The organism is Micromonospora sp. I033, from assembly GCF_053890995.1.
Genome location: NZ_JBSSLX010000032.1, coordinates 1 through 42,794 on the forward strand (window position 1 = coordinate 1; position 42,794 = coordinate 42,794).

Below are 42,794 nucleotides of genomic sequence, written 5' to 3' on the forward strand. Positions count from 1 at the left end.
GTCCGGCCAGGGCAGGTCGAGCGGGGGGCGGGGCGGCGCGGGCGCCGGTCGGTCGACCTTCGGGAGGAATGCGGTCGGGTCCTCGCTCTGGTCGCGATGGCGCCGGTCCCGCTCCCGCGGGTCGTCCGGTGTCACCGGGGCACCTTCGCCGACTGCAGTGCGGTCGAGTCCTCGAATGCCGGCACGGTGACCGTGGAGACGGTCTCGGAGTAGCCGAGCTGGTAGTGGTCGACGGCTTCCCTGAACAACCGGACTCCCTCAGACGCGGCGAGTTCCCGCTGGAAGGCGGCGGGATCGCCGATTGCCACGATCTTGAAAGGAGGGGAGTACACCCGGCCGTGCAGCAGCAGGGTGTTTCCGACGCAGCGTACCGCGCTGGTGCTCAGGACGCGGACATTCATGATTGACATGGCCTCGGCGCCGCCCGCCCAGAGCGCGTTCACGACCGCCTGGACGTCACCCTGGTGGACGACCAGGTCGTCGTTGCTGGCCCCCTTGGGCAGGCTCTGGTCGGCACGCCGGGGCGCGTCGTTCAGCTCGATGGTGATGCCGCTGCCGGTGAGCGCGGTGAACCCGGCGGCCTGCCGGGTGGCGGCGGCCCGGTCCCGCTGCGCCTTGATCGGGCCGTCCGCGCCGGCCAGGGCGCCGGTCTGCTCCTCGACCTCGGCGCGCAGCCGGGCGGCCTTCGCCTCGCTGGCCGCGACCTGCTCGCGCCGGTCCTCGATCAACTGGGTGAGCTGGGGACGCCGGTCCTCGCGCAATGAGGTGCCGCCGGCGGTGGTCGCGGTCGTGGTGAACAGGAGCCCGGCCGCGGCGGCGATCAGGGGTACGCCGATCGACCAGCCCGGGCGGCGCTGGCGCGGCCGGCGGGGCAGCAGGCCGACCACGGCGCGCCGGAGGACCTTCTGCCAGGAGGCGGCGCCGGACGTGTACTCCACCGGGCGTTCCCTTTCCCGTCGTCTCGTTCCGGCCCGCGACGGCGCGGACCGGTCTGCTCGACCCGAAAAGTCCCGCCCTTTTCGGTCACTCCTCGCACCGGCCTGACCCCATTCGTGGCCTGGACGGTCCGTCGGGACTACGCTAGCTGTCGAACATTATTGGCCATGGACCGTCGCCCCCGCGCCCGGTTGTCAGGCCGGACGAGGTCGTACCCCCCTCTGGAGAGCGTCGTGCCCAAGTCTCAGGTCCGCAAGAAGAAGGTGTACACCCCGCCGACGGACGTGCGTCCGACGGCGACGGCGGCGACGCGCAAGCCTAGCCCGGTCTGGCTGCCGATCACCGCCGTCGCGCTGATCGCGGTGGGCATCGGCTGGCTGGTCGTCTACTACCTCTCCGAGCAGGCCTACCCGGTCGCGACGTGGGGCTACTGGAACCTCGCCGTGGGCTTCGGCGCGATGGTCTCCTCGCTGATCCTGCTCTCCCGCTGGCGCTGACCCCGGTCGTCCCTCGCTGACCGGTTCCGCCGCCCTCCGGCCATGGGCGTACGTCACGCCGGGACGCCCCTGACCGGCGCCCGGCGCGCGCTGCCCCTAAGGTGTCGGCAGGGCGGCGTGGCCGGTGCGAGAAGACTCACGTTACTGCTGGGTAACCTTGCGCGTAGGCTGCACTGACAAGCAGCAGACCGGGAGGCCAACTCGATGGGCAGCGTCCAGATCGTCACCACGATCCTCGCGGCCGCCATCACGGCGGTGGCGGTGTGGCTTGCGGTGCGCGCGGTCATGAAGATGACGGCCGTCATCCGGCTCGGCCAACCCGCCCCGGAGCGGTTCGGCGACAAGGGCGCCCGCACCAAGAAGATGCTGGTGGAGACCGCCGGCCACACCCGCATGCTCAAGTGGAGCGTGGTGGGCGCGGCGCACTGGTTCGTGATGGTCGGGTTCATCGTGCTGTCGCTGCTGGTGCTCGAGGCGTACTTCGAGGTGGTCACCCCCGGCGGCGGGCTGCCGATCATCGGGCACTGGACGGTCTTCGGGCTGGCCACCGAGTGGATCGGGATCCTGGGCCTGGCCGGCATCCTGGTGCTGATGGCGATCCGGCTGCGCAACCGGCCGACCCGGCCCGGCGGCCGCTCCCGGTTCACCGGCTCGACGATGTGGCAGGGCTACTTCGTCGAGTGGGTCGTGCTGCTGGTCCTGATCTTCGGCTTCGTGATCCGGGGCTTCAGGGTCGCCACCGATCACTTCGAGTACCCGGTCTGGGCCACCCCGCTCAGCCACGCGGTCGGCGCCGCGCTCCCGGCCTGGACGGCCGGCGTCAGCGTCGCGGCCCTCATCAAGATCGCCATCTCGATGACCTGGCTCATCGTGATCTCGCTGAACGTCACCATGGGCGTCGCCTGGCACCGGTTCCTGGCGTTCCCCAACATCTTCTTCAAGCGCGAGCCCGAGAAGGCGGCCGGCTCCGGCCTGGGCGCGCTGCGGCCGATGATGAGCGACGGCAAGCCGCTCGACTTCGAGGAGGCCGACCCGGAGAAGGACCAGTTCGGTGTCGCCCAGGTCGAGCAGTTCACCTGGAAGGGCCTGCTGGACTTCAGCACCTGCACCGAGTGCGGCCGCTGCCAGTCGCAGTGCCCGGCCTGGAACACCGGCAAGCCGCTGTCGCCGAAGCTGCTCGTGCTGAGCCTGCGCGACCACGCGTACGCCAAGGCGCCGTACCTGCTGGCCGGCGGCGGCAAGGACCTGACCGGCGAGGAGAAGGCGACCGCCGCCCAGCTCGCCCACGTCGACGTGCTCGCCCTCGCGGAGGCCGAGAAGCCGCTGGTCGGGACCGCCGAGGAGGGCGGTGTCATCGACCCGGACGTGCTGTGGTCCTGCACCACCTGCGGCGCCTGCGTCGAGCAGTGCCCGGTGGACATCGAGCACGTCGACCACATCGTCGACATGCGCCGCTACCAGGTGCTGATCGAGTCGAGCTTCCCGTCCGAGGCCGGCGTCATGCTCCGCAACCTGGAGAACAAGGGCAACCCGTGGGGCGCCCCGCAGAACACCCGCGAGGACTGGACCAAGGGCCTCGGCTTCGAGGTGCCGCGGGTCGGCGAGGTGGACGACTTCGAGTACCTGTTCTGGGTCGGCTGTGCCGGCGCGTTCGAGGACCGGGCCAAGAAGACCACCCGCGCGGTGGCCACGCTGCTCAACGAGGCCGGCGTCTCCTTCGCCATCCTCGGTGAGGGCGAGACCTGCTCCGGCGACCCGGCCCGCCGGATCGGCAACGAGTTCGTCTTCCAGATGCTCGCCCAGCAGAACGTCGAGACGCTGAACGAGGCGTTCGAGGGCCGGGAGAAGAGCAAGCGGAAGATCGTCGCCACCTGCCCGCACTGCTTCAACACCCTGGGCAACGAGTACGGCCAGCTCGGCGGCGAGTTCGAGGTGGTCCACCACACCCAGCTGCTGGCCCACCTGGTGGCCGCCGGCAAGCTCACCCCGGTGCAGCCGGTCGACGGTGGCGTGACCTACCACGACCCCTGCTACCTGGGCCGCCACAACCGCGTCTTCGCCGCCCCGCGCGAGGTGCTCGGCGACGCCATCCAGGGCGAGCTGACCGAGATGCCGCGCAACAGCGAGCGCTCCTTCTGCTGCGGCGCCGGCGGCGCCCGGATGTGGATGGAGGAGAAGATCGGCAAGCGGATCAACGTGGACCGGGTCGAGGAGGCCATGTCCACCGGGGCGAAGACCATCGCGGTGGGCTGCCCGTTCTGCTCGACGATGCTCAACGACGGGGTCAACGGCAAGGGCGCCGGCGAGCAGGTCGAGGTCGTCGACGTGGCCAGCGTGCTGCTCCGCTCGGTCAAGCCGGACGCCCCGGCGGGCGAGAAGGAGACCGAGGCGGTCGCCGGCTGAGGCGTACCCCGACGATGAGCTGAGACCAACGACGGCGGCGGCACCCACCCCGGGTGCCGCCGCCGTCGTCGGTCAGGAGACCGTGGTGGTGGCGATGGCGGCCGTGGCGGCGGTGGTGGCGACCAGCACCGCGGCCTGCGTCTCCTCGATGGCCTTCCTGGTGGCCGCGGAGGCCCAGTCGCCCGCGGCGATCTCGGCCAGCCGGGCCTTGACGCGGTCCCCGGGCAGCTCGCGGAAGAGCTTCCGGTCCAGGCCGACCGCCCGGGTGAGGGTCAGCAGCGCGGCCGTCCGGGCGTCCACCGGGCCGTCACCGGCCAGCGCGGCGACCATCCGCTCCCGGGCCGCCGTCTCCACCGCCGGCTCCGCGCCCGTTGGCGAGGGATAGCGGGTACGCGGGAACACCCACAGCACCCGGTCCGAGTCGCGACGCAGCAGCCCGGCACCGACCAGCCCGTCGAGCACCCGGTCCGGCAGGCCCTTGGCCAGCCTGCCGATCCAGTCCTTCGGCTTGCGGGGCCGGTCCCCGGCGACGGTGGCGAGCGCCTGATCCAGCAGCGGCACGCCGGTCGGGGCCGGGTCGGTCACCGCCAGCCGGCCCTCGATCACCTCGATCCGGCCGGCCAGGGCCAGCTCCAGCAGGACCGCCCCGGCGAGACCGTGGTCCAGGTGCGGCCGGCCGAGCCGGTTGACGCCGGCGTCGTCGTGGGCGAGCAGGACCAGTTCGTCGGTGAGCAGCAGGTCGGTCATGCGATCCACGCTACGTCCGGGTCGCCAGCGGGCCGGTCGCCGGTTCGTGCCGGCTGCCGGCCCGTGGAACAATCGCGCTCATCGACGGCCTGCTGGTTACCACGCTGTTGCCCCTGGTCGGCTTCGTGCTGCTGACCGCCGGCAACGCGTTCTTCGTCGCGGCCGAGTTCGCCCTGGTCACCGTCGACCGGGCGGAGATCGACCGGCGGGCCGGCGAGGGGGACGGCCGGTCCGCCACCGTACGCCGGGCGCTGCGCGAGCTCTCCTTCCAGCTCTCCGGCGCCCAGCTCGGCATCACCATCACCGCGCTGCTCACCGGCTACCTGGCCGAGCCGGCGCTGGCCCGGCTCTTCGCCCCGCTGCTGCGCCCGGTCGGCGGGGCCGAACGGTTCAGCGGGCTGCTCGCCCTGGCGCTGGCCACCCTGATCTCGATGCTCTTCGGCGAGCTGGTGCCGAAGAACCTCGCGCTGGCCCGGCCGATGCCCACCGCGCTCGGCACCGCCGGGCCGATGCGCACCTTCTCCCGCACCTTCGGCTGGCTCATCCGGCTGCTCAACGACTCGGCCAACCGGCTGGTCCGGCGGCTCGGCGTGGAGCCGCAGGAGGAGCTGGCCAGCGCGCGGTCCCCGGAGGAACTCGGACTGCTCGCGGCCATCTCGGCCCGGGCCGGGGCCCTGCCGCCGGACACCGCGATGCTGCTGCGCCGCACCATCCGCTTCGGTGACAAGCGGGCCGCCGAGGCGATGACGCCCCGGGTCGACGTGATCGCGCTGCGTGCCACCGCGACCGTCGCCGAGCTGCTGGACCTGTCCCGGCAGACCGGCCGGACCCGGTTCCCGGTCTACGAGGAGACGCTGGACCTGGTCACCGGCGTGGCCGGGGTGCCCGACGCGCTCGGCGTGCCGCTGGCCAGCCGGGCCGCCACCACGGTCGCGGCGGTGGCCCGCGAACCGGTGTACGTCCCGGAGAGCCTCGACCTCGACGGCGTGCTGGCCGCGCTCAAGGACGCCGGCGCCGACCTGGCCATCGTGGTCGACGAGTACGGCGGCACCGACGGCGTGGTGACCGTGGAGGACCTGGTCGAGGAACTGGTCGGGGAGATCGCCGACGAGTTCGACCCGGCCGCGGTCGACGATGCCGGGCCGGTCGAGCTGACCGTGCCGGGCGGCGAGCGCACCGTGCTGGTCGACGGCGTGCTCCGCGAGGACGAGCTGGTCGAGCAGACCGGCTTCCGGCTGCCCGAGGGGCCGTACGAGACCCTGGCCGGCTTCCTGATGGCCCGGCTCGGGCACATCCCGGTGCCCGGCGAGACGGTCGAGGAGGCCGGGTACGAGTTCACCGTGGTCGAGGTCGACCGGCACCGGATCGAGCAGGTCCGGGTGGTCCGTCCGGAGGAGCCCGACGACGGTGAGTGAACTGCTGATCGCCCTGGTGCTGCTGCTCGGCAACGCGTTCTTCGTGGGCAGCGAGTTCGCCCTGATCGCGTCGCGCCGGACGGTGCTGGAGCCGCTGGCGGCGACCTCGAAGCGGGCCCGGTGGGCGCTGTCCGCGATGAACCAGATCCCGTTGATGATCGCCGGGGCGCAGCTCGGCATCACGGTCTGCTCGCTGGGCCTCGGCGCGATCGCCGAGCCGGCGCTGGCCCACCTGCTGGAGGCGCCGTTCGAGGCGCTCGGCCTGCCCGCCTCGGCGGTGCACCCGGTGGCCTTCGTGATCGCCCTCGGTGTGGTGGTCTTCCTGCACACCGTCGTCGGCGAGATGGTGCCGAAGAACATCACCCTGGCCGGTCCGGAACCGTCCGCGCTCTGGCTCGGCCCGGCCATGCTCGCCTTCTGCCTGGGCACCAAGCCGCTGCTGCTGGCCATGAAGTGGTCGGCCCGGCAGGTGCTGCGGCTGTGGCGGGTCGAGGCGACCGACGCCGTGAAGACCGTGTTCACCGCGGAGGAGCTGGCCGGCCTGGTCTCGCAGGCGCGTACCGAGGGGCTGCTGGACGCCGAGGAGCACGCCCGGATCACCGGCGCCCTGGCCCTGCACAGCCGGACCGCGGCCGACGCCCTGCAATCCTGGTCGACGGTGACCACGGTGGCCGAGGACGTCTCACCGGCGTCGCTGGAGGTGCTGGCCACCCGCACCGGCCGGTCCCGCTTTCCGGTGGTGCAGCGGTCCACCCGCCGGGTGCTCGGCTTCGTCCACGTGAAGGACGTGCTCGGCTATGCGGGCGCCGCCCGCCGGGCGCCGGTGCCCGCCGAGGTCTACCGGCCGCTGGCCGTGGTGCCGCCCGACCGTACGCTGGCCGACCTGCTGCTCTCGATGCGTCGCGAGCGCCGGCACATGGTGCTGGTGAGCGACGGGCGTCGACCGCTCGGAGTGGTGACACTCGACGACGTATTGACGGCGATCGTCGGCAAGTGAGTGAATACCCTTGGTGTGCAAGCGGTTGCGCAGACGTGATTGAACCAAAGGTCGCCTTGATTCCACCCCGGTGCCTTCCCTAATGTGGGGCACCGACCGCTGTGGGTCGTCTGCCTCGACCTTCCCTCTCGCGAGGCGCCCGGCGGTCGGTTGCAAAGGAGTCCGTGCCGGTGGCAACCATGCCCCCTCATCGTCACGCCCCGAGCCAGCCGCCCGGCCGACCGGCCGGGCTCCACCGGGTGGTACGCCGTCTCCTCACCGTGGTCGCCGCCGTCGCGGTCGGCGCCGGACTGTTGACGGCCCCGGCGCACGCGGCCCCGTCGGTGGACGAGATCGACGCGCAGATCGACAAGCAGTGGGAGCAGTTGGAGCCCACCATCGAGCAGTACAACAAGGTGCGTGCCCAGCTCAAGGTCAACAAGAAGAAGTCGGCCGACCTCGAGAAGAAGATGGTGCCGCTCGAACTGGAGTCGGCGCTGGCCATGAACAAGGTCGGTGACATCGCGGCCCGCTACTACATCCAGGGCCCGTCGCAGGATCTCGGCGCGCTGCTGGTGAACACCAAGCCCGGCACGCTCGCCGAGCAGTTGGTCATCCTCGACCGGCTCGCCGACGACCAGCGCCGGCAGATCGCCGGCGTGCTCGCCGTGCGGGACAAGTACAACCGGCAGAAGCAGAAGCTGGACGCGCTGATCGCCACCGAGATCAAGCAGAGCAACGAGCTGGCGGCGAAGAAGAAGCAGATCGACTCCGAGATCAAGCGGCTGACGGCGATGCTGCCGGTGACCTCGATCCGTCCGGAGGGCTGCCCGGCCATCGACGGTGTGGTGAGCAGCGCGGCGCGGACCGCGATCAAGACGGCGTGCCTCCAGGTCGGTGACCCGTACGTCTGGGGCGCCACCGGCCCGAACTCGTTCGACTGCTCCGGCCTCACCCAGTACGCCTACAAGGCGGCGGGCATCTCGCTCACCCACTTCACCGGCGCGCAGTGGAACGAGGGCAGGAAGATCTCGTCCAGCGACGCCCGACCGGGCGACCTGGTCTTCTTCTACAGCGACCTGCACCATGTCGGGCTCTACCTGGGCAACGGGTTGATGGTGCACGCACCCCGCACCGGTAAACCGGTCCAGGTCAGCAAGGTCTCCTACATGCCGGTCGCCGGCTACCGCAGGCCCTACTGACCCTCCCTGAGCAGCACGAAGGCCCCCGGTCCACGCGGACCGGGGGCCTTCGTCGTCGGGACCGTCAGCTCGGCGAGCCGATCGCCGACGGCAGGATCAGCACGTCGTCGAGGTTCGCGTACATGATCCGGTGGCCGAACTGGATCTGCACGTACCGGGTCTCGCCGCGGACCACGGTCCGGTCGTCCGGGGCGGAGCCGTCGAAGGAGACCGCCCGGTAGTACTCGCTCGGCAGCACGCCGCCGAGCGCGTACCGCTGGCCGGCCGGGAAGGTGTACTGGAGCGGGGAGACGCCCTGGAAGGGGATGGTGGCCGGGTAGGCCTCCTTCTCCGGGTAGGCGCGGCCGTACACCGGGATGGTGGTCTTCCCGGGCTTGGGCGTCACCACGAAGCCCGCCGACCACTTGGCGGTGGGCGCCGAGGCCGGGTTGAGGAACCAGGCCTTCTGCCCGAGGTACCAGATCGCCGTCCAGTCACCCTGCACGTCGGCCAGGGCGTACGTCTGACCGGCCGAGGCGCGGGCGCCGTGGTCGGAGATGTACATGGTGTCCGGCGTGCCGTCCGGCCGCAGACCGCGGTCGTTGACCAGCGGGGCGGTCGTGCTCGGCGCGGTGTGCAGGACCACCGCGGACGAGCCGCGCAGCGGACAAGGGGCGGCCGGCGGCGGCGGAGTGGGGACGCCCGGCGGCTGCCGGTTGCAGCCGATGAAGGCCGGCTGGTTGGTGGCGAAGTCGGGGTCGATGGTGACCAGCCCGGTGTGCGCGGTCCCGGTGGACCGGAACGGCGCCTTCATCAGGTCGAAGTAGTGCGACCAGTCCCAGTACGGGCCCGGGTCCCAGTGCATCCCCGCCACGTTGCCGGCGACCGTGCCGGGGACGTTGTCGTGGCCGATGATGTGCTGCCGGTCCAGCGGGATCTGGAACTTCAGCGCCAGGTGCCGGACCAGCTTGGCGGAGGCCCGGTACATCGCCTCGGTGTACCAGGTGCCGTGCCCGGCGAAGCCCTCGTGCTCCAGGCCGATGGACTTGGCGTTGACGTACCAGTTGCCGGCGTGCCACCCGACGTCCTTGGCCTTGATGTGCTGGGCCACGTACCCGTCCACCGACCGCAGCGTGTAGTGCCAGCCCAGGTAGTCGGCCCGCTGCACCAGGTCGACGCTCGGGCGGAAGTAGCCCTCGGTGTCGTGGATGACGATGTACTCGATCTTCTGCTGGGCCGGCCGGTTGCCGATGTCGTGGTTGCCGTAGTCCCAGGTGCCCGTCTTGGGGATGTAGTACTCCGCGTACGGCGCGGGGATCCACTCGCAGGCGAGCCGCACCGGGCACTCCAGGCCGTCCGGCCGCTCGGCGCGGCGCAGCCCCAGCCTGTGCAGCCCGGACTGGTCCGGCGTCACCGCCGTGGCGGCGAGCGTCACCCGCTGGCCGTCGTCCGTGGTCCGGGCCGCGCCGAGGCCGAGCTGGTCGTAGACCTCGTCGGCGAACGCCGCCGCCGCGTCCTCGGTGTCCGCGCCGGAGTAGCGGGCCACCGCGCCGTACCAGGCCGCCGGGTCGGTGCCGGCGCCGACCGGCGCACCCAGCTCCTTCTGGTACGAGGCGAGCAGCGCCGCCCCGCCCCGGATGTTGGCGGCCGGGTCGGTCCGCAGCGTCTCCTCGCCGAGACCGGTGAGCGCCGCGGCGGCGTCGAGCGTCTGCAGGGACGCCTGCGGCAGCACGTCCTCGGCCGGTGCGGCCGCGATGGCCGGGTCGAGGGTGAGCGGGCGCGAGTCGTCGCCCCGCGGGTCCTCGTCCTCGTCGACGTGGCCGCTGGCCGGGGCCGAGAGGACGTGCTGGGCGTCGGTGAGGTGCATCGGGCCGTAGCCGCCGCTGGTGCTCGGCTGGCCCGGGTGGGTGTCCCAGCGCGACTCCAGGTACGAGACGCCGAGCAGGACGCTCTGCGGCACGCCGTACTCCGCCGCGGCGGCGGCGTACTGCTCCTGGCGGTCGGTGGCGGGTTGGGCGGTGAGCGGTTCGGCGGCCACCGGTCCGGTCGTCACCAGCGCGGTGGCGGCCGCGACGGCGGCTGCCAGCAGCATCCGTCTGCCCGACGGTGGGGGTGAGAGGTGCATCGAACCTCCAGACAGGGATGGGGGTCACTGCGTCCTCACCCTCACCCCACGCACCCCCCGGGTCAATACCTTTCCGATAGGTAATCTCACGTGAAAAAATCCTTCGGGTACGGAGTGTCACGGCGGCTCGGGTTGCGGATCGATAACGGGCGTCTCTACTCTGGTCAATCGTCGGCCGCCAGTTTCACCGTCCAACCCGGGTGGTGACGGTCCGACACCGCCGAGTCGCCTCCGGGCGAGCCGGGGACCCAGGTAACTGGGGTGAATCCGCAGCCACTGCGGTAGGGCGGCTCCCTTCCCGCCCGAACCCGTCAGCTAACCCGGTAGGCGGGCAGGAAGAAGGAGTACGGAAGCCCGGTGGCACACCATGCCCCGCGGCCACCGTCCGGCCGGTCGGTCGACCGGTCCACGGCTGCGCCGCGTTCCCGCTGGTCCCGCTGCACCACCGCCCTCGCCGCCCTGGTCGGCACCGCCGTCGTCCTGACCGGCGGCGCCACGGCGGCCCACGCCGAGCCGTCGGTCGCCGAGATCGAGCGCCAGATCGACCAGGACTGGAACAAGCTCGAACCGATCATCGAACAGGTCAACGCCACCCGCGAGCAGCTCGCCGCCAAGCGGAAGCAGGCCGCCGCGCTCGCCAAGCAGATCGCCCCGCTCGAGGCCCGGGTGGACGCCGCCCTCGGTCAGGTGGGTGGCCTCGCCGCCGACGCGTACAAGGGCGACAACAACCTCTCCACCGTCAACGCGCTGCTGGGCAGCCGGTCGCCGAGTGAACTGGTGGACGGCCTCGCTCTGCTCGACCGTTTCGCGAGCCGTCAGCAGAAGCAGGTGCAGGCGGTCGCCGAGCTGCGCGACGAACTGGCCGCCAAGAAGCAGCCACTCGACAAGATGATCACCGAGCTGGCCCGCACCGAGGCCCAGCTCGCGGCGAAGAAGAAGCAGATCGACGCCGAGATCGTCAAGCTCCAGAAGCTCCGGCTCAAGGTCTACGGCAACGGCGGCGGCGGTCCGCTGCGCCCCGCGCCCTGCCCCGCCGGCTACCCCGGTGGCCCGGCCGGCGTCGCGGTCAAGTTCGCCTGCGCCCAGATCGGCAAGATCTACGTCTGGGGCGCCGCCGGCCCGGACCACTACGACTGCTCGGGGCTCACCATGGCGGCCTGGGCCAAGGCCGGCGTCTCGCTGCCGCACAACGCCCGGCAGCAGCACGACGTGACCAGGCGGGTGAGCCGGAGCGAGCTGCGGGCCGGCGACCTCGTCTTCTACTACAGCGACCTGCACCACGTCGCCATGTACGTGGGCGACGGCTGGGTGGTGCACGCCTCCCAGTCCGGCAAGCCGATCACGATGAAACGCGTCGACGACGGCCAGATCAACAGCTACGGCCGCCCGGGCTGACCGGTCCGCAGGGGCTCCCGCGTCGCGGGGGCCCCTGCGCCGTTCGTGGCGTCCCTCAGCGGGTCGGCCAGGTGCGCCAGTTCTGCCACGACCGGCTCGGGGTCGGCCCCCGCTGCCCCTGGTAGCGCGACCCGTAGACCGCCGAGCCGTACGGATGCTCGGCCGGCGACGAGAGCCGGAAGATGCAGAGCTGGCCGATCTTCATGCCCGGCCAGAGCGTGATCGGCAGGTTCGCCACGTTGGACAGCTCCAGCGTGACGTGCCCCGAGAAGCCCGGGTCGATGAAGCCGGCCGTGGAGTGGGTGAGCAGGCCGAGTCGGCCCAGTGAGCTCTTGCCCTCCAGGCGCCCGGCGAGCTGGTCGCCCAGCGAGATGACCTCCAGCGTGGAGGCGAGCACGAACTCGCCCGGGTGCAGCACGAACGGCTGGCCCTCGGGCACCTCCACCATCGAGGTGAGGTCGTCCTGCTGCACGGCCGGGTCGATGTGCGTGTAGAGATGGTTGTTGAAGACCCGGAACAGCCGGTCCAGACGTACGTCGATGCTGGACGGTTGCACCAGCGTGGGCTCGAAGGGCTCCAGCGCGAGCGTGCCCGCCTTGATCTCGGAGACCAGGTCGCGGTCGGAGAGCAGCATCGGAACACCATAGCGACCGGTACGGGTGACCTGCGTGTCGGACTACATCTTCGTACATGTGTTCGATAGAATGTCCGCATGGCTTCCTGGTCCGAATTCGCCGCCGACGAGCCCCGACTCGCCGACGAGATCCGCCTCCTGTTGCAGCAGTACGGGCCGGGTTTCGGCTACCTCGCCACGGTCCGCGCCGACGGCGGCCCGCGGGTGCACCCGGTCTCCCCGGTCATCACCGACGACGGGCTCTGGTGCTTCGTCATCGACTCACCCAAGCGCCGCGACCTCGAACGCGACGGCCGCTACGCGCTGCACTCGTTCCCGCCCGAGGAGAGCGACGACGAGGCCTACGTGGCCGGCCGGGCCCGCCCGGTGACCGACCCGGCGACGGTGGCCCGGGTGGCCCGGATCGGCCGGGCCGCACCGCAGGGCGACTGGCGGCTGTTCGAGTTCACCGTCGACGTGGCGATGCTGACCCGGCGCGACCAGGTGGCCCGCCCCGGTGGCGGCCGGCCGGAGGTGCGGGTCTGGCTCGACCCGAGGGCGACCGCCCCGGCCCGGCGGGACCCGCTCGCCCCGGAGGGCCGGCGCGGCCGGCACGGCTTTGACACCCGCCGCCCGGCGGCCTGACCCCGAAAGGCCGGTGCCGGCCCCGTCCGAGGACGGGACCGGCACCGGCTCGTGGTGCGGGACGGTCAGGCCGCGCGGTAGGCGTTCCACGCGGTCAGCATGCGGCTCGCCTGACCAGCGGTGAACTGGTACATGCACGAGTCGTAGGTGTAGTCCATGAAGTTGGTGATCGGGTCCAGGCCGGCGGTGGTGCAGGTGTCCCGACCGGTCGGGCACTCGAAGGCCGGCGACGCCTCGGCCGGGGTGTCGGAGACGCTGTCGCCCGAGCCGGAGCACCCGCCCTGGAAGGTGTGGTAGAGGTTCAGCCAGTGGCCGATCTCGTGGGTGCCGGTGTCGCCCTGGTTGTAGTTGGTCGCGGTGCCACCCGGCAGCGACTCGCTCAGCACGACCACGCCGTCCATGCTGTTCAGCTTGCGCTGGGGGAAGGTGGCCCAGCCGAGCAGGTCGTCGCTCAGCTCGCCCAGGTACATGTTGAGGGTGTTCTTGCCGCCCTCGCGCAGCGAGGTCTTCATCGAGCGCTCGGCCGAGGAACCCTGGACGATCGGGTACCAGGCCGGGTTGGTCACCCGGTTGATCTTGGCGAGCTGGAAGCTGAAGGCGGTGGGGGCGCCGCCGGTGGCACCGCTGTAGGCCTGGTTGAGCACGCTGATCTGCGAGGTGATCAGGGAGTCCGGGATGTTGCCGCCGGCCCGGGTGCTGTCGCGCTGGATGACGTGGACGACGACGGGGATGGTCACCGTGGCCAGCGGGGTCGCCCCGGCGCCGGCGCGGAAGTTGGCCCGCTCACGCAGCGCCGCGGCCAGGTCGGCGTCACGCTCGCGGACCTGCTTGGCGGTCAGCTCGTTCGGGTCCAGCTTGGCGTGTCCACCCTTCTTCACGCGGGCATCCGAGTGGACGTCGGCCGGCTCGACGCAGGAGCCGGACGGGGCGGCCGAGAAGGCCGATGCTGCGGGGACGACGCCGACGGCGGCGGTGCTGAGCAGCAGCGCGAGGGTCGTCGATGCGACTCCGGCGGCACGCCGGGTCAGCAGGTTGGGACGGAGTCCCATGGGCCCACCTCTTTCGAACGGCGTGACAGGGGGTGTGTCACGCCGGGTCGGAAACGTGTGGGAGACGTTACATCCGATCGAAGGATTTGAGAACGGCCATATGTTGCCGTGGTGAAACTTCCTGCTGCTCGCCGCCGCTCCGCCCGTTACAAGATCGTTTCGGCCTGGTTGCGACGCGTGATCCGGCTCCCGGGGTACCTGGGTGCAGGGAGGTGGTGACCTCAGGTACAGTGGTGCCGCCTGCGGGTGTAGTTCAATGGCAGAACATCAGCTTCCCAAGCTGACAGTGCGGGTTCGATTCCCGTCACCCGCTCCACACGAAAGGCCCTGGCCAGGACGACAGTCCCAGCCAGGGCCTTCGATGTTGCTGCGGCCAACAGCGCCCGGCGGGCCATCCACGGGCCACTAGCCACGCTTTTTGCCCTTGCCCTTGCCCTTGGCGGAGGAGCCGGCCGCCGGCTTCTTGGCTTTCTTGCGCTCGGCCTTCACCGCGTCGCTCACCGCCTGGGCGATGGCCCGATCCGCCTGCGAGGTGGCGTGCTGGTAGATCATGGCCGCTTGCGCCGAGTCGTGACCCATCCGGGCCATCAGGTCGCGGGTGCTCGCACCGGTCCTGGCCGCGATCGTGTTACCCGTATGCCGCAGATCATGGAAGTGCAGACCCGGAACGCCGAGCTTGCCGACCGCGGTTGACCAGCCGATGACCTTGTTCAGGTTGCCGCGCCAGATCGGCCGGCCGGAAGGCGTCGTGAAGACCAGCGCTTCCGGGTTGTCGTCGACGAACGCCGCCAAGTGCTCACGCAGGGCCGGCAGGATGGCCGCCGGCACCGATACGGCACGCCGACCAGCACGTGACTTCGGCGGACCCAGAACCATCCCGACGCCGCGCACCTTTGTGAACGTCTGCCGGACGCGGATCACCCCGGCGTCGGCGTCAACGTCCTGCCGTTGCAACGCGGATACCTCGCCCCACCGCAGGCAGGCGAACGTGGTCACCAGGACCAGGGCGCGGTACTGCTCGTCCATCAGCTCTGCGAGCTTGAGCACCTGGGCGAGCGTGAGAACGGGTCGCTCGGCCGCCTTCTCCTGATCCGCGCCCGGAATCCGGCACGGGTTCTTGCGCAGCAGCTCGTCCTCGTTGACCGCCGTCATCAGCACGGCCCGCAGCAGCCGGTACGCCTTGGCGGCCATCGTCTCCGAGACGCCGTTGCCGAGCAGTCTCGCCCGCCCTGGCTAGGGCTCTACACCGCGAACTGCCGAATTAACCTCTTGAGGATCAAGGCGGTCCGCAAGCGGGCCGCGCCGGCCCGGCCCCGGCCTGCTGGCGACCTCCGGCCGGCATCGGCCGGGCCGGCCGGCCACACTGAGGGACCACAAGACCTTGAAGACCTCGGGGCTCCGCCCCGAACCCCGGCCCTCCTAAGAGATCAGCCGGGGCGGATCACCTCGCCGGGCACCACACGTGCTTCCAGGCTCCCCGGACGGGGCCAAGGTCGTACGTCCGGTAGGTCGCTCCACCTTGTCCCCGTCCGGGGAGGAAGGTCTACAACTGCCCGACGAGGAGATCAGTTTCCTGCCCTCAACGGTCTTGCCTGCACCAAGCGTCGCGTCAAGACTGAGTCACCTATCTCCTGCAGATGGAGCGGAGAGCGCATGTCGGGCGAGCGGATCCCCAAGGCGAGGAGACGGGCCTTTCTCGTAGTCGCAGTTGCTGTGGTCCTCCTGATCAGCGGCTACGCCGCGGTGAGCGCCATGCGTCGTGGGATGGAGTTTGAGGTGTCGGTAAACTCCTACAACCCAAGGAGTGACCGCAGGGTCATCGACGCGCGCGTCGAGATGCATCCCGACTTTGAGGTCGTGCGCACGTTCGCTGATTTCCAGAGTGATCGTGTGATCTTGCACGTAGTCGCACGGCAGCCGACATTGTGGTGGTCGGGTGGCGATTACGCGGACGTGCGATGGGTGCCTGTGAGGCTTGACAAGCCGCTCGGCGACCGGCAGGTGCTAGATGCTGTCAGCGGCAGCCCTGTGCCACGAATCTGATCCGTCGGCCGACAACAGCCCTGATCTTTGGAAGCAGCGCCTGCGAAGCTGCCGGAGCAGTGGCCCACGGAAGAGGAGCCGCCGGGCCATCCACGGGCCAGTAGCCATCGCGCCGAGCGGTCATAAGCGGGCACGAGGGGTAGGAGTGCCGGCCACCACGAGCCGGCCTTTCGGGCATCACGACCGGTTGAGCGCGCTCTTCCAAACTGAGGCTCGCAGGGAAGGGTGTGGGGGAGCGGTGCCTATCCTCTCTCGGCCATGGTCGCTATCAAGCCGTGGCATCTGTTCGTCCTCACGCTTTGCTGCCTCTTGCCGACCGCTGCGGCGACCGTCGGCGGGTTCTGGGCGCTCCGCCGATCCCGTAACCGTCGCTGAGCCTCAGCCGCAGCCGAATCTGCCGGGCCATCCACGGGCCACAAGCGGGTGCCACTGCGGGCCAAGTCAGGCCGTCCAGGACCGGACTCGCCAGCGGCTACCCAGCACGACGGCCCGATCTTGTCCAATTCCCAAGCTGACAGTGCGGGTTCGATTCCCGTCACCCGCTCCAGCGTGAGGCCCCAGCTCAGGACAGGTTTCCTGGCTGGGGCCTCGATCGTTGCTACCGCTTCTTGCGCTGGCCGTGCCCGCTACGTGCCCGATCGCTGCTCTGCTTGATCTGCGAGCTGAGCGCATCAGCGATGTGCTCGTCCCGCTCCCGAGCGGTGTGCTGGTAGATCATCGCCGCCCGGGTCGAGGCGTGGCCCATCCGGGCCATCAGGTCGGCCATCAGGTCGGCCAAGCTCGCCCCAGTGCGGGAAGGCCAGGGTGTTGCCGGTGTGCCGCATGTCGTGGAAGTGGAAGCCAGGCAGGCCGGCCGCAGGCACCGACTCGCGCCATTTACAGGCGGCCTGGTGTCGCGGCGGATCGCGTCGGGAATGGTGACGGTCCGGATGCCGGCATCGGTCTTGGGCGGTCCGAAGGTGAGTCGTCCAAGCCCAGCGCCCTACCTCGCTGCGCCCACCCTGCAAATGGTAGCCAGGGTTTCGGTGGTCTATAGGCGGGTAGGCCCTGGCGGCCTGCCGGCGAGATCAGGAGGAGCTCATGGCGATCGATACAACGCGCGATCTATTCATCTATGAGCTGGGGATACTAGGTGGGATGGAGACATCCGGGCTCCGCATGCTCGACTTCTTGGCTCACCGGGTCAACGACAACGATCTTAGGCAGATCGTGCGGACCGAGCAACAGGACTGCGTGCGGTGGGAACAAAGCATTAACGCCTGCGCGGAGGCGATCGGCACCTCGCTGGTCCCGACGCGGTCCGAGACCGTTGAGGGCATCTATGGAAGGTTTGAAGCCTTCGTGCGCACGAATCCTTCATCGGACATGGTCGATCAGTTTGCGATCGATACTCTGATTCAGTTCTCGTACCTCACCATCGCAGCGCACAAGACCCTTTTCGATTGGGCGGTTCTTATGGGTGAGGACCGGTGTGTGCAGTGTCTACATAACAATCTCGTCCAGAAGCAGGAAGATGTGGCCAAGCTTGAACGATACGGCCACGAATTGGGAGCACGACTCCTGGCGCCCGTCGCTCGGTCTGCGTGAGCCGATCAACTACAACGTCAGCCAAACCCATATCAACGATCCCTCACCGTCCGTGAACCTCACTCCCACGGCCGGCCGGATGCGGACCAGTTCCCGCTAGGTCGACGGGGACGGGGCCTCCGGTGGGCGACCGGCTGCCTTCCAGGCGTCGGCGAGGGCGACCCCGAGCAGTACGACGGCAACTGCGATGGCGGCGAGCAGTGGTGGGGCGAAGGACAGGGGCAGCGCCAGCAGGACCAGGGCGGCGATGCCGACGAGCCGGCGGATGGCCAGCCGATTGAAGACGACCTGTTCAAGCCGGATGCGGCCGATCAGGAAGAGCACCGGCCCGCCGAGGATGGCCACGAGCCAGACCGGCTGGGACCGTCCGTCAGGATGGGCCAACACGACTTCCGAGCCGGCTGCGGCAGCGGTGATGCCGAGCACCATGAGCACATGGGCCGCGCCAACCCTGCGGCCGGCGACCACCCGGTTCGACGACATCGTCACCGCGTCGGCCAACACCTGGCCAGCACGGTAGTAGTAGATCTTCCACATCAGCACGGACGACAGGAATGTGATCACCAGGGCCGTCGTTGCGGCGAGCGTGGCAGGGTGGTTGGCGTAGGTGAGACCAATTGACACCACCGTCTCGCCGAGCGCGATCAGCAACAGTTGCTCGTAGCGCTCGGGGAGATGTCTGTTGCTGGCCATTCCCCACCCGCTGACAGGTGGTCGGCGCATGCCGGGTATGGGCCAGTTCAGCCGCGCCACGACCAGATCCACCGTGATGGCGATCAACCACAGGACGCCCCGGGCGTTTCCGCGCATCACCGCGCCGGCGAGCCAGATTACTCCGGAGGCGCTGAACCAGATGGCCATGCGGGTGTAGAGCGCCTGTATCTCCTCGTGCTCTCGCAACAGCGGCCGGAGCAGCAAGGGGCGTCCGACGTGCAGCAACACGTACACGACGGCGAAGGCGGCCCCGCGTGCGTGGGACGCGCGCGGCAGGGATGTCGCCATGATTAGCAAGCCGAACGCGCTGACCAGGACCAGCAGCTGAATCCAGCGGTTGCGGCAGTCGAACCGGCTGGTGATGTAGGCGGTGGTCGTCCACACGAAAAGTAGCGGCAGGGCCAGAATGCTCGTGAACACTAGAGAGAGCGACCGCTGGTTCACATCGTCGGAGAGGAGCTCCGGCACCATCCGGCTGACGACCCCGATCAGAGCGAAAACCAGCACCAGGTCGAAGAACAACTCCAGGAAGTTGGCCTGCCGGGCGTCCTCCTCGCCGCGCAGAATGCCCCCGGCCTTCGCCGGCTCCGATGGCCGCCCCATCCGCCCATGGTCTCGTCCTGATTGCCCTGAGCGCGCCGATTTCGCCGGCTTGGTTGACTCGGCAGTGACGACGGTAGGCGCTCTTGCCGAGCCAGACACGGTGACACCTTGGTGTGCACTGAAGTCGCAGCGCGCGGCTTGACCTGGGTCGGTTCCGAATGTCAAACGACGACGGCAGGCACCTGCTGAACGACGCTAGCTGCCAGCATGCGGCAGTAGCCGACAGCTTGGGACCGCATCCCCCCGGCCGGGGTCGCCGTTGCTGCCGGGACCGGGGCGGCGGCGATGGACGTGAGATCGCCGGACACAAGTGACGCCGGCAAGCGCCGTCAATCGCTGTCAGGCAACGAGAAACTCCGCCCAGGTCAGGGCGTCGATCCGCCCGAGCTGAGATGATCCATGGACCGCCGGAGGAGTTCGGTTTTCAAGCCTCCCTGGGCTCCACCCGACGGGGAGCCATAGATGCGCTCGCGCGGCATCGAAGGGCGTTGACGGAGATCATCCTGCTGGCTAGGTTGATCGCGCCATGACGTATTGATAATGCGGGGGCTTGAATGTTTGTCGGATCAACCTCGGGTGCGCGCGCCCGTTCTACTCGCCGCAGGTTTGTTGGGATGGCCGCGTCCCTGCTTCTGCTCGCCGCCGGTTCGATGCTGGTGGCGTCGCCGGCGTCGGCGGCTGTCGGGCGGGCTGCCGGGGCGAAGGCGCCCGTTCAGCCGGCTATCGGCTTCCCGAACGGGGACAGCGTCTCCGCTGGTGGCCAGATTGCCATCCGGTTCGACACGAACGGTGACACCACGGTGACCGGGTTCCGGTACAGCGTCGACAACACCAATCTGAACAACGAGGTCCCGGCGGCGCAGGACGGGACGGCCACCGTGACGATCGACGCCGGCAACGTGAGCGGTGAGCATCCGGTGTACGCGGTGGCAGTCGACCGCCGAGGACGGCTCAGCCCTGTGTCGCAGGGAACCTTCACGGTGTCCGCGGTCTGGAACCTCAAGGGCCAAGCGATCGACGGGACCACCTGGTTGCCGGTGGAGGGGGCGACGATCCGGCTGGAGCCGGCCGGGATCGAGGTCGTCACGGGCCCCGATGGTGGCTTCCAATTCGCCGTCGACCCGGGCCTCTACACCCTTACCGGCACCTATGCTGGCCCGCCCAGCCTCTACGGAAGCCAGCAGTTGCAGCTTGACAGCCAGGAGACGTGGTTCGACCTGTATCTGTTCCCCTGATCCGGGAGCTAACGACCAACATCCGCCACTATGAAACCGGCTCGATGGCCCCGGCGCTGAGCGCCGGGGCCATTGTCGCGCCGTCTGCTCCAGTGCCGCTCGGTGGTCCAGTTCCGCTTCCGCCCGCTGCCTTGCCCACTCGCGACTCAGGGGTTCACGTGTCGGCCTCATCAAGCACGTGCCCGATCCGTGCCCCGATGCATCGGTCAACATCGGCCAGTAGAAGGCCCCGTCGTGGAGGGTTGCCGCGTCCAGGCGCCCGTTAACAGCTGGCACAACACCCGCGGCCGTGACTCAATGCGATTCCCAAGCGGACAGTGCGGGTTCGACACGCTTCTTGCCGGCCTTCTTGCCCTTGGCCATGTCCGGGGAGGCGTCCGCCGGCTTCTTGGCCTTCTTGCGCTCTGCCCTCACGGTCGATCTACGGCTGCCCGACGAGGAGATCCGCTACAGATTCGATGGCCAACATTCCAGTAGTGTCCGCCTGTGGCCAGCGAGAAGTGGCGAGCCGTGAGCCGACACAAATGGGTCTGGATCGCCATTGCATGCGCTTCGACCGGCTCCTTGATGGTAGGGCTGCTCGGCTGCATCGGGGGGCTGGCACTACTGCTACTACCGGACGGTCCAGAGCACGCCCGCGAGTATCTGAGCCAGGTGCAGGTGGACCCCGGGTTCCGCCGAGTGGGTGAGGGCGGCCAGGGGAACTGCAACTGCAACCTGCAGTACTTCTATATCGGCCCAGGTCACGCGGATCCGGCCCAGGTCTTCTCAGGCCCCGCACTCACCCTTCGGCCCTCCGACGGGTCCTATTCACCGCCCTGGAATGAGCTGTTGGAGGGCGAGGGAGCCAGCGAGGCGAGCGGTAGCTGCCGCGTAGTGGTGTACAGCTACCAGCGCGACCGTGAACCGTTTGACCTTTGGAAGCTGTCCCCCGACGAGCAGGCTCTTGTGGCGTCTGGTCGACTGGCGGTCCTTTCCCTCTACGCGTCCTGCGAGCGCGACTACGGCTGACAGGCCGATCTGGGAAGGAACCGCCCGGCCATCCACGGGTCACCGAGTGGTGTCAGCGGGGGCCAGACCAGGCCACGTGAGAGCGCGTCGAGTAGGCGTGGCGGCCCGTTCCAAGACGATCTTGTGCGATTCCCAAGCTGACAGTGCGGGTTCGATTCCCGTCACCCGCTCCACGCGAAGGGCCCTGGCCAGGACGACGCTCCCAGCCGGGCCTTCGACGTTGCTGCCCGACAACGCGCCGGCGACACTGCGGGATCGGGACGATGAGCGGACGGGCAGCAGAGTTGCCTACCCTGGCACCTGTCAGGAGAAGCGGCCGACCGGTGGTCAGCCCGCGGCTAGACTCTCGCGGTGCTCGATGTCCTGAGGCTGGAGCCGCTGCTGTTTCCCGCCGAGTTCACGTCGCACCGCATGCGGATCCTCGTCAACGGCCTTGACGTCGTGGCGGCGGCGTATCCGCCCGAGGGCTTTTATGGAAAGCCGGTAGCGGGATTCGGGCCCTCGTGGTTGCTGGGGCCGGATGGGCTGGCTGTCTCACCCGAAGCCCGAGAGATCGCGGTGGGTGGATCCGACACGACCGAGGACGAACTTTCGGTCCGCGTTCATCAGGCCGGTTCCGAGGTGGTCTGGGACTGCTGGCGCCTGACCGTCATCGGTCGGGTGCTCAAGGAAGGGCCGGAGATCGGGCTGGGAACCTCCCGGTTCGATACGCAGGCATTCGTGTCTGAGCTGGCCCGAGCGACGGCGCGGGCGAGCCGGGTGTGGCCGGCGCGGTCGGTTGCGGAGAACCTCCAGGCCCTGTTGTGGCGTGAGGGGTATGGACAGGACGGCGGAGCCTGGATACGCAGCTACGTGGCGGTCCGCGCGCCGGAGGACCGCGCGGACGTCATCGAGATCAGCTACCACGCCCGCGACGTGAGCGGCGGGGGGTATGCGTTGCCAGGCAGATATGTGGTGACCCTCCCGGTCGACGGTACTGATCCGGCCGTTCAGGCCCGGGCCATCGCGCACCGACTCGGCCACGAGGACCTGAAACCGTTGTCGGTCCACCAGCCTCATCCCCGACGCCGCTGACCAGGCTCCGCGGGGGCTCTCAGGACTGGGTCAAGCGCCTGGTGGGACACCCGGCGAGGTGGTCGGCCGGCCATAATGCGGCACCATGGAAAGCCCGCTGGTCATCCGCGTCCCACCCGCAGAGAGCGCCTGGATCCTTCATCCGCCGGCCGATCCGTGGGGTGACGGGTACGTCGCGGTGATGCAGGTGGAGCTGCATGACGACGGCCTCAGCGCTCGTCGCGAGGTCAGGCTGTCGTGGCCGACCCAGGCAGAGGAACCGGACCTCGTCGCCTTCTTCGCGGGCCTGGCCGGTGACTGGCGCGGCTGGGACGGCGAGCGCAGCTGGCGATCACTGGACGCGAGTATGTGGATCACCGCGCGGCACGACGGCAAGGGGCAGGTCAGTCTGGGCGCGACGCTCCAACAGCGCTCCCACTCGCCCGATGCCTGGCTCGCCCGAGTCGTCATCACCGTCGAAGCCGGGGAACAGATGAGTTCCCTCGTCGCCGATCTCCGATCCCACCTCCGGACCCTGCCGAGGTGACGCTGCTGCCATGTTGACGATCAGCATGAACGAGGCGGCTGCGGTCGCGCTTCAACCGCTGAGCCGACTGCCGCCCTCTCGGCGGGAGATCTGCACGATGAGCTGCGCGACAAGCTCTCGCGAGGCGTGGTGGAGTCCGAGGGAGCGTTGATCCTTGCCGCGCGTCACACGTCCGGCTCGCTAGCTGCGGCAGTTGCCCGCATGGGTTGGCCGGATCTGACCCACTACGAATGCCAGGTCAACAGTTTCCATCTGGAGGACTACGCGCCGGTCGAGGTGGCCTTGCTCGAAGATGGTCAGCCGCAGATCGGACACCCGGTTCCATCGAATTCGAAGCGGCGAGCGGTGGGGCGGCCACGACCTGGACCGGTACCGGTCGGAAATGGCCGTGATTGTTGACGATCAGCCCTGACTACGGCTTCCCGGGCAGCCCGCCGAGAGGCGACCAGTCCGGGAAGGCGACTGCTCAACGCCGCCCTGATCCAGGGGTGCACGCCGGTGCCTTCCGTGAGCGGTGTCCTGATGAGATTCGCCGCCGCCCGTCATGCCGATGCGCGTGTGCGGGGTCCGGCCTGTCGAGCAGCGACGGCGCGTTCGTAGGCCAAGGTCAACTCGGCGAGGACGCCGTCGGCGGGTTGCGGGCGCCCGTCGAGGTGCGTGGCGCGGAGTTCGACCATGAACCTCTCCCACATCTCAGGGCCGCCGTCGGCGAGAAGCCGGGCGCGGATCGACAGCTCGGGTGATGTGGGAAGCCACCTGCTGCCCCAGGCGCCGAGCTGTGCCATGAGCGGAACGAGTTCGATCGCCGCCTCGGTGAGGCGGTAGTCGATCTTCTGTCGGTGGCTCGGGTCGTCGTGCCGACTGAGCAGGCCCGCGTCCACGAGCTTCGACAGGCGGTTGGCGAGGATGTTCGACGCGATGCCTTCGACGGAGTTCGTGAGCAGTTCGCGAAAGTGCCGGTGACCGCCGAACATGACGTCCCGCAGCACGACCAGGCTCCATCGGTCGCCCAGCAGTTCGACGGTCAGATTGATCGGGCACCCCGATTTTCCCTCGGGCACGGGCAGGCGGCCGGCCACCACTGGTTGCGGCATGCCATCAGTGTAGTACCGTGCAACCGGTTGCAACTTGCCACTGGCTATCGCTCACCGGGTGCCTGAGGAGGAGACATGCCGCAACTGTTGCGGGTGCAGTGCTTCAACGTGTCGCGTGACGGGTTCGGCACCGGTGAGGGGCAGAGCTTGGAGCGGCCCTTCGGCCACGCCGACCCCACGCCGCTGTTCTCCTGGCGCGCCGCTACCGCCAGCTTCGTGTACCGCACCGAACCCGGCGGTACCCGCGGCCTGGACGACTACCTCACCCGCGACTACGACCACAACATCGGCGCGGAGATCATGGGTCGCAACAAGTTCGGCCCCCAGCGCGGCCCGTGGGAGAACCACGAGTGGCAGGGATGGTGGGGGGACAACCCGCCGTTCCACACGCCGGTCTTCGTGCTCACCCACTACGAACGCCCGTCGTTCACCCTGGCCGACACCACATTCCACTTCATCGACGCGAGCCCGGCCGAGGCGCTGGCGCGCGCCAAGGAGGCCGCCGCCGGCCGGGACGTGCGCCTCGGTGGTGGAGTGGCCACCATCCGCGAGTTCATCGAGGCCGACCTGGTCGACACGATGCACATCGCCGTCGCGCCCGTCGATCTCGGTCGAGGTGAGCGGCTGTGGGACAGCCACACCGATCTTCTCGACCGCTTCCACCTCGAGTCGGTACCAAGTCCCAGCGGAGTCACCCACCTGCTGTTCTGGAGGCGATGACCACCGCCCGCGCCGTCGCACGCCCATGCGGCGGGCGTCGGGACGGCATCGCGGCTCGTCGGGTCATTCGCCCAGCGGAGCGGCGTGCCAGCGCCATTCCTTCAGTTGCGGTCGTCCCGGCAGATCGATCCGGCCGGTGCACCACCGCAGGGCCGCCCACGGGTCCACTCCGGCCAGTTCCTGCGCCGCTTCGGGAAACAGCCGATCGAGCACCCGACCGCACACATCCCGTGGCGGGTCGATGGCGAGACCGAGACCCTGCGCGATGTCGTCGCCGTGCAGCAACGTCTCCACGCACCCCATGGCGGCGAAGCCCTCCGGATCGGCGTGACCCATGGGGTGGTAGGCCCGGACGTCCGGTCGGGCCGCGCGGACCGTGGCGGCCAGGATGCGGCCGCCCGCCTCGGCGAACTCCAGCACCTCTTCCGGGGAGGCGTCCTTGTCGGCACTTGCCATGAAGCGTGCGAACCGCTTCTCCGGCCGCGCTACCAGCTGACCGGCGAACGAGATCAGGCAGTCACCGATGTGCTCGGCGGTGTGCCAGCAGTCCCACTCCAGGCTGCCCGCGCGCACGGACCAATCCAGGCCGGTCGCCGGTCGTAGGGTGGCGACGACGCTGGACAACGCCGTGTCGAGATCATCGGCGGTGACCGCCACGGTTCCCTCCAGGTTTGCGAGGCCGATCTGCACCGGCGTTGGCAGCGAGGTTGCCTGATGGCTGTGACAAATCGAGTGGCGCCGAATGTGGAGCGGCCCTAGTCGCCGAAGCGGCGCCAGGCGTCGTCGGCGACCGCGTTGACGCTGTGGCCCGCGGCGACCAGGTCGGCGGCGGTGAACGGCCCCGCCTCGCCCGCGCGCCAGCCGGCGGCCCGGCGCGCGAGCGGGGCGTACTCGGGAAACAGGGCCGCGAGATGGTCGCCCGCCGCGGCCTTCGAGATGACGTCGGCGTGCGCCAGCGTGTGGTGCAGCCGCGCGGGTCCCAGCACGAACCAGCTCACGATCCCGCCGTCCACGGCGGTGGCCGGGGCCACGTCGGCGAGTTCCGCCAGGATCCTCGCCGCCGCCGGCTGCCAGTACGCGCGCAGGTTGTCGAGGTTGTATCGGCGGAGCTGCTCCGGGTCGACCCGTACGGCCAGCTCGGCGACGGCCGGGCCGCGCACCGGGATGCCGTAGCGCCGCAGGGTCAGCCAGAGGACCGGGGTCAGCTCGCCGCACGGCTCGTCGGTTCGCAACTCGCCCTCGACCACGAACGGGACCGGTCTGCGGTCCGCCGGCCAGGACCGGGCCAGCGCGGGTTCGAGGTAGACCCCGTCGAGGTGGGGTGACCGAGGCAGCCCGGCGTGGATCCTCGCGAGCTGGGCCAGGTCGTCGCGGGCCGGCGGGCGCGACGTCAGGATCACCGTGTCGACGTCGCTGGCGCCGGGCTGCCAGGCGCCGAGCGCGGCGGACCCGACGACGTAGAGGCCCCGCACGTAGCCGGGCAGGGCCTCGTCGACCGCGTGCAGGTATCGCCGGGTCAGCTCCTCGATCACCCCGGTGACGGTAGCGCGGAAGCCGCCGATCACTTCCCGCAGCAGGACTCGCCGGTCGCCGCCGTGACACCCGGGCGGCTCCACTGCGCGATCGGGCGGCCGTCGAGACGCCACTGGTGCCCGCTGACCTTCGGCCACCCCTCCGGTGAGTCCTCCCATTGCTCCTGCCGGCCGTAGATCGTGAGGTCGAGGGCGTGGTAGCTGGTCGTCAACGCCTCGACGCCGCGTCCGGTGGTCCAGTAGGTCTCGTAGATCCGGTCGTCGTCGTCGCGCAGGTAGCAGGCGATGAGCCCGAAGCCACGGCCGTCCACCAGCGCCGGGTCGGAGTCCCGCGCCGAGTACCAGGGGAACGGGTAGCCCATGAACTCCGCGAACGGGGCGCTCTCGGCGTAGGAGCCCTGGCAGAACACGGCGTAGGTGACGTCCCGGGCGTGCAGGTAGTCGAGCATCTCCATGTGGCAGGTCGAGAAGGTGCAGCCCTCGCACTGGTCCTCGAACGGCTTGCCGTCGTGCCACATGTGGAAGTAGGCCAGCAGCATCCGGCGGCCCTCGAAGACGTCCAGCAGCGGCGTCTCCCCGCCGGGGCCCTGCACGGTGACGGACGGCACCGGGGTCATCGGCAACCGGCGGCGCGCCGCCGCGATCGCGTCGCCCTCGCGGGTGTGCGCCTTCTCCCGGGCCAGCAGCTGGTCACGCTCGCGCAGCCAGGTCTCCCGGTCGACGATCGGCGGCAGGGCGGTGCGGTAGGTGGAAGTTGCCATCGGGCGGTCTCCTTCGGGCGTCCGAGTCGGTCACCGGTATGGACCTGCCCCGCCGCCGATTCTCATCGGTCGACCTGGGATCAGAGATCGAGGACGTGCCGCAGGCACGGCTGGCCGCCGAGCAGCACCTCCTCGACCGGCACGAACCCGGTCCGGCGGAGCACCGCCAGGGAGGCCGGGTTCGCCAGCGCGGCCGAGGCGACCAGCCGGCGCAGCCCGTACTCCTCGCGAGCCAGCGCGCAGACCCGGCGGACGCCCTCCCGGGCCAGGCCGCGCCCGGTGGCGCGCTCGGCCACCCGGTAGCCCAGCTCGGCGCTGTTGTCGGCCACGTCGACCAGGTTGAACCGCCCCAGCACCGTGCCGTCCTCGTCGACCAGGACGTGGAAGTGGCACTGACCGGCGTCCTGCTCCTTCAGCAGGCCCGCCAGCCGGTCGTCGAACTCGTCGAAGTAGGCGTCGCCCCGGTCCGGCACGAACCGGGCGAAGTACGCCCGGTTCGCCCGCTCGAACCGGAGCAACGCCGCAGCATGCTGGACGGCGAGCCGTTCGAGTTCAGGCATCAGGCGACGCTAGCAGCCCGGAGATCCGCCAGCAGGTCCTCCACGGCGGCGAACTCGTCGGGCCGCAGCGGGCCGTGGGCGAGCGCGGCGGCGTTCTGCTCGACCTGGGCGACGGTACGGAACCCCGGGATCGGGACGGTGGCCGCGCTGCGTGCCCACAGCCAGGCCAGCGCGCCCTGGGTGGGCGTACGGCCGCCGGTGGCGAACACCTCCCGCAGGGCCTCCACCCGGGCCAGCCACTCGGGCGCACCGGCGCCGTCCCGGAAGTAGGTCATCCAGTCGTAGCTCTGCGAGCGCACGTCGTCCCGGGGGACCGTGCGGCCGTCGGCGTACTTGCCGCTGAGCAGGCCCATGGCCAGCGGCCCCCGGTTGATGCTGGCCAGCCCGGCCCGCTCGCACAGCTCGATCATCGCCGGACGGTCGGCCAGCACCGACATGTCGTGCTGCACCGCCGTGCAGTGCGGGCCCGCCGCGGCGAAGGCCGCCGCGCGTTCCGGGTCGTCGGTGCTCCAGCCGTACGCCCGGATCTTGCCGGCGGCGACCAGGTCCTCGAGCGGCGCGACGAGGTCCAGGGCCTCCGCGACCGGCAGGTCACCGAGGTGGAGCTGGTAGAGGTCGACGTGGTCGGTCCCCAGCCGCCGCAGCGAGCCGTCCAGGCAACTGCGCAGGTACGCGACGCTGCTGTCCGTGCCGAGCGCCTCCCGGGTCCGCTCGTCGAAGGTGAACCCCCACTTCGTGGCGATCACCACCCGGTCCCGGTCGGCGCCGAGCGCCCGGCCGAGCACCACCTCGCTGTGCCCGGCGCCGTAGCTGCTGGCCGTGTCGAAGAACGTGACGCCGAGTTCGAGGGCCCGGCGGACGGCCCGGGTCGACTCGGCGTCGTCGACCCGGCCCCACCCGTACTGGTTGGCGCCACCGGCGTACGGGCCGCCGATGGCCCAGCAGCCCATGCCCAGCGCGCTGACCTCGATCCCGCTCCGTCCCAACGTGCGCTTCATGATCCGCTCCCCGTTCCACGACGTGGTTCTGCCGGGTGACACTCTCCGGCTTCGAGCGGACTCGAAGTCAAGACCCCGGGTACCAGCGCAGCTCGACGGTGTTGCCGTCCGGGTCGCGGACGTAGATCGAGGTGGCCGTGCCGCGCGCCCCGAAGCGCGGCACCGGCCCGGTCAGCACGGTGAACACCCCCGACTCCACCACCTCCGCCCAGTCGAGCGGCTCGACCACGAGGCAGAAGTGGTCCACGTTCGACCCGTCCGGCTCGCCGCGGACCAGGTCGATGATGGTGTCGGCGTTGACGCGTACGGAGGGGAAGGGCACCTCGCCGGCGCGCCAGCGGTCGACGCGTACCGGCGCCAGGCCGAGGGTGCCGCAGTAGAACTCGAGGGACCGTTCGACGTCGGTGACGGCGAGGACCAGGTGGTCGAAGCCGGTCACCCGCACGGCGCTCACCGGATCTCCAGCGCGTACGCCGCGCGCAGCCAGCCGGTGAACAGCTCCGGGTCGATCTCGTCGACCGTGCGCAGCTTGACCGAGGACATCCGGCGCGCGCCGGGGACGAGCCGCCCGGAGCCGTCCGCCACGTCCTGCCCCCGCCACAGCCCGAAGGTGACGTGGGCCGGGTAGGCCTTGACCAGGCAGACCGGGGCCTTGCCCGGCCGGTCGCCGAGCCCCCAGACCGGGTGGCCGTGCCACATCGCGCCGGTGGCCTCCGGCAGCGCGGCCTCGATGACCGAGCGCAGATTCTCGCCGGTCTCGCGCAGCAGCGCGTCGAGGCCGGTCAGATAGGTGGTGACGGGATCCATGAGGTCCTCCTGAGTGCGGTGGGAACACCTCAACCCTCGTCCGCGGCGCCGTCCGGACCAAGACGCGATCGGGCTACGATCGTTGACCAGGATTCAACGATGGGGGCCGGCGGGTGCTCGAACGGTACGAGGTCGAGACGTTCCTGACCCTCGCCGAGGAGCTGCACTTCGGGCGGACAGCCGAGCGGCTGCGGGTGACCACCGGGCGGATCAGCCACGTGGTGCGGAAGCTGGAGCGCCGGATCGGCGCGCCGCTCTTCGAGCGGACCAGCCGGATGGTCCGGCTCACCCCGATCGGCGCCCGGCTGGCCGACGAGCTGCGTCCGCTGGTGGCCGGCATGGAGGACGCCGTCCGGCGTGCCGTCGAGGCCGGGCGTGGGCTCATTGGCGAGCTGCGGGTGGCGTACGTGGGGGAGTCGACCGCGCCCGTGCTGCTCCGGGCGGTCGCCCTGTTCACCGAACGCCACCCGGACTGCGTGGTGCACGTCCACGAGGCCCCGCTCGCCACCACCCGGTCGAGCCTGCGCGACGGCTCGATCGACGTGCTGATCGCCGCGTACCCCTTCGACGGCATGGCGAACGGCCCGGCGCTGCTGCACGAGCGCCGGGTGCTCGCGGTGGCCGCGGACCATCCGCTGGCGGGCGCGGAGTCGGTGTCGCTGGAGGTGCTGGCCGACCATCCGGTGGTCCAGTACCCGGCGGTCACCTCGGCCGCGTTCAAGCGGGACCGCACCCCGGACCGGACGCCGTCGGGCCGGCCGGTGCCGCGGGGCCCGGCCGGCAACTCGTTCTCCGAGATGCTGGCCCTGGTCGCGATGGGGCGTGGGGTGCTGCCGGTGGGCGAGCAGACCCGGCACTACCACGCCCGTCCCGACCTGGCCTACGTGCCGATCCGCGACGCGCCGCCGATCCGGCGCGGTCCGGTGTGGCTGGCCAGCAACACCACCAACCGGGTACGCGAGTTCGTCCGCGCCGCGGTCGACGCCAACCCCGCCCCGGCGGCCTGAGGCTGTCGGACCCGGCTGGCAGCATGTCGGCGTGCGGGACGAGATCCGGGCGTTGGTCGAGGCGCTCACGCCGGGCGACGAGCAGGAGGCGCGGCACCGCGCGACGGCGCTGGCCTGGCTGGCCGGGACGGCGGACCTCTTCCGCCGGGTGAAGCCGCGCACGCCCTCGCCGCACCTGGTGGCCTACTTCCTGCTCCGCGACGAGACCGACGGCGCGGTGCTGCTGGTCGACCACCGCAAGGCCGGGATGTGGCTGCCCAGCGGCGGTCACGTCGAGCCGGGCGAGCACCCCGCGCAGACCGTACGCCGGGAGATGGTGGAGGAGTTGGGCGTGCCGGCCGTCTTCGCGCCGGCGCTCGGCGAGCGCCCGGCCTTCCTCACGGTGACGGAGACGGTCGGCCCGCCCGAGGAGCGGCACACCGACGTCAGCCTCTGGTTCGTGCTGGCCGGCAGCCGCGACCAGAAGTTGATCCCCGACCCGGCGGAGTTCCGGGCCGTCCGGTGGTGGACCCCGCGGGAGGTGGCCGGGGCCGCGCCGGGCACGGTCGAGCCGCACCTCGGCCGAATGTTGGCGAAGCTCGGCCGAGGCTGAAATCCCAACGCCTTGACCCTGCCCCTGCGGCAAGGCCCAGCGTGGTCCGTGCCGGTCGCCGCGACCGGCACGAGGAACGCGACCGGCGCGAGGAGGATGGGCCCGTGGAGCTGCTGACCATCGGGGCGTTCGCCCGCGCGGCGCGCCTGACGCCCAAGGCGCTGCGGCTCTACGACGAGCTGGGGCTGCTGCCGCCCGCCGCCGTCGACCCGCACTCCGGCTACCGGTACTACGCGCCGGCCCAGCTCGACCGCGCCCGGCTGATCGCCGCGCTGCGCCGGGCCGGCATGCCGCTGGCCGAGATCCAGGCCGTCTGCGGCCTGCCGCCGGACGCCGCCGCCACGGCGGTGGACGCCTGGTGGCGGCGGGTCAGCGCCGACACGGCGGCCCGCGGACGCGCCGTCGCGCTCCTCGTCGACCAGCTCACCGAGAGGGGCACCACCATGTCCGACACCACCTTCCGGTACGCCGTCCGCTGCGAGACCGGCACGGTCCGGGAATCCAACGAGGACACCGCGTACGCCAGCGGGACGCTGCTCGCCGTGGCGGACGGGATGCGCGGTCCGGGCGGGGCCGCCGCCAGCACCGCCGCCGTGGACGCGTTGCGGCCGCTGGAGCCGGCCGACGCGCCGGCCACCGAACTGCTCGCCGCGCTGGCCGACGCGGTGGGCGCGGCCGACCGGGCGGTACGTGCGCACGCCACCGCCGCCCACCAGCCGGTCACCACGCTCACCGCCATCCTCCGGCGCGGCACCCGGCTGGCCCTGGTGCACGTGGGGGACACCCGGGCGTACCTGCTGCGCGGCGGCGAGCTGTCCCGGCTCACCCAGGACCACACCTACGTCCAGTCGCTGGTCGACCAGGGGAGGCTCAGCCCGGCCGAGGCGTCGGCGCACCCGCAGCGGGCCCTGCTGGCCCGGGCGCTCGGTGTCGGCGAGGTCGAGGCGGACCTGGCGCTGCGGACCGCCCTGGCCGGCGACCGCTACCTGCTCTGCTCCGACGGGCTCGCCGCGGTGGTCGACCCGGAGGCGCTGCACGCCACGCTCGCCGGGGCCGAGGACCCGGAGACCGCCGTCGGGCGCCTGGTCGACCTCGCGTACGCCGCCGGCGCGCCCGACAACATCGCCTGCGTGGTCGCCGACCTGGTGGCGGCGTAGTCCCCCCGACCCGGGTCGGCATGTCCGACCCGGGTCGTACCCTGGCGATCATGCGCATTGGCATCGTGATCCTGCCCGACCAGCGCTGGTCGGAGTCCCGGCGGCGCTGGCAGCAGGCGGAGGAGTGGGGCTTCGACCACGCCTGGACCTACGACCATCTCGGGTGGCGCGACCTGGTCGACGGCCCGTGGTTCGACTCCATGACGACGCTCACCGCCGCCGCGACGGTGACCTCCCGGATCCGCCTGGGCACGCTGGTCGCCTCGCCGAACTTCCGCCACCCGGCGGCGTTCGCCCGGCAGGTGACCGCGCTGGACGACGTCTCCGCGGGCCGGGTGCTGCTCGGTCTCGGGGCGGGGGGCATCGGCTTCGACTCGGCGGTGCTCGGCGGGGAGACCCTGCCCCCGCGGCAGCGGGTCGACCGGTTCGCCGAGTTCACCGAGCTGCTCGACCTGATCCTGCGGGAGGACGGCACGACCTGGCGCGGCGAGTGGTTCGCCGCGGTCGACGCGCGGAACAACCCCGGCTGCGTCCAGCAGCCCCGGGTGCCGTTCGTGCTCGCCGCGAACGGGCCCCGCTCGATGCGGCTGGTCGCCCGCTTCGGCCAGGGCTGGGTGACCACCGGGCTGGGCGGCGACGACCTGGAGAGCTGGTGGTCGAGCGTGGCGGACCTGTCCGCCCGGCTGGACCGGACGCTGGCGGAGGCCGGCCGCGACCCGGCCACCCTGGACCGCTACCTGTCGCTGGACTCGGCGCCGGTCTTCTCGCTCAGCAACGCGGACTTCTTCGCCGAGCAGGTCGCCCGGGCCGCCCGGCTGGGCTTCACCGACGTGGCGACCCACTGGCCCCGGCCCAGCAGCTGGTATGCCGGCGACGAGGCGGTGCTGGCCCGGGCCGCGGAGCTGCTGCCGGAGCTGCGCCGGGCGTGACCCGTCAGGTGCCCAGGTCGCCGGTGCTGATGCCGCCGTCCCCGGCGGAGACCAGCCGGAACCGGATGCAGACCACCTGGGTGTCGTCGTCGACCGGGAAGCCGACCCGGGCCCAGTAGCGACGGTGGCCCTCGCGCCACTCCTCGATGGACCGGTCCCCCTCCCCCTCCGAGCGGGCGAAGTCCCAGGAGACGTCGGCGAAGCGGACCACCTCGACGTCTGTCACCTCCACCACGCCGATCAGCTTGTCGTCGTCGTCCACCAGGACGAGCCGCTCGCCGACGTGCTCCAGCTCCTCGTTCTCGGCGGCGTACTCGTCGGTCAGCAGTCCGGCGGTGGCGGTCTTCACGCCGGAGAGCACGAGGGTGTTGAGGGTGGTGCGCAGCTCGCCGGGCGTGCCGAGGGCGAGGGTGCGGAGTCCACCGATGCGGGGCCACATCCTGCCGAGGCTAACCGCGGGACGCCGGCCCGTCGCGGGATTTCGTCCGCCCCCACGGACCCGCCAACGGGACTAGCGTGGGCGACATGGCGGATCGGCGGGCGGTGCTGGTGCCGGGGCGGGGGTACGACACCCGGGCCCCGCTCTTCGCGTACGTCGGGGAGGCGCTGCGCCGCCTCGGCTTCGCCGTGCACGAGGTGACCTGGGAGGTGCCACGCGACCTGCGCGCCGACCGGAGCGCCGACTGGGTGGCGGAGCAGGTCACCCCGGTGCTCGACGGCGTCGACCTGCTGGTCGGCAAGTCGCTGGGCACCTTCGCGGCTCCGCTGGCGGCCGACCGGGCGCTGCGCGCCGTGTGGCTGACGCCGGTGCTCAACCACCCGGACGTCGTCGACGGCCTCGGCCGGGCCACCGCGCCGTGCCTGCTGGTCGGGGGCACCGCCGACGCGCTCTGGGACGGCGCGGCGGCCCGCCGGCTCAGCCCGCACGTCCTGGAGGTGCCGGACGCCGACCACTCGATGCTGGTGCCCGGGCCGCTGGCGCGTTCCGCCGAGGCCCTGGGCCGGGTCTCCACCGCCGTCGAGGACTTCGTCAGATGAGCTGGCCGGCGTAGCCGGCGGCGGCCAGCACCCGGGCGTCCCCGGTCGCCGCGTGCGCCTCCAGCACCGCGTCGGCCAGCTTCACCACGTGCGCGTCGCCGTGCCGGGCCGCCCGGGCGAACACCTCCGCCGGCTCCTTCCCGGCCACCGCCGGTGCGGGGGCCGGCGTGGGTGGGGCGTACACCGACGTCACGGCGGCCGACGCGGACCAGGCCGCGGCGACGCTCGGGGCCCAGAGCGCCGGGTCCAGGGCCGGCAGGGTACGCAGCACCGCGGTCGGCGCGGTCACCGCGTGCACCAGCATCACCGGGTTGCCGTGCCCGAACCGCAGGTAGTCCAGAGCGGTCCGGTGCACCAGTTCGGTGAGGGTCCGTTCGGCCTCGCCCGGGTCGGCGGGCGGGCGCAGCCCGGTCGCCGCACCGGGCCAGCCGGGCAGGTCGGGCAGCCGGCCCAGCCGGTCCCGGATCCCGCCGGTCTGTGCCGGGATCCGGGGCACCGCGGCGAGCGCGGCCGGCACGTCGGACCGCCCGGTGAGCGGGCCGGCGCCGGGCACCGGCTGCCAGCGCGTGGCCCAGTAGCCGAGCGCCTGGCCCAGCTCGGCCAGCCGCTGCGGGTTCTCCCCGTCGATCCGCAGCACCCGCACCGCGTGCCCGACCCGGATCACCCCGTGGGTGGCCCCGGCGGCGATGCCGGGCAGCAGCCGCGGCCACCAGTCGCCGAGCACCTGGCGCCAGGGTCGGTCGCGCAGCTCGCGGTCGAAGTGGGCGAGCCAGTCGCCGGCCCGTTTCGGGTCGCCCAGCGCGGCACGCCAGTCGTCGATCGGGCGCAGCCCGCGGGGCAGCTCGTCCAGCCGGCGCAGGTAGTCGTCGAGCCACCGGTGCACCCGGGTGCCGTGGCCGTGGCGGACCAGCGCCTCGACCGCCATCGGTCCGTGGTTGGAGAGCCAGCCCTCGAACTCCGGGCCGGTCCGGTGCAGCCGTTGGTACGCCTCGTCGAGGATGCCGTCGTCCATGCGCCGATCCTCGGAGTTGAAGCTCCCTTCAGGTCAACCCCTCAGGGCAGCTGCTCCCCGGTGAGCAGGGTGCGCAGCCGGAGCCGCTCGGCGACCGGCGCCGGGCAGGTCGCGACGAGCGCGGCCGTTCCGAGGAACTCGGCCCCGCTCTCCCGGACCAGGCGGTGCAGCGCGTCGAGCTGCGCCCCGGTGGCCACCCAGTCGTCGGCGAGCAGCACCCGGTCCCCGGGGCCGAGCCGGCGGGCGTCCACGCCGATCCGGAGCCGCCGGCCCCGGTAGTCCGCGGGGGTCTCGGCCCAGCGCATCGGCCCGACCCGGCGCCGCTCCCCGCCGTCCTTGTACGCCGGCAGGAACCCGGCGCCGGCGGCCACCGCGACCAGCGGGCCGAGCAGCAGCCCGGTCACCTCGGGGGCGATCACCACGGTGGGCCGGCCGGCCGGGAAGAGGCCGGCCAGGGCGGGCCCGATCCCGGCCAGCACCTCGGGATCCCGCCACCAGCCGGAGAGGTCGCTGACCAGATGGCTGCTCCGGGGGCCGGGGTCGACCCAGCGGAACAGCTCGACCAGGCGTCGGCTCAGCACGCCCTCCATCCTGGGGCACCGGCACCAGGCGATGCCGCACCGGCCCCGGCCAGCGCTCCTTCCGCCGTTCGGTGGAGTCGAGCTGGCTTGATCGGCTACACGTACCAGGGTAAATGCGGGCATAGCACCATGATCACGTTGACTTCGGAAGTGCTTCTCTCGTTACGGTCCGAGCCGGTTTGTTCCGCAGACGAAAGGACCGGGCGGTGGCTGGTAGGCACCTTCGTACCCGCAAGTTCTCCTCGCCGGCCGGCATCGCCGCCACCGCGGCCGTCGGTGTGGTGCTCGCCGTCGGCGGCACCGTCGGCGCGGTCCGGCTCACCTCGGCCGAGCCGGCCGGCGCGCCGGTGGCGGTCGAGGCCCTGCCCAGCACCGTCGCCCCCAGTTCGGCGTCCCCCTCCGCCTCGCCGAGCGCGTCGCCGAGCCTCAGCCCCTCGCCGAAGGCCACGCCGAGCCCGACGGCGACCCGCACCCAGGCGGCGTCCCGGAGCAGGACCCGGCCGGCCAGCCCCACGCCGACCGCGAAGAGGACCACCGCCACCCCGAAGGTCGTGGACAGCGGCTCGTGCGGCGCGTCCTTCTACGACGAGGGGCAGATGACCGCGAACGGCGAGACGTTCAACCCGGACGCGCTGACCGCCGCGCACAAGACCCTGCCGTTCAACACGAAGGTGCGGGTGACCAACCCGGCCAACGGCAAGTCGGTAGTGGTCCGGATCAACGACCGCGGGCCGTTCATCGACGGCCGCTGCCTGGACCTGTCCCGGGCCGCCTTCGCGGCGATCGCCTCGACCAGCCTCGGCGAGCTGACCGTCAGGTACGAGGTCCTCGGCTGACCGGGTGACGGGCGGCGATCGGGCCGGCGAGGGGATCCGGCCGGGCAGAACACACTCGGACGACGGGCCAGGTTCATTCACCCGTTCACGTCCATCAGGCATGCTGTCCGATGTACGCACGCAACCCTTCCAGTCGGGCCGCGGCCCGCTGAGCCCCGGATCCCGCGCCGGCCTCGGCGCGGCCCTCGCGCTGCTCGCGATCGTCTCGGCCGTGGAACTCGCCGACGGGCGGCCGGCGCACTACATCGCGCTGATGGTGGCCGCCCCGTTCCTCGCCGCCGCGCTCGCGTCCTGGCGGGTGGTGCTCGGGGTGGGCCTGCTCGCCACCGGGATCGGGGCGGCGTTCGCCCTCGCCGAGCAGACGATGTCCCTGGTCACCGCGGTCAACGTGGCGGGCATCGCGCTGGCCACCGCGATCGCCGGCGCCGTGGCGGCGGTCCGCCAGGGCCAGTCCGAGCGGATCGCGGAGCTGTCCCGACTCGCCTCGGTCGCCCAGCAGGCGGTGCTCCGGTCGCTCGGCCCGCAGGTCGGCACCCTGGCGGTGGCCGCCCGCTACATCTCCTCCACGGCCACGGCGGAGATCGGCGGCGACCTGTACGAGGCGATGGACACCCCGTACGGCGTCCGCATGATCATCGGTGACGTGCGCGGCAAGGGGCTGGACGCGGTCCGACTGGCCAGCATCGTGCTCGGCTCCTACCGGCACGTGGCGTACGAGCGGGCGGACCTGCGGGCGGTGGTGACCGACCTGGACCGGGCGGTGGCCCGCAACGTGGGCGACGAGGACTTCGTCACCGCCGCGCTGGTCGAGGAGCGGGGCGGCACGCTCACCATCGTCAACTGCGGCCACCCGTCACCGCTGCTGCTGCGCCGGGGCGCGGTGATCCCGCTCGAACCGCCGGCGCCCGCGCCGCCGCTCGGGTTCATGCCGGTGGTCCGGCCCCGGGTGGAGCGGCTGGAGCCGGGCGACCGGCTGCTGCTCTTCACCGACGGGCTGGGCGAGGCGCGCCGGGACGGTGAGTTCTTCCCGACCGCCGACCGGGCCTGGCGGCTGCTCGGCCACGGCACCGTCGCCGACGGTCTCGCCTCGCTGGAGACCGCCCTGGTCGAGTGGGTGCACGGGCGGCTCGACGACGACATCGCGCTGGTCCTGATGGAATACACCGGGCCGCGCAGCTCCGCCGCCGCGACACCCGTGCCGAGCTGGGAGGTCGGCGCGGCCGAGAGCTGAGCCGGCGGTCACCCCGTCAGGTGAACGGGAAGTGTGTAATCGCTGTCACTTCCGAGATCGGCTTGTCGTTGGCTACCGACGAGTAATACAGTCTGGAGTTACTGATCGGTAACACCTGTCCGGAAGCGGGGCCAGCGAGCATGACCCACTACAAGAGCAACCTTCGGGACCTCGAGTTCAACCTCTTCGAGGTCTTCGGGGCGGACCGGACGTTCGGCCAGGAGCCGTACACGGACCTGGACGTCGACACCGCCCGTAGCTTCCTCTCCGAGGTCGACCGCCTGGCCCGCGAGGACCTGGCCGCCAGCTACTCGGACAGCGACCGCAACCCGCCGGTCTTCGACCCCGCGACGCACACCGCGCCGCTGCCGGAGTCGTTCAAGAAGTCGTACCAGGCGTTCATGGACTCGGAGTTCTGGCGGCTGGACCTGCCGGAGGCCCTCGGCGGCACCAACGCCCCGCGCGCCCTCTGGTGGTCCCTCGCCGAGCTGGTGCTCGGTGCCAACGCCCCGATCTGGATGTACGCCTCCGGCCCGTCCTTCGCGCACGTGCTGCACGTCGAGGGCACCGAGCAGCAGAAGAAGTGGGCCCGGCTGTTCATCGAGAAGCAGTGGGGCTCGACCATGGTGCTGACCGAGCCGGACGCCGGCTCGGACGTCGGCGCCGGCCGGACCCGGGCCGTCCCCCAGCCGGACGGCTCCTGGCACATCGAGGGCGTCAAGCGCTTCATCACCTCGGGTGAGCACGACCTGAGCGACAACATCGTCCACTACGTGCTGGCCCGCCCGGTCGGCGTCGAGGGCGTCGGCGGCCCGGGCACCAAGGGCCTGTCCCTCTTCGTCGTGCCGAAGTTCCACTTCGACGAGGAGACCGGCGAGCTGGGCGAGCGCAACGGCGTCTTCGCGACCAACGTCGAGCACAAGATGGGCCTGAAGGTCTCCAACACCTGCGAGGTGACCTTCGGCGAGCACGGCGTGCCGGCCAAGGGTTGGCTGCTCGGCGAGAAGCACGACGGCATCCGGCAGATGTTCATGATCATCGAGTACGCCCGGATGATGGTCGGCACCAAGGCGATCGCCACCCTCTCCACCGGTTACCTGAACGCCCTGGAGTACGCCAAGAACCGGGTGCAGGGCGCCGACCTGGTCCAGCAGACCGACAAGACCGCCCCGCGGGTGACCATCACCCACCACCCGGACGTGCGCCGCTCGCTGCTCATGCAGAAGTCGTACGCCGAGGGCCTGCGCGCGCTGGTCTGCTACACGGCCACCTGGCAGGACAAGGTCGCGGTCGCCGAGGCGGCCGGCGACGAGAAGGCCACCAAGCTGGCCAAGCGGGTCAACGACCTGCTCCTCCCGCTGGTCAAGGGCGTCGGCTCGGAGCGGGCGTACGAGCTGCTCGGCCACGAGTCGCTGCAGACCTTCGGCGGCTCCGGCTTCCTCCAGGACTACCCGCTGGAGCAGTACGTCCGGGACGCCAAGATCGACACCCTCTACGAGGGCACCACGGCGATCCAGAGCCTCGACCTGATCTTCCGGAAGATCGTCCGGGACAACGGCAAGGCGCTCATGGCGGTCGCCGGCGAGATCCAGGAGTTCATCGCCTCCGAGGCCGGCAACGGCCAGCTCAAGGAGGAGCGGCAGGCGCTCGGCAAGGCGCTCGGCGAGATCCAGAACATCCTCGGCGTGATGATGGGCTGGCTGGCCGAGGCCCAGGGCGGCGACGCCCGCGCCCTCTACAAGGTGGGCCTGAGCAGCCGTCGGTTCCTGCTGGCGGTCGGCGACCTGGTGGTCGGCTGGCTGCTCCAGAAGCAGGCGGACGTGGCGCTGAAGGCGCTGGGCGGCGAGGTCTCCGCCACCGACAAGGCGTTCTACACCGGCAAGGTGGCCGCCGCCCGGTTCTTCGCCCGCGAGGTGCTGCCCCGCATCGGCGCCGACCGGCGGATCATCGAGGGCGCCGACCTGGAGATCATGGACCTCCCGGAGGAGGCGTTCTGAGCCCCGACGGGGTGATCTGACCGGTTCCACGACGATCGGCGGCCGGCGAGCGGACAGCTCGCCGGCCGCCGCCGTGTTTTCACCCCCCGGCCGGTAGGCCGGCCGCCTGGCGGGTAACCGTCGCGGACCACGACAGGGCACGCCCAAGGGCCACCGCACGGGGGAGTGCAGCGCACATGGGCATTGGCAGCGCCATCTTTCTCATCGCGCTCGGCGCGATCATGACCTTCGCCATCCGGGCCAACGTCTGGTGGATCGACCTGCGCGCGGTCGGCTGGGTGTTCATCCTGGCCGGGCTGGCCGTGCTGCTCACCACGCTGTGGTTCTGGCAGGACCGGCGCAAGCGGGCACGCACGCTCATCGTGGAGGAGAACCGGCTCTCCCACCCGACCGCGATGATGCCTCCGCCGCCGGACCCGCCGCCGCCGACCGCCCCGCCGTCCTGACCGCTGAGCCCGCCACGTGGCGGGCTCAGCCGCGTGCGGTGTGCCGGCCGGTGATGGGCGCCCCGCCCGGTGCGAGCTCGGCCCAGCGGGTGGTGGGCCGGTGTACGACGAGGTCGGTGGTGCGCAGCCCGTCCGGATCCGCCCGCTCCGGATCGAGCAGCGCGGAGAGCAGCGAGATGCCCGGATTGTGGGTGATCAGCAGTACGTAGCGAGCCTCGGGGTCGACCGCGCGGACCAGCTGCAGCAGCCCGTCCGGGTGCGCCTCGTAGGCCGCCGGCTCGTAGTGCACGGCGGGCGCCGCCCCGGCCGGGCCTCCCTCCGGTGGGGAGCCGGTCGCGCCCAGCGCCACCCCGTGCCAGGTCTGCCGGGTCCGCCGGGCGGTCGAGCAGAGCACCACGTCGGGGAGGAGCGCGTGCTTGGCCAGCCACGCGCCGGCCGCGGCCGCGTCGGCGTGCCCTCGTGCGGTCAGCGGCCGCTCCTCGTCCGGGGTCTCCCGGGACTGCTCGGCCTTGGCGTGTCGCAACAGCACCAGAGTCCGCTGCTGGTTCCTGCCGTCCGTCATGCGCTCAGCTTGCCTGATTGGCGATCTCAGCGCCTGGGTATGTCGACGTGTGCCGCTACCTCATCCATGGCCGCGGCGGGCAGGAAACGCCAGCAGGACGCCAAGGAGGCGACGTCATGGGCATCGGTGCCAGCATCTTCCTCATCGCGCTCGGCGCGATCTTCGCGTTCGCCATCGACGCCAACCTGGGGTGGCTGAACCTGAACGTGGTGGGCTGGGTGCTCATGCTCGCCGGTGTGGCGGGCCTGATCACCACGCTCTACTTCTGGAACAGCCGCCGCCGCGTGGTGGCCGCCCCGGTGCGCGAGCGCGTCGTGGCCGAGCCGGTCGTGCCGGTGCAGGACGACCGGGTCGTGCGCGAGGAGTACCGCGAGGTGCGCCGCCCGGGCTCGGGCTACCCGGCCTGATCGGCAGCACGGACGTCGAGGGCCCCGCGACGCCGCGGGGCCCTCGCCTGCTGTCCGGACCGGCCGGCGCTCAGGCGAACAGCGCGAAGTAGATCGCGACGTGGTGGCAGATCGCCGCGACCAGGGTGCAGGCGTGGAAGAACTCGTGGTGGCCGAAGACGGTGGGCCACGGGTTCGGCCGGCGCAGCGCGTAGAAGACCGCGCCGACGCTGTAGATCGCCCCGCCGACGATCAGCAGCACCAGGGCGGTGACCCCGCCGGAATGCAGGATCTCCGGCAGCATCGCCACCGCCACCCAGCCGAGCGCCAGGTAGAGCGGGGCGGAGACCCAGCGCGGCGCGTGCGGCCAGATCAGCTTCAGCGCCACCCCGGCCAGCGCCCCGCCCCAGACCAGGCCCAGCATGATCGTGGCGTGGCGGGTGTCCAGCAGCAGCGTGCAGAACGGCGTGTAGGTGCCGGCGATGAACACGAAGATCATCGAGTGGTCCATCCGGCGCATGATCTGGTAGCCCCGCTCGGACCAGACCCGGCGGTGGTAGAGCGCGCTGGTGCCGAAGAGGCCGCACACGGTCAGGCTGTAGATCAGGCAGCTCACCAGCGGGGCCCAGCCGGGGCGGGCAGCGGCGATGGAGCACAGCACGAGGCCGCAGACCAGCGCGGCGAAGAACGCGTAGGTGTGCAGCCAGCCGCGCATCCGGGGTTTCCCGATGTCGGCCGGCTTGAGCCGGAGCGGTGCGGAGGTGGTCACGCCCAACAGGTTACGACACCGTAGGTTACTTGCAAGTAGTGTGGACCGTCACGCTCGCCGACGCGAGGATGACGGGATGCGGATCCGGCCCGTCGGCGCGCACGCCCTGCTGCTCGACTGCGACGGCCCCGAGCAGGTCGAGGCGTGGCGGGCCGAGCTGTGGCGGCGCCGGGCGGCGGGCGAGCTGAGCGCCGTCGAGATCGTCCCGGCGGCGGCCACCGTCCTGCTCGACGGGGTGCCCGACCCGGCCGCGGCCGCCGCGCGGATCGCCGGGTGGACCCCGGCGGGCGTCGCGGCCACCGCCGCCGCCGCCGAGGTACGGGTCCCCACCGTGTACGACGGTCCGGACCTGCCCGCCGTCGCCGAGCACTGGGGCGTCGGCGTGCCCGCCGTGGTGGAGCGGCTGCGGCGGACCGAGTTCCGGGTCGCGTTCTGCGGCTTCGCGCCGGGGTTCGCGTACCTCACCGGGTTGCCGGCGGAGCTGGCCGTGCCCCGGCTCGCCACCCCGCGTACCCGGGTGCCGGCCGGCTCGGTGGCGCTGGCCGGCCCGTACGCCGGGATCTACCCGACCGCCTCGCCCGGCGGCTGGCTGCTGGTCGGGCGGACCGACCTGGTCCTCTTCGACGTGCACGCCGACCCCCCGGCGCGGCTCACCCCGGGCAGCCGGGTCCGGCTGGTGAGCCCGTGATCGAGGTGCTCCGGGCCGGTGCCCTCACCACCGTGCAGGACCAGGGCCGCCCCGGCTGGGCCCACCTCGGCGTGCCCCGTTCCGGCGCGCTCGACCCCGCCGCCCTGCGGCTGGCCAACCGGCTCGTCGGCAACCCCGAGCACGCCGCCGGCCTGGAGATCACCCTGACCGGCTGCACCCTGCGGGTCACCCGGGCGGTCACCGTGGCGCTCACCGGCGCGGAGGCGGACGTGCTGGTCGAGCGCCCACCCGCCGACGGGCCGCCCGGCGCCGGCCGGCCCGTCGAGCGCCGGCCCGGGGACCTGGGCCGGCCACT

Annotated in this window: 45 protein-coding genes, 1 tRNA gene, 2 pseudogenes and 1 riboswitch; of the genes and pseudogenes, 27 read left to right on the forward strand and 21 right to left on the reverse strand. The window is 71.4% G+C overall.

Annotated features, from left to right (window positions below):
• Positions 1-131 precede the first annotated feature (131 nt).
• Positions 132-938 carry a DUF881 domain-containing protein gene (locus tag ACW0Q9_RS08340; RefSeq protein WP_456179477.1) on the reverse strand — a complete coding sequence of 269 codons (807 nt, stop codon included), beginning with the start codon at positions 936-938 and terminating at the stop codon, positions 132-134.
• A 231-nt stretch (positions 939-1,169) separates the two neighbouring features.
• Here ACW0Q9_RS08340 and ACW0Q9_RS08345 point away from each other — a divergent pair, with 231 nt between their 5' ends.
• Entirely contained in the window at positions 1,170-1,433 is a 264-nt protein-coding gene (locus ACW0Q9_RS08345; RefSeq protein WP_456179479.1) for a cell division protein CrgA, read from the forward strand.
• Positions 1,434-1,637: 204 nt separating this feature from the next.
• Positions 1,638-3,836 (forward strand): (Fe-S)-binding protein, encoded by a 2,199-nt coding sequence (locus ACW0Q9_RS08350; RefSeq protein WP_456179481.1) that lies wholly within the window; start codon positions 1,638-1,640, stop codon positions 3,834-3,836.
• 72 nt (positions 3,837-3,908) lie between these two features.
• On the opposite strand, the gene ACW0Q9_RS08355 is transcribed toward ACW0Q9_RS08350, so the two are convergent.
• Complete coding sequence (locus tag ACW0Q9_RS08355; protein ID WP_456179483.1) at positions 3,909-4,583, reverse strand: GOLPH3/VPS74 family protein; 675 nt, start codon at positions 4,581-4,583, stop codon at positions 3,909-3,911.
• Between the two features lie 107 nt (positions 4,584-4,690).
• Here ACW0Q9_RS08355 and ACW0Q9_RS08360 point away from each other — a divergent pair, with 107 nt between their 5' ends.
• From ACW0Q9_RS08360 to ACW0Q9_RS08370, 3 genes are all read left to right on the forward strand, one after another.
• The gene (locus ACW0Q9_RS08360; protein WP_456179485.1) at positions 4,691-5,998 is read left to right on the forward strand and encodes a hemolysin family protein; all 1,308 of its coding nucleotides are present in this window, start codon (positions 4,691-4,693) and stop codon (positions 5,996-5,998) included.
• Positions 5,991-6,995 (forward strand): hemolysin family protein, encoded by a 1,005-nt coding sequence (locus ACW0Q9_RS08365; RefSeq protein ID WP_456179486.1) that lies wholly within the window; start codon positions 5,991-5,993, stop codon positions 6,993-6,995. The genes ACW0Q9_RS08360 and ACW0Q9_RS08365 overlap by 8 nt, the downstream gene beginning before the upstream one ends.
• 164 nt (positions 6,996-7,159) lie before the next feature.
• Positions 7,160-8,176 carry a C40 family peptidase gene (locus ACW0Q9_RS08370; protein ID WP_456179488.1) on the forward strand — a complete coding sequence of 339 codons (1,017 nt, stop codon included), beginning with the start codon at positions 7,160-7,162 and terminating at the stop codon, positions 8,174-8,176.
• 64 nt (positions 8,177-8,240) lie between these two features.
• Here the strand turns inward: ACW0Q9_RS08370 and ACW0Q9_RS08375 are convergent, their stop codons facing one another.
• A complete protein-coding gene (locus ACW0Q9_RS08375) occupies positions 8,241-10,247 on the reverse strand; it encodes an N-acetylmuramoyl-L-alanine amidase (RefSeq protein WP_456179489.1) in 2,007 nt (668 codons plus the stop codon).
• Positions 10,248-10,488: 241 nt separating this feature from the next.
• Positions 10,489-10,624: riboswitch (cyclic di-AMP (ydaO/yuaA leader) on the forward strand.
• 13 nt (positions 10,625-10,637) lie between these two features.
• Between ACW0Q9_RS08375 and ACW0Q9_RS08380 the strand changes: the two genes are divergently transcribed.
• A complete protein-coding gene (locus tag ACW0Q9_RS08380) occupies positions 10,638-11,675 on the forward strand; it encodes a C40 family peptidase (protein ID WP_456179490.1) in 1,038 nt (345 codons plus the stop codon).
• A 55-nt stretch (positions 11,676-11,730) separates the two neighbouring features.
• Here ACW0Q9_RS08380 and dcd read toward each other — a convergent pair whose 3' ends face one another.
• Entirely contained in the window at positions 11,731-12,309 is a 579-nt protein-coding gene (dcd, locus tag ACW0Q9_RS08385; RefSeq protein WP_355666607.1) for a dCTP deaminase, read from the reverse strand.
• 78 nt (positions 12,310-12,387) lie between these two features.
• Between dcd and ACW0Q9_RS08390 the strand changes: the two genes are divergently transcribed.
• On the forward strand, positions 12,388-12,933 hold the full coding sequence (locus tag ACW0Q9_RS08390; protein ID WP_456179492.1) for a pyridoxamine 5'-phosphate oxidase family protein: 546 nt from the start codon (positions 12,388-12,390) through the stop codon (positions 12,931-12,933).
• A 65-nt stretch (positions 12,934-12,998) separates the two neighbouring features.
• On the opposite strand, the gene ACW0Q9_RS08395 is transcribed toward ACW0Q9_RS08390, so the two are convergent.
• Positions 12,999-13,982, reverse strand: a complete 984-nt coding sequence (locus ACW0Q9_RS08395) for a zinc metalloprotease (RefSeq protein ID WP_456179494.1) — start codon at positions 13,980-13,982, stop codon at positions 12,999-13,001.
• 242 nt (positions 13,983-14,224) lie between these two features.
• Between ACW0Q9_RS08395 and ACW0Q9_RS08400 the strand changes: the two genes are divergently transcribed.
• Positions 14,225-14,298, forward strand: a tRNA-Gly gene (locus ACW0Q9_RS08400).
• Between the two features lie 89 nt (positions 14,299-14,387).
• On the opposite strand, the gene ACW0Q9_RS08405 is transcribed toward ACW0Q9_RS08400, so the two are convergent.
• On the reverse strand, positions 14,388-15,173 hold the full coding sequence (locus ACW0Q9_RS08405) for a tyrosine-type recombinase/integrase (protein ID WP_456179496.1): 786 nt from the start codon (positions 15,171-15,173) through the stop codon (positions 14,388-14,390).
• Positions 15,174-15,635: 462 nt separating this feature from the next.
• Here ACW0Q9_RS08405 and ACW0Q9_RS08410 point away from each other — a divergent pair, with 462 nt between their 5' ends.
• On the forward strand, positions 15,636-16,025 hold the full coding sequence (locus tag ACW0Q9_RS08410) for a hypothetical protein (RefSeq protein WP_456179498.1): 390 nt from the start codon (positions 15,636-15,638) through the stop codon (positions 16,023-16,025).
• Between the two features lie 598 nt (positions 16,026-16,623).
• On the opposite strand, the pseudogene ACW0Q9_RS08415 reads toward ACW0Q9_RS08410, so the two are convergent.
• Positions 16,624-16,995 (reverse strand): annotated as a pseudogene (locus ACW0Q9_RS08415) (site-specific integrase); the annotation flags it as partial.
• A gap of 110 nt (positions 16,996-17,105) precedes the next feature.
• Between ACW0Q9_RS08415 and ACW0Q9_RS08420 the strand changes: the two are divergent.
• A complete protein-coding gene (locus ACW0Q9_RS08420; protein ID WP_456179500.1) occupies positions 17,106-17,612 on the forward strand; it encodes a DUF892 family protein in 507 nt (168 codons plus the stop codon).
• A 96-nt stretch (positions 17,613-17,708) separates the two neighbouring features.
• Here the strand turns inward: ACW0Q9_RS08420 and ACW0Q9_RS08425 are convergent, their stop codons facing one another.
• Positions 17,709-18,929 carry a low temperature requirement protein A gene (locus ACW0Q9_RS08425; RefSeq protein WP_456179501.1) on the reverse strand — a complete coding sequence of 407 codons (1,221 nt, stop codon included), beginning with the start codon at positions 18,927-18,929 and terminating at the stop codon, positions 17,709-17,711.
• A 614-nt stretch (positions 18,930-19,543) separates the two neighbouring features.
• Here ACW0Q9_RS08425 and ACW0Q9_RS08430 point away from each other — a divergent pair.
• From ACW0Q9_RS08430 to ACW0Q9_RS08445, 4 genes are all read left to right on the forward strand, one after another.
• Positions 19,544-20,164: a hypothetical protein gene (locus tag ACW0Q9_RS08430; RefSeq protein WP_456179503.1), complete on the forward strand. Its 621-nt coding sequence runs from the start codon at positions 19,544-19,546 to the stop codon at positions 20,162-20,164.
• 486 nt (positions 20,165-20,650) lie between these two features.
• Positions 20,651-21,175 carry a hypothetical protein gene (locus ACW0Q9_RS08435; protein ID WP_456179505.1) on the forward strand — a complete coding sequence of 175 codons (525 nt, stop codon included), beginning with the start codon at positions 20,651-20,653 and terminating at the stop codon, positions 21,173-21,175.
• Positions 21,176-21,526: 351 nt separating this feature from the next.
• Positions 21,527-22,249, forward strand: coding sequence for a hypothetical protein (locus ACW0Q9_RS08440; RefSeq protein WP_456179507.1), 723 nt, complete (start codon positions 21,527-21,529; stop codon positions 22,247-22,249).
• Positions 22,250-22,334: 85 nt separating this feature from the next.
• Positions 22,335-22,775: a DUF6228 family protein gene (locus tag ACW0Q9_RS08445; RefSeq protein WP_456179509.1), complete on the forward strand. Its 441-nt coding sequence runs from the start codon at positions 22,335-22,337 to the stop codon at positions 22,773-22,775.
• A 542-nt stretch (positions 22,776-23,317) separates the two neighbouring features.
• Here the strand turns inward: ACW0Q9_RS08445 and ACW0Q9_RS08450 are convergent.
• A complete protein-coding gene (locus ACW0Q9_RS08450; RefSeq protein ID WP_456179511.1) occupies positions 23,318-23,869 on the reverse strand; it encodes a winged helix-turn-helix transcriptional regulator in 552 nt (183 codons plus the stop codon).
• 75 nt (positions 23,870-23,944) lie between these two features.
• Between ACW0Q9_RS08450 and ACW0Q9_RS08455 the strand changes: the two genes are divergently transcribed.
• Positions 23,945-24,589 carry a dihydrofolate reductase family protein gene (locus ACW0Q9_RS08455; RefSeq protein ID WP_456179512.1) on the forward strand — a complete coding sequence of 215 codons (645 nt, stop codon included), beginning with the start codon at positions 23,945-23,947 and terminating at the stop codon, positions 24,587-24,589.
• 63 nt (positions 24,590-24,652) lie between these two features.
• On the opposite strand, the gene ACW0Q9_RS08460 is transcribed toward ACW0Q9_RS08455, so the two are convergent.
• The 7 genes from ACW0Q9_RS08460 to ACW0Q9_RS08490 all read right to left on the reverse strand — a co-directional run bounded on the left by ACW0Q9_RS08460 (position 24,653) and on the right by ACW0Q9_RS08490 (position 29,247).
• Positions 24,653-25,279: a hypothetical protein gene (locus ACW0Q9_RS08460; RefSeq protein ID WP_456179514.1), complete on the reverse strand. Its 627-nt coding sequence runs from the start codon at positions 25,277-25,279 to the stop codon at positions 24,653-24,655.
• A gap of 65 nt (positions 25,280-25,344) precedes the next feature.
• Positions 25,345-26,121, reverse strand: coding sequence for a nucleotidyltransferase domain-containing protein (locus ACW0Q9_RS08465; RefSeq protein WP_456179515.1), 777 nt, complete (start codon positions 26,119-26,121; stop codon positions 25,345-25,347).
• A gap of 29 nt (positions 26,122-26,150) precedes the next feature.
• Positions 26,151-26,882, reverse strand: coding sequence for a DUF899 family protein (locus ACW0Q9_RS08470; RefSeq protein WP_456179516.1), 732 nt, complete (start codon positions 26,880-26,882; stop codon positions 26,151-26,153).
• Positions 26,883-26,962: 80 nt separating this feature from the next.
• Positions 26,963-27,442 (reverse strand): GNAT family N-acetyltransferase, encoded by a 480-nt coding sequence (locus ACW0Q9_RS08475; protein ID WP_456179518.1) that lies wholly within the window; start codon positions 27,440-27,442, stop codon positions 26,963-26,965.
• Positions 27,442-28,440, reverse strand: a complete 999-nt coding sequence (locus ACW0Q9_RS08480; RefSeq protein ID WP_456179520.1) for an aldo/keto reductase — start codon at positions 28,438-28,440, stop codon at positions 27,442-27,444. The genes ACW0Q9_RS08475 and ACW0Q9_RS08480 overlap by 1 nt, the downstream gene beginning before the upstream one ends.
• 67 nt (positions 28,441-28,507) lie before the next feature.
• Entirely contained in the window at positions 28,508-28,894 is a 387-nt protein-coding gene (locus ACW0Q9_RS08485; RefSeq protein ID WP_357943954.1) for a VOC family protein, read from the reverse strand.
• On the reverse strand, positions 28,891-29,247 hold the full coding sequence (locus ACW0Q9_RS08490) for a DUF1801 domain-containing protein (RefSeq protein WP_456179521.1): 357 nt from the start codon (positions 29,245-29,247) through the stop codon (positions 28,891-28,893). The genes ACW0Q9_RS08485 and ACW0Q9_RS08490 overlap by 4 nt, the downstream gene beginning before the upstream one ends.
• A gap of 113 nt (positions 29,248-29,360) precedes the next feature.
• Here ACW0Q9_RS08490 and ACW0Q9_RS08495 point away from each other — a divergent pair, with 113 nt between their 5' ends.
• The 4 genes from ACW0Q9_RS08495 (at position 29,361) to ACW0Q9_RS08510 (ending at position 32,932) form a co-directional block, all read left to right on the forward strand.
• On the forward strand, positions 29,361-30,254 hold the full coding sequence (locus ACW0Q9_RS08495) for a LysR family transcriptional regulator (protein ID WP_456179522.1): 894 nt from the start codon (positions 29,361-29,363) through the stop codon (positions 30,252-30,254).
• Between the two features lie 31 nt (positions 30,255-30,285).
• Positions 30,286-30,846 carry an NUDIX hydrolase gene (locus ACW0Q9_RS08500; RefSeq protein WP_456179523.1) on the forward strand — a complete coding sequence of 187 codons (561 nt, stop codon included), beginning with the start codon at positions 30,286-30,288 and terminating at the stop codon, positions 30,844-30,846.
• A gap of 104 nt (positions 30,847-30,950) precedes the next feature.
• Positions 30,951-32,003 (forward strand): MerR family transcriptional regulator, encoded by a 1,053-nt coding sequence (locus tag ACW0Q9_RS08505; protein WP_456179524.1) that lies wholly within the window; start codon positions 30,951-30,953, stop codon positions 32,001-32,003.
• 20 nt (positions 32,004-32,023) lie between these two features.
• Positions 32,024-32,932 (forward strand): LLM class flavin-dependent oxidoreductase, encoded by a 909-nt coding sequence (locus ACW0Q9_RS08510; RefSeq protein WP_456179525.1) that lies wholly within the window; start codon positions 32,024-32,026, stop codon positions 32,930-32,932.
• Between the two features lie 4 nt (positions 32,933-32,936).
• Here the strand turns inward: ACW0Q9_RS08510 and ACW0Q9_RS08515 are convergent, their stop codons facing one another.
• Positions 32,937-33,371 carry an ASCH domain-containing protein gene (locus tag ACW0Q9_RS08515; RefSeq protein WP_456179526.1) on the reverse strand — a complete coding sequence of 145 codons (435 nt, stop codon included), beginning with the start codon at positions 33,369-33,371 and terminating at the stop codon, positions 32,937-32,939.
• An 86-nt stretch (positions 33,372-33,457) separates the two neighbouring features.
• Here ACW0Q9_RS08515 and ACW0Q9_RS08520 point away from each other — a divergent pair, with 86 nt between their 5' ends.
• Positions 33,458-33,970, forward strand: coding sequence for an alpha/beta hydrolase (locus ACW0Q9_RS08520; protein WP_456179527.1), 513 nt, complete (start codon positions 33,458-33,460; stop codon positions 33,968-33,970).
• On the opposite strand, the gene ACW0Q9_RS08525 is transcribed toward ACW0Q9_RS08520, so the two are convergent.
• Positions 33,963-34,982 carry a questin oxidase family protein gene (locus ACW0Q9_RS08525; RefSeq protein ID WP_456179528.1) on the reverse strand — a complete coding sequence of 340 codons (1,020 nt, stop codon included), beginning with the start codon at positions 34,980-34,982 and terminating at the stop codon, positions 33,963-33,965. The two genes, ACW0Q9_RS08520 and ACW0Q9_RS08525, sit on opposite strands and share 8 nt — an antisense overlap.
• A gap of 41 nt (positions 34,983-35,023) precedes the next feature.
• Positions 35,024-35,572 (reverse strand): phosphoribosyltransferase, encoded by a 549-nt coding sequence (locus ACW0Q9_RS08530; protein WP_456179529.1) that lies wholly within the window; start codon positions 35,570-35,572, stop codon positions 35,024-35,026.
• Positions 35,573-35,769: 197 nt separating this feature from the next.
• On the opposite strand from ACW0Q9_RS08530, the gene ACW0Q9_RS08535 reads away from it, so the two are divergent.
• The 4 genes from ACW0Q9_RS08535 to ACW0Q9_RS08550 all read left to right on the forward strand — a co-directional run bounded on the left by ACW0Q9_RS08535 (position 35,770) and on the right by ACW0Q9_RS08550 (position 40,073).
• Positions 35,770-36,399 (forward strand): septal ring lytic transglycosylase RlpA family protein, encoded by a 630-nt coding sequence (locus ACW0Q9_RS08535; RefSeq protein ID WP_456179530.1) that lies wholly within the window; start codon positions 35,770-35,772, stop codon positions 36,397-36,399.
• A 100-nt stretch (positions 36,400-36,499) separates the two neighbouring features.
• Positions 36,500-37,630, forward strand: coding sequence for a PP2C family protein-serine/threonine phosphatase (locus tag ACW0Q9_RS08540; protein ID WP_456179531.1), 1,131 nt, complete (start codon positions 36,500-36,502; stop codon positions 37,628-37,630).
• A gap of 140 nt (positions 37,631-37,770) precedes the next feature.
• On the forward strand, positions 37,771-39,627 hold the full coding sequence (locus ACW0Q9_RS08545; RefSeq protein WP_456179532.1) for an acyl-CoA dehydrogenase: 1,857 nt from the start codon (positions 37,771-37,773) through the stop codon (positions 39,625-39,627).
• Between the two features lie 176 nt (positions 39,628-39,803).
• Positions 39,804-40,073 (forward strand): DUF6458 family protein, encoded by a 270-nt coding sequence (locus ACW0Q9_RS08550; protein WP_088969138.1) that lies wholly within the window; start codon positions 39,804-39,806, stop codon positions 40,071-40,073.
• A gap of 25 nt (positions 40,074-40,098) precedes the next feature.
• Here ACW0Q9_RS08550 and ACW0Q9_RS08555 read toward each other — a convergent pair whose 3' ends face one another.
• A complete protein-coding gene (locus ACW0Q9_RS08555; RefSeq protein ID WP_456179533.1) occupies positions 40,099-40,635 on the reverse strand; it encodes a SixA phosphatase family protein in 537 nt (178 codons plus the stop codon).
• Between the two features lie 116 nt (positions 40,636-40,751).
• Between ACW0Q9_RS08555 and ACW0Q9_RS08560 the strand changes: the two genes are divergently transcribed.
• Entirely contained in the window at positions 40,752-41,042 is a 291-nt protein-coding gene (locus tag ACW0Q9_RS08560) for a DUF6458 family protein (protein ID WP_091264555.1), read from the forward strand.
• A 70-nt stretch (positions 41,043-41,112) separates the two neighbouring features.
• Here ACW0Q9_RS08560 and trhA read toward each other — a convergent pair whose 3' ends face one another.
• Entirely contained in the window at positions 41,113-41,790 is a 678-nt protein-coding gene (trhA, locus tag ACW0Q9_RS08565) for a PAQR family membrane homeostasis protein TrhA (protein WP_456179534.1), read from the reverse strand.
• 76 nt (positions 41,791-41,866) lie between these two features.
• On the opposite strand from trhA, the gene ACW0Q9_RS08570 reads away from it, so the two are divergent.
• Positions 41,867-42,478 (forward strand): 5-oxoprolinase subunit B family protein, encoded by a 612-nt coding sequence (locus ACW0Q9_RS08570; RefSeq protein WP_456179535.1) that lies wholly within the window; start codon positions 41,867-41,869, stop codon positions 42,476-42,478.
• A pseudogene (locus ACW0Q9_RS08575) lies at positions 42,376-42,794 on the forward strand (hypothetical protein); the annotation flags it as partial. The gene ACW0Q9_RS08570 and the pseudogene ACW0Q9_RS08575, both read left to right, overlap by 103 nt.

Bases quoted from the DNA above. Each gene is read 5' to 3' on its own strand.
- ACW0Q9_RS08395 (WP_456179494.1), bottom strand. From the start codon at position 13,982: ATGGGACTCCGTCCCAACCTGCTGACCCGGCGTGCCGCCGGAGTCGCA.
- ACW0Q9_RS08445 (WP_456179509.1), top strand. From the start codon at position 22,335: ATGGAAAGCCCGCTGGTCATCCGCGTCCCACCCGCAGAGAGCGCCTGG.
- ACW0Q9_RS08525 (WP_456179528.1), bottom strand. From the start codon at position 34,982: ATGGACGACGGCATCCTCGACGAGGCGTACCAACGGCTGCACCGGACC.
- ACW0Q9_RS08555 (WP_456179533.1), bottom strand. From the start codon at position 40,635: ATGACGGACGGCAGGAACCAGCAGCGGACTCTGGTGCTGTTGCGACAC.
- ACW0Q9_RS08430 (WP_456179503.1), top strand. From the start codon at position 19,544: ATGGCCGCGTCCCTGCTTCTGCTCGCCGCCGGTTCGATGCTGGTGGCG.
- ACW0Q9_RS08390 (WP_456179492.1), top strand. From the start codon at position 12,388: ATGGCTTCCTGGTCCGAATTCGCCGCCGACGAGCCCCGACTCGCCGAC.
- ACW0Q9_RS08545 (WP_456179532.1), top strand. From the start codon at position 37,771: ATGACCCACTACAAGAGCAACCTTCGGGACCTCGAGTTCAACCTCTTC.
- ACW0Q9_RS08450 (WP_456179511.1), bottom strand. From the start codon at position 23,869: ATGCCGCAACCAGTGGTGGCCGGCCGCCTGCCCGTGCCCGAGGGAAAA.
- ACW0Q9_RS08510 (WP_456179525.1), top strand. From the start codon at position 32,024: ATGTCCGACCCGGGTCGTACCCTGGCGATCATGCGCATTGGCATCGTG.
- ACW0Q9_RS08560 (WP_091264555.1), top strand. From the start codon at position 40,752: ATGGGCATCGGTGCCAGCATCTTCCTCATCGCGCTCGGCGCGATCTTC.
- dcd (WP_355666607.1), bottom strand. From the start codon at position 12,309: ATGCTGCTCTCCGACCGCGACCTGGTCTCCGAGATCAAGGCGGGCACG.
- ACW0Q9_RS08470 (WP_456179516.1), bottom strand. From the start codon at position 26,882: ATGGCAACTTCCACCTACCGCACCGCCCTGCCGCCGATCGTCGACCGG.
- ACW0Q9_RS08455 (WP_456179512.1), top strand. From the start codon at position 23,945: ATGCCGCAACTGTTGCGGGTGCAGTGCTTCAACGTGTCGCGTGACGGG.
- ACW0Q9_RS08520 (WP_456179527.1), top strand. From the start codon at position 33,458: ATGGCGGATCGGCGGGCGGTGCTGGTGCCGGGGCGGGGGTACGACACC.
- ACW0Q9_RS08405 (WP_456179496.1), bottom strand. From the start codon at position 15,173: ATGGCCGCCAAGGCGTACCGGCTGCTGCGGGCCGTGCTGATGACGGCG.
- ACW0Q9_RS08490 (WP_456179521.1), bottom strand. From the start codon at position 29,247: ATGGATCCCGTCACCACCTATCTGACCGGCCTCGACGCGCTGCTGCGC.
- ACW0Q9_RS08350 (WP_456179481.1), top strand. From the start codon at position 1,638: ATGGGCAGCGTCCAGATCGTCACCACGATCCTCGCGGCCGCCATCACG.
- ACW0Q9_RS08410 (WP_456179498.1), top strand. From the start codon at position 15,636: ATGTCGGGCGAGCGGATCCCCAAGGCGAGGAGACGGGCCTTTCTCGTA.
- ACW0Q9_RS08570 (WP_456179535.1), top strand. From the start codon at position 41,867: ATGCGGATCCGGCCCGTCGGCGCGCACGCCCTGCTGCTCGACTGCGAC.
- ACW0Q9_RS08475 (WP_456179518.1), bottom strand. From the start codon at position 27,442: ATGCCTGAACTCGAACGGCTCGCCGTCCAGCATGCTGCGGCGTTGCTC.
- ACW0Q9_RS08425 (WP_456179501.1), bottom strand. From the start codon at position 18,929: ATGGGGCGGCCATCGGAGCCGGCGAAGGCCGGGGGCATTCTGCGCGGC.
- ACW0Q9_RS08375 (WP_456179489.1), bottom strand. From the start codon at position 10,247: ATGCTGCTGGCAGCCGCCGTCGCGGCCGCCACCGCGCTGGTGACGACC.
- ACW0Q9_RS08550 (WP_088969138.1), top strand. From the start codon at position 39,804: ATGGGCATTGGCAGCGCCATCTTTCTCATCGCGCTCGGCGCGATCATG.
- ACW0Q9_RS08420 (WP_456179500.1), top strand. From the start codon at position 17,106: ATGGCGATCGATACAACGCGCGATCTATTCATCTATGAGCTGGGGATA.
- ACW0Q9_RS08540 (WP_456179531.1), top strand. From the start codon at position 36,500: ATGCTGTCCGATGTACGCACGCAACCCTTCCAGTCGGGCCGCGGCCCG.
- ACW0Q9_RS08515 (WP_456179526.1), bottom strand. From the start codon at position 33,371: ATGTGGCCCCGCATCGGTGGACTCCGCACCCTCGCCCTCGGCACGCCC.
- ACW0Q9_RS08480 (WP_456179520.1), bottom strand. From the start codon at position 28,440: ATGAAGCGCACGTTGGGACGGAGCGGGATCGAGGTCAGCGCGCTGGGC.
- ACW0Q9_RS08355 (WP_456179483.1), bottom strand. From the start codon at position 4,583: ATGACCGACCTGCTGCTCACCGACGAACTGGTCCTGCTCGCCCACGAC.
- ACW0Q9_RS08530 (WP_456179529.1), bottom strand. From the start codon at position 35,572: ATGGAGGGCGTGCTGAGCCGACGCCTGGTCGAGCTGTTCCGCTGGGTC.